The organism is Pseudomonas sp. KSR10, from assembly GCF_022355455.1.
In the GTDB taxonomy this organism is placed as follows: domain Bacteria; phylum Pseudomonadota; class Gammaproteobacteria; order Pseudomonadales; family Pseudomonadaceae; genus Stutzerimonas; species Stutzerimonas stutzeri_E.
The window spans coordinates 1-50,861 of record NZ_JAKOEN010000003.1 but is presented as its reverse complement, the minus strand read 5'-3'; the positions used below and the strand labels follow the sequence as shown (position 1 = coordinate 50,861).

The 50,861-nt window shown below is 61.0% G+C and carries 43 protein-coding genes and 1 pseudogene; 32 read left to right on the top strand and 12 right to left on the bottom strand.

The genetic code is table 11. The features are described from left to right. Positions 1 to 39: 39 nt before the first annotated feature. Positions 40 to 741 (bottom strand): SOS response-associated peptidase family protein, encoded by a 702-nt coding sequence (locus tag MCB86_RS00830; RefSeq protein WP_239609116.1) that lies wholly within the window; start codon positions 739 to 741, stop codon positions 40 to 42. Positions 742 to 1,017: 276 nt separating this feature from the next. Between MCB86_RS00830 and MCB86_RS00825 the strand changes: the two genes are divergently transcribed. Both MCB86_RS00825 and MCB86_RS00820 read left to right on the top strand, forming a co-directional pair. After that, the gene (locus MCB86_RS00825; RefSeq protein ID WP_239609114.1) at positions 1,018 to 2,115 is read left to right on the top strand and encodes an efflux RND transporter periplasmic adaptor subunit; all 1,098 of its coding nucleotides are present in this window, start codon (positions 1,018 to 1,020) and stop codon (positions 2,113 to 2,115) included. Between the two features lie 5 nt (positions 2,116 to 2,120). Beyond that, complete coding sequence (locus MCB86_RS00820) at positions 2,121 to 5,195, top strand: efflux RND transporter permease subunit (protein ID WP_239609112.1); 3,075 nt, start codon at positions 2,121 to 2,123, stop codon at positions 5,193 to 5,195. Positions 5,196 to 5,207: 12 nt separating this feature from the next. On the opposite strand, the gene MCB86_RS00815 is transcribed toward MCB86_RS00820, so the two are convergent. After that, positions 5,208 to 5,768, bottom strand: a complete 561-nt coding sequence (locus MCB86_RS00815) for a TetR/AcrR family transcriptional regulator (protein ID WP_239609110.1) — start codon at positions 5,766 to 5,768, stop codon at positions 5,208 to 5,210. Positions 5,769 to 5,915: 147 nt separating this feature from the next. On the opposite strand from MCB86_RS00815, the gene MCB86_RS00810 reads away from it, so the two are divergent. The 5 genes from MCB86_RS00810 to MCB86_RS00790 all read left to right on the top strand — a co-directional run bounded on the left by MCB86_RS00810 (position 5,916) and on the right by MCB86_RS00790 (position 12,373). Next, positions 5,916 to 6,515: a glutathione S-transferase family protein gene (locus MCB86_RS00810; RefSeq protein WP_239609109.1), complete on the top strand. Its 600-nt coding sequence runs from the start codon at positions 5,916 to 5,918 to the stop codon at positions 6,513 to 6,515. A gap of 11 nt (positions 6,516 to 6,526) precedes the next feature. Next, a complete protein-coding gene (locus MCB86_RS00805; protein ID WP_239609107.1) occupies positions 6,527 to 7,456 on the top strand; it encodes a pyridoxamine 5'-phosphate oxidase family protein in 930 nt (309 codons plus the stop codon). Positions 7,457 to 7,459: 3 nt separating this feature from the next. Beyond that, positions 7,460 to 8,206 (top strand): Zn-dependent hydrolase, encoded by a 747-nt coding sequence (locus tag MCB86_RS00800; RefSeq protein ID WP_239609105.1) that lies wholly within the window; start codon positions 7,460 to 7,462, stop codon positions 8,204 to 8,206. A gap of 249 nt (positions 8,207 to 8,455) precedes the next feature. Further along, positions 8,456 to 11,470 carry a transglycosylase domain-containing protein gene (locus MCB86_RS00795; protein WP_239609103.1) on the top strand — a complete coding sequence of 1,005 codons (3,015 nt, stop codon included), beginning with the start codon at positions 8,456 to 8,458 and terminating at the stop codon, positions 11,468 to 11,470. Positions 11,471 to 11,593: 123 nt separating this feature from the next. After that, positions 11,594 to 12,373: a PhzF family phenazine biosynthesis protein gene (locus MCB86_RS00790; RefSeq protein ID WP_239609120.1), complete on the top strand. Its 780-nt coding sequence runs from the start codon at positions 11,594 to 11,596 to the stop codon at positions 12,371 to 12,373. A 28-nt stretch (positions 12,374 to 12,401) separates the two neighbouring features. Here the strand turns inward: MCB86_RS00790 and mapR are convergent, their stop codons facing one another. Next, positions 12,402 to 13,811, bottom strand: a complete 1,410-nt coding sequence (gene mapR / locus MCB86_RS00785) for a GntR family transcriptional regulator MpaR (RefSeq protein WP_239609118.1) — start codon at positions 13,809 to 13,811, stop codon at positions 12,402 to 12,404. 85 nt (positions 13,812 to 13,896) lie between these two features. Continuing rightward, positions 13,897 to 15,306 (bottom strand): cytochrome c oxidase accessory protein CcoG, encoded by a 1,410-nt coding sequence (ccoG, locus tag MCB86_RS00780; RefSeq protein ID WP_239609101.1) that lies wholly within the window; start codon positions 15,304 to 15,306, stop codon positions 13,897 to 13,899. 390 nt (positions 15,307 to 15,696) lie between these two features. Between ccoG and MCB86_RS00775 the strand changes: the two genes are divergently transcribed. The 4 genes from MCB86_RS00775 to wrbA all read left to right on the top strand — a co-directional run bounded on the left by MCB86_RS00775 (position 15,697) and on the right by wrbA (position 18,628). Continuing rightward, positions 15,697 to 16,062, top strand: a complete 366-nt coding sequence (locus MCB86_RS00775) for a CidA/LrgA family protein (protein WP_045162908.1) — start codon at positions 15,697 to 15,699, stop codon at positions 16,060 to 16,062. Further along, positions 16,059 to 16,769 (top strand): LrgB family protein, encoded by a 711-nt coding sequence (locus MCB86_RS00770; protein WP_045162907.1) that lies wholly within the window; start codon positions 16,059 to 16,061, stop codon positions 16,767 to 16,769. The genes MCB86_RS00775 and MCB86_RS00770 overlap by 4 nt, the downstream gene beginning before the upstream one ends. A 115-nt stretch (positions 16,770 to 16,884) precedes the next feature. Beyond that, positions 16,885 to 17,760 carry an alpha/beta hydrolase gene (locus MCB86_RS00765; protein WP_239609099.1) on the top strand — a complete coding sequence of 292 codons (876 nt, stop codon included), beginning with the start codon at positions 16,885 to 16,887 and terminating at the stop codon, positions 17,758 to 17,760. 268 nt (positions 17,761 to 18,028) lie between these two features. Beyond that, positions 18,029 to 18,628 carry an NAD(P)H:quinone oxidoreductase gene (gene wrbA / locus MCB86_RS00760; RefSeq protein ID WP_045162905.1) on the top strand — a complete coding sequence of 200 codons (600 nt, stop codon included), beginning with the start codon at positions 18,029 to 18,031 and terminating at the stop codon, positions 18,626 to 18,628. 60 nt (positions 18,629 to 18,688) lie between these two features. Here wrbA and MCB86_RS00755 read toward each other — a convergent pair whose 3' ends face one another. From MCB86_RS00755 to mfd, 3 genes are read right to left on the bottom strand one after another with little or no spacing between them, the layout of a single operon-like run. Continuing rightward, entirely contained in the window at positions 18,689 to 19,177 is a 489-nt protein-coding gene (locus MCB86_RS00755) for a GNAT family N-acetyltransferase (protein WP_239609097.1), read from the bottom strand. 17 nt (positions 19,178 to 19,194) lie between these two features. Then, positions 19,195 to 22,482, bottom strand: coding sequence for a DEAD/DEAH box helicase (locus MCB86_RS00750; protein WP_239609095.1), 3,288 nt, complete (start codon positions 22,480 to 22,482; stop codon positions 19,195 to 19,197). A gap of 44 nt (positions 22,483 to 22,526) precedes the next feature. Then, positions 22,527 to 25,970 (bottom strand): transcription-repair coupling factor, encoded by a 3,444-nt coding sequence (mfd, locus tag MCB86_RS00745; RefSeq protein ID WP_045162903.1) that lies wholly within the window; start codon positions 25,968 to 25,970, stop codon positions 22,527 to 22,529. A 157-nt stretch (positions 25,971 to 26,127) separates the two neighbouring features. Here mfd and MCB86_RS00740 point away from each other — a divergent pair, with 157 nt between their 5' ends. The 10 genes from MCB86_RS00740 (at position 26,128) to sthA (ending at position 36,572) form a co-directional block, all read left to right on the top strand. Continuing rightward, positions 26,128 to 27,579: a glyceraldehyde-3-phosphate dehydrogenase gene (locus MCB86_RS00740; RefSeq protein WP_045162902.1), complete on the top strand. Its 1,452-nt coding sequence runs from the start codon at positions 26,128 to 26,130 to the stop codon at positions 27,577 to 27,579. Positions 27,580 to 27,889: 310 nt separating this feature from the next. Next, on the top strand, positions 27,890 to 29,227 hold the full coding sequence (locus MCB86_RS00735) for a Na(+)-translocating NADH-quinone reductase subunit A (RefSeq protein WP_045162901.1): 1,338 nt from the start codon (positions 27,890 to 27,892) through the stop codon (positions 29,225 to 29,227). A 3-nt stretch (positions 29,228 to 29,230) separates the two neighbouring features. Then, complete coding sequence (locus MCB86_RS00730; RefSeq protein WP_239609093.1) at positions 29,231 to 30,442, top strand: NADH:ubiquinone reductase (Na(+)-transporting) subunit B; 1,212 nt, start codon at positions 29,231 to 29,233, stop codon at positions 30,440 to 30,442. After that, the gene (locus MCB86_RS00725; protein WP_239609091.1) at positions 30,435 to 31,223 is read left to right on the top strand and encodes a Na(+)-translocating NADH-quinone reductase subunit C; all 789 of its coding nucleotides are present in this window, start codon (positions 30,435 to 30,437) and stop codon (positions 31,221 to 31,223) included. The genes MCB86_RS00730 and MCB86_RS00725 overlap by 8 nt, the downstream gene beginning before the upstream one ends. Continuing rightward, entirely contained in the window at positions 31,220 to 31,894 is a 675-nt protein-coding gene (locus MCB86_RS00720) for an NADH:ubiquinone reductase (Na(+)-transporting) subunit D (protein WP_196298674.1), read from the top strand. The genes MCB86_RS00725 and MCB86_RS00720 overlap by 4 nt, the downstream gene beginning before the upstream one ends. Beyond that, positions 31,894 to 32,502, top strand: a complete 609-nt coding sequence (gene nqrE / locus MCB86_RS00715; RefSeq protein ID WP_045162897.1) for an NADH:ubiquinone reductase (Na(+)-transporting) subunit E — start codon at positions 31,894 to 31,896, stop codon at positions 32,500 to 32,502. The genes MCB86_RS00720 and nqrE overlap by 1 nt, the downstream gene beginning before the upstream one ends. A gap of 12 nt (positions 32,503 to 32,514) precedes the next feature. Then, positions 32,515 to 33,741, top strand: a complete 1,227-nt coding sequence (nqrF, locus tag MCB86_RS00710; RefSeq protein WP_196298677.1) for an NADH:ubiquinone reductase (Na(+)-transporting) subunit F — start codon at positions 32,515 to 32,517, stop codon at positions 33,739 to 33,741. 1 nt (position 33,742) lies between these two features. After that, positions 33,743 to 34,765 (top strand): FAD:protein FMN transferase, encoded by a 1,023-nt coding sequence (locus tag MCB86_RS00705; RefSeq protein WP_239609089.1) that lies wholly within the window; start codon positions 33,743 to 33,745, stop codon positions 34,763 to 34,765. Then, the gene (gene nqrM / locus MCB86_RS00700) at positions 34,765 to 34,995 is read left to right on the top strand and encodes a (Na+)-NQR maturation NqrM (protein WP_045162894.1); all 231 of its coding nucleotides are present in this window, start codon (positions 34,765 to 34,767) and stop codon (positions 34,993 to 34,995) included. The genes MCB86_RS00705 and nqrM overlap by 1 nt, the downstream gene beginning before the upstream one ends. 182 nt (positions 34,996 to 35,177) lie before the next feature. Next, positions 35,178 to 36,572 (top strand): Si-specific NAD(P)(+) transhydrogenase, encoded by a 1,395-nt coding sequence (sthA, locus tag MCB86_RS00695; protein WP_045162893.1) that lies wholly within the window; start codon positions 35,178 to 35,180, stop codon positions 36,570 to 36,572. Between the two features lie 119 nt (positions 36,573 to 36,691). Here the strand turns inward: sthA and MCB86_RS00690 are convergent, their stop codons facing one another. From MCB86_RS00690 to MCB86_RS00680, 3 genes are read right to left on the bottom strand one after another with little or no spacing between them, the layout of a single operon-like run. Next, entirely contained in the window at positions 36,692 to 37,414 is a 723-nt protein-coding gene (locus MCB86_RS00690) for a glycerophosphodiester phosphodiesterase (protein ID WP_045162892.1), read from the bottom strand. After that, positions 37,411 to 37,716 (bottom strand): phosphodiesterase, encoded by a 306-nt coding sequence (locus MCB86_RS00685; RefSeq protein ID WP_239609086.1) that lies wholly within the window; start codon positions 37,714 to 37,716, stop codon positions 37,411 to 37,413. Before MCB86_RS00685 ends, MCB86_RS00690 begins: the two co-directional genes overlap by 4 nt. A gap of 2 nt (positions 37,717 to 37,718) precedes the next feature. Further along, complete coding sequence (locus MCB86_RS00680) at positions 37,719 to 38,291, bottom strand: PilZ domain-containing protein (RefSeq protein ID WP_045162940.1); 573 nt, start codon at positions 38,289 to 38,291, stop codon at positions 37,719 to 37,721. 100 nt (positions 38,292 to 38,391) lie between these two features. Between MCB86_RS00680 and MCB86_RS00675 the strand changes: the two genes are divergently transcribed. Genes MCB86_RS00675 through MCB86_RS00665 form a run of 3 tightly spaced genes read left to right on the top strand, consistent with a single transcriptional unit; the run spans position 38,392 to position 41,592 of the window. Next, positions 38,392 to 39,639 carry a lipoprotein-releasing ABC transporter permease subunit gene (locus MCB86_RS00675; protein WP_045162890.1) on the top strand — a complete coding sequence of 416 codons (1,248 nt, stop codon included), beginning with the start codon at positions 38,392 to 38,394 and terminating at the stop codon, positions 39,637 to 39,639. Positions 39,640 to 39,646: 7 nt separating this feature from the next. Next, positions 39,647 to 40,345: a lipoprotein-releasing ABC transporter ATP-binding protein LolD gene (lolD, locus tag MCB86_RS00670; RefSeq protein ID WP_045162939.1), complete on the top strand. Its 699-nt coding sequence runs from the start codon at positions 39,647 to 39,649 to the stop codon at positions 40,343 to 40,345. Further along, the gene (locus tag MCB86_RS00665) at positions 40,345 to 41,592 is read left to right on the top strand and encodes a lipoprotein-releasing ABC transporter permease subunit (protein ID WP_239609084.1); all 1,248 of its coding nucleotides are present in this window, start codon (positions 40,345 to 40,347) and stop codon (positions 41,590 to 41,592) included. Before lolD ends, MCB86_RS00665 begins: the two co-directional genes overlap by 1 nt. 9 nt (positions 41,593 to 41,601) lie before the next feature. Here the strand turns inward: MCB86_RS00665 and MCB86_RS00660 are convergent, their stop codons facing one another. Further along, the gene (locus MCB86_RS00660; RefSeq protein WP_045162888.1) at positions 41,602 to 42,117 is read right to left on the bottom strand and encodes a DUF2062 domain-containing protein; all 516 of its coding nucleotides are present in this window, start codon (positions 42,115 to 42,117) and stop codon (positions 41,602 to 41,604) included. Positions 42,118 to 42,300: 183 nt separating this feature from the next. Between MCB86_RS00660 and MCB86_RS00655 the strand changes: the two genes are divergently transcribed. The 8 genes from MCB86_RS00655 to murB all read left to right on the top strand — a co-directional run bounded on the left by MCB86_RS00655 (position 42,301) and on the right by murB (position 49,135). After that, positions 42,301 to 44,526, top strand: coding sequence for a DNA internalization-related competence protein ComEC/Rec2 (locus MCB86_RS00655; protein ID WP_239609082.1), 2,226 nt, complete (start codon positions 42,301 to 42,303; stop codon positions 44,524 to 44,526). Between the two features lie 71 nt (positions 44,527 to 44,597). Continuing rightward, the gene (locus tag MCB86_RS00650) at positions 44,598 to 45,230 is read left to right on the top strand and encodes a MotA/TolQ/ExbB proton channel family protein (RefSeq protein ID WP_045162887.1); all 633 of its coding nucleotides are present in this window, start codon (positions 44,598 to 44,600) and stop codon (positions 45,228 to 45,230) included. Then, positions 45,227 to 45,655, top strand: a complete 429-nt coding sequence (locus MCB86_RS00645) for a biopolymer transporter ExbD (RefSeq protein WP_045162886.1) — start codon at positions 45,227 to 45,229, stop codon at positions 45,653 to 45,655. Before MCB86_RS00650 ends, MCB86_RS00645 begins: the two co-directional genes overlap by 4 nt. Further along, positions 45,655 to 46,659 (top strand): tetraacyldisaccharide 4'-kinase, encoded by a 1,005-nt coding sequence (lpxK, locus tag MCB86_RS00640; protein WP_239609081.1) that lies wholly within the window; start codon positions 45,655 to 45,657, stop codon positions 46,657 to 46,659. Before MCB86_RS00645 ends, lpxK begins: the two co-directional genes overlap by 1 nt. A gap of 46 nt (positions 46,660 to 46,705) precedes the next feature. After that, positions 46,706 to 46,891, top strand: coding sequence for a Trm112 family protein (locus MCB86_RS00635; RefSeq protein ID WP_025241005.1), 186 nt, complete (start codon positions 46,706 to 46,708; stop codon positions 46,889 to 46,891). Further along, positions 46,888 to 47,652 (top strand): 3-deoxy-manno-octulosonate cytidylyltransferase, encoded by a 765-nt coding sequence (gene kdsB, locus MCB86_RS00630; protein WP_239609079.1) that lies wholly within the window; start codon positions 46,888 to 46,890, stop codon positions 47,650 to 47,652. Before MCB86_RS00635 ends, kdsB begins: the two co-directional genes overlap by 4 nt. 2 nt (positions 47,653 to 47,654) lie before the next feature. Then, a complete protein-coding gene (locus tag MCB86_RS00625; protein WP_239609077.1) occupies positions 47,655 to 48,119 on the top strand; it encodes a low molecular weight protein-tyrosine-phosphatase in 465 nt (154 codons plus the stop codon). Next, the gene (murB, locus tag MCB86_RS00620; protein ID WP_239609075.1) at positions 48,116 to 49,135 is read left to right on the top strand and encodes a UDP-N-acetylmuramate dehydrogenase; all 1,020 of its coding nucleotides are present in this window, start codon (positions 48,116 to 48,118) and stop codon (positions 49,133 to 49,135) included. Before MCB86_RS00625 ends, murB begins: the two co-directional genes overlap by 4 nt. Before the next feature lie 175 nt (positions 49,136 to 49,310). Here the strand turns inward: murB and MCB86_RS00615 are convergent. Then, a pseudogene (locus tag MCB86_RS00615) lies at positions 49,311 to 50,861 on the bottom strand (ribonuclease E/G); the annotation flags it as partial.

Genomic DNA, 50,861 nt, shown 5'->3' with positions numbered 1-50,861 from the left:
AGGCGAGGCATTCGAATTTCGAGGCTGACAGACGGGCGGCTACAGCACCGGGTCGCTGATCCGCTCGATGAGGTGCGCGCCGTCGTTCCGCACGTTGCCGACGGCTCGATCGACGGGGTACCAATCGAACTCCTCTACGCCGAGGCTGTATTCGAGTGCGATTTCCTCTGCCTCGCCTGGCGACAGCTCCGGGTCGAGCCAATGCGCCGCGCACTCGGCCGATAGCACGAGCGGCCTGCGGTCGTGGATATCAATCATCCCAGCACCGCTGCTCGCCGTGATGATCACGAAGCCGTCACCGTTCTTCGGGTCAGCCATGCCGCCGCGCTGGAATTGGCCGATCGCTGCGAAGAAACAAGGCTCGTCGCTGCGCAGCTTGATCAAATAGGGCTGTTTGATCTTCGGGTTGGCCTCGTCCTTCTTCCACTCGTACCAGCCATCGGCCGGCACGATTGCCCGGCCGGTCTTCCACACGTCGCGGAAGAACTTCGAGGTGGCTGCCGTCTCCACCCTGGCGTTGATCGCTGGCGGCCGCTTCCCCTGTGCCCAGAATGGCGCGTATCCCCACTTGACCGGCTCCATGCGTAGCCCGTCCTCGTCCTGATGCAGCAGTTGTACCCGAGACTGCGGCGGCACGTTGTAGCGACCGATCGGCTCCGGACTCAGACCGGTGATCGTCATCTGGCCGAGCGCGTCGACGTATTCGATGGGGTATCTAGATTGGGTGATTCGTCCGCACATGGTCGCGCCTCATCTACTCGATGAGGAGTTGACCGCTGCAGGGTATGTCTTGTTGCCTGGGAATTGGGATTGCCCGGACGGGCTGAGAGGGGATTGGTACTCGTACCACTTTTTGTACCACTCCACCCTTGAATCGGGTGGTTTCGGGTGTTTTGGCGGGGAGGCACAAAAATACGGATCAGTAAGAATCCCTCCTTCACACCCCATAACACCCTGACTTACTATACCGGCCAGTATAAGTATTAAAACCCGCCTTGCGACAGAGAGAGATTCAACGTGTTCCGACATGCCTTGCCTTTCCTCGGTGTCATTGGTTTCGCCTTGCTGGCCGGATGCGGCAACGGCGAGCCCGAGCCGCTCTCGGCAAGACCGGTGATGGTGATTCAGCCGCAACCGGCCAGCGAAGCGTTCGAGAGCTATCCGGGCGAAGTGCACGCACGTTATGAGCCTGAACTGGCATTCCGAATCGCCGGCAAGGTGACCGAACGCATGGTCGAGGCGGGCGAGCGAGTACGCAAGGACCAGCCTCTGGCCAAGCTCGATCCGCAGGACGTACGGCTGCAACTCGAGGGAATCCGTGCTCAGGTCGCGGCTGCGGAAGCCAACTTGCGGGTCGCGCGAGCCGAACGTGAGCGCTACAAGACGCTGATGGATCGACAACTGGTCAGCCGTTCGCAATTCGACTCCTCCGAAAATGCCTATCGCTCGGCGCTGGCGCGCCTGCAGCAGGCCCGGGCCGAGTTCGATGTGGCGAACAATCAGGTCGACTACGCCATTCTGCGAGCCACTCACGAGGGCGTGATCGCGCAACGCCGGATCGAGGTCGGCCAAGTGGTCGCTGCCGGCCAGACGGCATTCGTGCTGGCCGCTGATGGCGAGCGCGAAGTGGCGATTAACCTGCCGGAGCAGGCTCTGGATCGTTATTCGGTCGGCCAGGCGGTTTCGGTGGAGATCTGGTCGCATCCGGGCAAGCACTACCCGGGCCGTATTCGCGAACTGTCACCGGCTGCCGACCAGCAGTCGCGTACCTCCTCCGCACGTGTCGCGTTCGCGGATGCCGATGTCCCCGCCGAGCTTGGTCAAAGCGCTCTGGTGTCAATCCATAGCAACGGCGAGGTGCCTCTTGCCGTGCCGCTTTCGGCTGTCACCGCCGAGCAGGGCAAGGCCTATGTCTGGCGAGTCAAGGATGACGCTACGCTGGAGCGGGTCACGGTGCAGACCGGTGCCTTCAGCGAAACGTCGGTGCCGATCCTCGGAGGCTTGCAAGCCGACGACTGGGTCGTGTTGGCCGGCGTGCAGATGCTTCACGAGAATCAGCCGGTTAGGGCGGTCGATCGAGACAACCGGCCGATCACACTGGCGGCTCAGGAGTGACGGGGATGCACTTCAATCTTTCCGCTTGGGCGCTGGGCAATCGCCAGATCGTCATCTATCTGATGCTGCTGCTGGCTGTCGTGGGGGCGCTGTCGTACAGCAAACTCGGCCAGAGCGAAGATCCACCGTTCACCTTCAAGGCGATGGTCATCCAGACTCAGTGGCCCGGCGCGACCGCTGAGGAAGTTTCCCGCCAGGTCACTGAACGCATCGAGAAGAAACTGATGGAGACCGGCGAGTACGAGCGCATCGTCTCCTTCTCGCGGCCGGGCGAGTCCAACGTGACTTTCATGGCGCGTGATTCGCTGCGTTCCGAGCAGATCCCCGATCTCTGGTACCAGATCCGCAAGAAGGTTGGCGACATCCGCCATACGTTGCCGGCCGGCGTGCAGGGGCCGTTCTTCAATGACGAATTCGGCACCACCTTCGGCAACATCTACGCGCTGACCGGCAAAGGCTTCGACTATGCGGTGCTCAAGGATTACGCCGATCGCATCCAGCTGCAGCTGCAACGTGTGAAGAACGTCGGCAAGGTCGAGTTGATCGGCCTGCAAGACGAGAAAATCTGGATCGAACTGTCGAACGTCAAGCTGGCCACTCTCGGCCTTCCGCTGGAAGCGGTCAGGCAGGCACTGGAGGCCCAAAACACCGTCATGTCCGCCGGCTTCGTCGAAACCCCCAGCGATCGCGTTCAACTGCGCGTCACCGGTAACTTCGAGACGGTCAAGGAGATTCGAGACTTCCCTATCAGAGTCGCCGGTAGCACCTTCCGCATTGGTGACGTCGCGGACGTCTACCGCGGCTTCAACGATCCGCCGGCACCGCGCATGCGTTTCATGGCTGAGCCGGCGATTGGCCTTGCCGTCTCGATGAAACCCGGTGGCGACATTCTCATGTTGGGCGAGGCGCTGGAGGGCGAGTTTGCCCGGCTGCAGCAGGAACTGCCGGCCGGCATGGAGCTACGCAAGGTTTCCGACCAGCCAGCTGCCGTGAAGACCAGTGTCGGTGAGTTCGTGCGGGTGCTGATCGAGGCGCTGGCGATCGTGTTGCTGGTGAGTTTCTTTTCGCTCGGTGTACGCACAGGCCTGGTGGTCGCGCTGTCGATACCGCTGGTTCTGGCGATGACCTTCGCCGCCATGCAGTACCTCGACATCGGTCTGCACAAGATTTCCCTGGGTGCGCTGGTTCTGGCGCTCGGGTTGCTGGTGGATGATGCGATCATCGCGGTCGAGATGATGGCCATCAAGATGGAACAGGGCTTCGATCGGCTCAAGGCGGCAAGTTACGCCTGGACCAGCACAGCCTTTCCGATGTTGACCGGTACCTTGATCACCGCGGCTGGCTTTCTGCCGATTGCCACGGCTCAATCGAGCACGGGTGAGTACACCCGCTCGATCTTCCAGGTGGTGACCATCGCTTTGGTGGCGTCCTGGATAGCGGCGGTGGTATTCGTCCCGCTATTGGGCGCGAAGCTGTTGCCGGATCTGGCCAAGCGCTATGCGGAGAAGCACGGTGGTGGCGAGGGCGGGCACGACCCCTATTCGACACCGGTCTATCAGCGGGTGCGGCGGGTCATCCGATTCTGCGTACAGCGACGCAAAACGGTGATCGTGCTGACCCTGCTGCTCTTCGTCGGTGCGATCGGCCTGTTCCGCGTGGTTCCGCAACAGTTCTTCCCTGCGTCGGGTCGTTTGGAGCTGATGGTCGACCTCAAGTTGACCGAAGGTGCTTCGCTCAAGGCCACCGAAGCCGAAGTGCACCGTCTCGAAGACATGCTCAAGGACCGCGCAGGGATCGATAATTACGTCGCCTATGTCGGCAATGGCTCGCCGCGTTTTTACCTGCCGCTCGATCAGCAATTACCTGCTACCAGCTTTGCCCAGATCGTGGTACTGGCGAAAAGCATCGAGGATCGCGAGGCCCTTCGCAGCTGGCTGATCGAGCGGCTGCGTGAGGATTTCCCAACCTTGCGCGGTCGCATCAGTCGTCTGGAAAACGGCCCTCCGGTAGGTTACCCGGTGCAGTTCCGAGTGACCGGCGAGCACATCGATGTGGTGCGCAAACTGGCGCGCCAGGTCGCGGCCAAGGTGCGTGAGAACCCCTACGTTGCCAACGTACACCTGGACTGGCAGGAGCCGAGCAAGGTGGTCTGGCTCAATGTTGATCAGGATCGTGCGCGCGCCCTCGGGGTGAGTACGGTCGAGCTGTCCAATTTCCTCAGGCGTACCTTCACTGGAACCACCGCCGGCCAGTTCCGCGAGGACAATGAGCTGATCGAGATCCAGCTACGCGGTACTGCGCGTGAACGTGAGACGCTCTCGATGCTACCGAGCCTGGCGATTCCCACTGACAGCGGGCGCAGCGTGCCGTTGTCGCAGGTCGCTACCTTGGAGTACGGCTTCGAGGAGGGCGTGATCTGGCATCGCAATCGTTTGCCGACGGTGACGGTGCGTGCCGATATCTACGGCGATCAGCAGCCGGCTTCGCTGGTGCAGCAGATCCAGCCGACGCTGAGCGAGATTCGCGACGCGCTACCCAGCGGCTACCTGCTCGAGGTTGGCGGTACCGTAGAAGACTCCAGCCGCGGCCAGGCTTCGGTGAATGCCGGCATGCCACTATTCGTGATTGTCGTGATCAGCCTGCTGATGCTTCAGCTCAAGAGCTTCTCGCGTTCGGCCATGGTGTTCCTCACCGCACCGCTGGGGCTGATCGGCGTGACCCTGTTCCTGCTGCTGTTCGGCAAGCCGTTCGGTTTCGTCGCCATGCTCGGCACCATCGCGCTGTCCGGAATGATCATGCGTAACTCGGTGATTCTGGTGGATCAGATCGAGCAGGATATCGGTGCCGGACAGGATCGTTTCAATGCCATTATCGACGCCACCGTACGCCGCTTCCGCCCTATCGTGCTGACTGCGCTGGCCTCGGTATTGGCAATGATTCCGCTGTCACGCAGCGTATTCTTCGGGCCGATGGCGGTGGCCATCATGGGTGGCTTGATTGTTGCGACTGCATTGACCCTGCTGTTCCTGCCAGCGCTCTACGCCGCTTGGTTCCGCGTCAAGGAAGAGCCTCAGGGGTAAGGTAGCCCTGCCTTAGATGCCGGCGGCCTGCAACAACTGCTCGGCCGCCGCTCTGGCCACCAGCGCCTGATCGCGTGGTCCCTCGATGTGCGCCATGCTCAGCGCACCTTCGATCAGAAATTGCAGTTGCCGTGCGAGTTGCTCCGGCTGCGGCGCGTCGAGCGCCTCCAGCAGACTGCGCAAGTGCATCTGAAACTCTGCCTTGTAAGCGGCCGAGCGCTGGTGAATCGGGTGTTCGCGGTCGTGATATTCGGCTGCGGCATTGATGAACAGACAGCCGCAGAATGCGCTCGGGCTGTGAATCATATTGTTCAACCCTTCGAACACCCCGAGCAGTGCCTTGCGGGGTGGCAGCCTGTCGCGCGCTTCGCGCAGGCGCTCGAACATTGGCTGCTGGCGCGCGTCGAGCACCGCCAGGATCAGCTCTTCCTTCGACTTGAAGTGCTTGTACAGCGTCATCTTGGCCACCCCCGACTCACTGAGAATCCGGTCGATTCCCGTGGCGTGGTAGCCCTCTGTGTAGAACAGCCGCTCGGCGGTGCTGAGCAGTAGGTCGCGCTTGTTCGTTGCCATGCAGGTCTCCTCGGGTGGCCATTATGCGGGAGTGGGTCTGTTCGCTCCAATTGCCAATCACGTGACATTTTACGCTTGCAGTGTACAGACAGGTCTGTCTATTATCCAGTCGTGCTTTTCCAGCCTTCAGCCCAAAGGAGCGACACGATGAAACTCTACGATCTGACCCTGTCCGGTAACTGCTACAAGGCGCGCCTGTTTCTCAGCCTGATCGGCCAGCCGGTCGAGCTGGTGCCGGTGAATCTGCTTGCGGGCGAGCACAAGCAGGCTCCATTTCTCGCCCTCAATCCGCGCGGGCAGGTGCCGGTTCTGGAAGACGGCGATGACCGAGTGGTTGATTCACAGGCGATCCTCGTCTACCTGGCGCGCCGTTACGCCGACGAGGCCTGGTATTCACAGGACGCGCTGATCCAGGCGCGCATCGTGGGCTGGCTGAGTTTCGCGGCGAACGAGATGCATCATGGTCCGGCCACTGCTCGGGTAGGGCGGCTGTTTCGTCGGCCGATCGACGAAACGCTGACCGCCGCCCGTGCACTCGCCGCTATGCAGATCGTCGAACAGCAGCTCACCGAGCATGCCTGGTTGGCCGAAACCGCTGCGCCGACCATCGCCGATATCGCGGTGTATCCCTATGCCGCGCTGGCGGGTGAGGGCGGCATCGATCTCGTCCCGTATCCGGCAATACGTGCCTGGTGTTCGCGCATTCGTGAGCTGCCGGGGTACATCGGCATGCCCGGTCTGGAATAGGGGATACCGCTATGAGCAGTCCCTTCCACGTCGGCGAGCAATCCGTTCAGACCCGCGCCGGCGTTCGCGAAAAAGCCGAGCAGATAGGCAGCCGGATGATCCGCTCGTTCATGCCGGACCAGCATCGGGAATTTTTCGCGCAGCTGCCGGCTGTGCTGGTGGCGGCAGTGGACAGCGATGGGCAGCCTCATGCATCGGTGCTCTGGGGCGCGGCCGGGTTCGCCTGGTCGCCGCATCCCGCCTTGCTTTGTGTCGGTGCCCGGCCGCAAATCGACGATCCGATCGCATCCTTGCTGCAGCCGCGTGCCGCGGTGGGGTTGCTCGGACTCGAGTGGCCGACACGCCGGCGCAACCGGATGAACGGGCGAATCGTCGAGAGCGACGAGCGGGGCTTCAGCGTTGCGGTCGCGCAATCGTTCGGCAATTGCCCGAAATACATACAGGCGCGTGATTGGCAGTCGACCCCACGTCTGCCGGGGTTAATGCTCGAAGGTCACGGCCTGGATGAACAATGGCTGGGCCTGGTGCAGGCGGCGGACACCCTGTTCATCGCCACTCAGAGTTCGGATTCTCGGGGCGGTGGAGTAGATATCTCGCATCGTGGCGGCCCGACCGGTTTCGTCGAGATCGGCCAGGACGGTCGGCTCTGGATGCCGGACTACAGCGGCAATCGGCTGTTCAACACGCTTGGCAATTTGCAGCTCGAGCCGCGCTGTGGACTGCTGTTGATCGATTTCAGCAGCGGCGATCTGTTGCATGTACAGGCTCGTGCCGAGCTGATCTGGCCTGAACAATACCCAGCGTTGGGTATCAAGGCACCGCCTGGCGCGGAGCGCATGCTGGCATTGACGCCGGGGCGCTGGACGCTGAGGCGTTCGTGCCTGCCGCTGGCATTCACTGCACCCCAACGCTCACCCTTTCTTCCCGATGCAGGAGCGTGAGCCATGTGCCTGAGAATGGTTGGCTTGTCGTTGATATTGCTGTCTGGAATCGTGAACGCCGCGGAGCTGCGCTTTAGCCTGGTGCGTACCGCGCAGACCACGACCAGTAGCGAATACGCCTGGCGGGACGGCGGCTGGGTAGAACCACCGCCGGTCAACCACATTGCCGTGTTGATCGAGCACCGGGGTAGTCGATTGCTGTTCGGCACTGGGCTGGGTCGGCAGATCGACCAGCAATTGGACAGCGAAATACCCTGGCGGGAAAAGCGCTACAGTGCTGTACAGCCGGTGCGCGAGCAGCTCGATCGTGATCATCTGGTGGTTGACCGGGTCGTGCTGGGCTGTGCTCGTTGGGAGTACGCCTCGGGGTTGGCTGATTTCGCTGATCTGCCGGTGCTGGCGAGCTCCGAAAGCATTCATTACGCCCGTCACGCGACGCCGCCTGCGGTCCTTCCGACGCAATTTGCCCATGGCGTCAGGTGGCAGCCGCTGCACTTCGATCAGCGGCCGTTCTATGGGTTCGAGGAAAGCCTGGACCTGTTTGGCGACGAACGGCTGGTGCTGGTGAAACTGCCTGGACATGGCGCCCTGGGGTTGTTTCTTACTCTGGATGATGGACGGCGGTTCTTCTTCCGCGGGGACGCAGCGCTTGCTGAAAGCGACCCGAAGCCACTGCCTGCCGAGGTTGCGCAAATGCAGGACGTCCAACGGCAGGAGCAGCTCGGATTTTATCCGCGCTGGATAGAATGAATGGGCGTCGCCGGCCGTGCTGATTTCGCCTTCAGGCCGTGGGTTTGAGCCTCTCCGTTCGTCTGCTTGAGCACGCCGAACGAAGCGCCGCCAGCTAAGCTTAAGCCTGTGATTTCTCTAGGAAGCCAGGCCGAAAAGATGGGCGCAGTATGGCGGACCGATACGTCCCGGACGGGTGGCAGCAAACGCGCGTCATCCACCAGCAAACCGGGTAGAACACCTTCGCACGGAAGCCGTTTGGCGCGCCGCATGAGTCTGTTGCTGGGCGTTTCATTACTGGCCGGCGGTGGCTATGCCGCCTGGCATGAGATGCATACCTCGAAGCTGCAGGCGCTCTGGTTGAGCCGCTACGCGGAAAATCTGGACTATCGGGTCGAGCCCGGTGCGAGTACCAATATTCACTTTCCGGACGCAGGCCCATTCGACAGACGGTTGGGCTATTCGGCTTTGCCTGTATTCATCGAAAGATTGAGCGAGCGTGGGTTCGATATCCAACAGCAGGTGCGCTTCTCTCCCGCTTTGCAGCGTTACGCCAGCAATGGCTTTTTTGTGCCTTATCCGGAGAAATCCCAGGCCGGATTGACCATTGACGATTGCCGCGGCGAACCGCTGTATGCCAACAGCTACCCGCACCAGTATTACGACTCTTTCGAAGACGTGCCGCCAGTCATCGCGATGAGCCTGTTGTTCATCGAGGACCGCGGCTTGCTCAATGAGGGGCGGCCACGCGCCAATCCTGCTGTGGATTGGCCGCGTTTCACCATGGCCGCGGTGAGTCAGGTCGAGAAGAAGCTTGGCTTGTCGGTCCAGGCGGCTGGCGGCAGTACCCTGGCGACTCAGGTGGAAAAGTACCGCCATTCACCTGAAGGCCGTACCGGTGACGCCGAGGAAAAGATTCGGCAGATGATCTCCGCTAGCGTACGCACCTATCGCGAAGGCCAGCAGACCATGGCGACGAGGAAGCGCATCGTCCGCGATTATCTGAACAGCGTGCCACTCTCCGCGGCCTACGGGCACGGCGAAGTTCACGGTATCGCTGACGGTTTGCTCCTCTGGTATGGCGCGGACTTCGCCGAGGTCAACCGTCTGCTCGATTCGCGCCGTAACGCCGATTCCAGCTACGAAGCCCAAGGACTGGCGCTGCGCCAGGTGCTTTCGTTATTGATTGCCCAGCGGCGGCCGTCCTATTACCTGGGGGCGGGACGCGATGACCTGGCCGAGCTTACCGACAGCCATATCCGTCTCTTGGCCAATGGTGGCGTGATCGGTACACGGTTGCGCAATGCGGCGTTGCAGCAGAAGGTCGTGTTCCGCGACCTTCGAGTCGAACCGGGTATTCGTGAGGTGCCGCAAAGCAAAGGCATCACGGCGGCGCGCATGCGCCTGAGCAGCCTGCTCGGCGTTTCGCTGTACCAGTTGGATCGTCTGGACCTGGCCGCGACCACGCCGTTGCATGGTGAATTGCAGACACAGGTCAGTGAGTACCTGCATCGCTTGGCGCAGCCGGAGTTCGCCGGTGAAGTCGGCCTATTCGGCGAGCGCATGCTGTCGCCGGAGCGAACCGCTGACGTGCGTTACAGCTTTACCCTGTTCGAACGAGGCGAGCAGGGGTTTCGTGTGCGCGTGCAGACCGACAACACCAACCAGCCCTTCGATATCAACGAGGGCAGCAAGCTGGAGTTGGGTTCGACAGCCAAGTTGCGGGTGCTGACGACCTATCTCGAAGTCATCGCCGAGCTGCATGACCGTTACGCACAGAGCAAGGTCAGCGAACTGCGCCAGGCCGAGGCGGTCGATCCGCTGACGCGTTGGGCGCTCGGCTATCTGATCCAGCACGAGGATCGGAACCTGCCCGCGATGCTCGATGCGGCGCTGGAACGACGCTATTCGGCGAGCCCGAACGAGCGCTTCTTTACCGGGGCCGGAATGCACCGTTTCGGCAACTTCCGCCATGAGGACGACGGTCGCCTGCCGACCATGCGCGAGGCGTTGCAGGAATCGATCAACTTGCCATTCGTGCGTCTGATGCGGGATCTGGTCAGCTACAGCACCTATCAGACGTCCAACGGGGCCGAGCTGCTGAAAAGCGACGACAACCCGGAGCGGCGCGAGTATCTGAGGCGCTTTGCCGATCGCGAGGGCTCGGTGTTCTTGCAGCGGTTTTGGAAGAAATACCGCGGCAAGACCGCCGATGAGCGCATCGAAGCGCTTCTCGACGGCATGCGACCCACGCCGCCGCGTCTTGCCGCCGTGCATCGCTATCTGATGCCGGACGCCGACCGCTCGACGTTCGACCGCTTCCTCAAGAAGAACCTGCCGAACGTCGAGGTCAGCGACAAGTCGCTCGACTCGCTGTATACCCGTTACGGTCCGGGAGCCTACAGCCTGCCGGATCAGGGCTATATCGCCCGCGTGCATCCGCTGGATTTGTGGCTGCTGGGCTATCTGATCAAGCATCCCGACGCAGACATTTCGGAGGTGATTGCCGCCAGTACCGCCGAGCGCCAGGAAGTCTACGGTTGGCTGTTCCGCAGTCGTCACAAGAGTGCTCGCGACAGCCGTATCCGGATCATGCTGGAAGTGGAAGCCTTCACCGATATCCATCGCCGTTGGCAGCGCCTGGGTTATCCCTTCGATCATCTGGTGCCCTCGCTGGCCACGGCGTTGGGCAGCTCCGGCGATCGTCCGGCAGCACTGGCGGAACTGATGGGCATCATCGTCAACGATGGCGTACGGTTGCCCAGCGTGCGCATCGACAGCCTGCATTTCGCCAGCGACACGCCGTACGAGACCCGTTTCGGGATTAAGCCGGACGCAGGCGCTCGGGTGCTGCACAGCGAAGTGGCGGCGGCCTTGCGCGAGGCGTTGGCCAGCGTGGTCGAAGGCGGGACGGCGCGGCGTTTGCGTGGCAGTTTCGTGCAGGCTGATGGCGAGCCGTTGCGGGTCGGCGGTAAGACCGGAACGGGCGATAACCGCATTCAGACGGTCGGTTCCGGTGGGCGGCTGATCAGTTCGCTGGCGTTGAATCGCACGGCTACCTTCGTCTTCTTCCTTGGCCCGAATCACTTCGGCACCTTGACCGCCTATGTTCCCGGACGTGGTGCAGACAGCTTCCGCTTCACCTCTGCGCTACCGGTGCAGGTACTCAAAGGCATGGCGCCGATTCTTCAGCCGTACCTGCAGGTAGGGGCTCAGACGCAGTGTCAGCCACCCGCCGGGCCGATCCAGCCCACGTTGACGGCCGGGATGGTATCGCGGCGCTGATTCATCGCTAGCTCTCGCGCAGTGTCAAGGATTGCCGGGCGCACCCCGCTCGGCGAGACTTGCCTGACAGCGCGTCCGGTGGCGGATGTCGCGCGGGGATGAGGGCCGAGCATGAAACTGCCGATTTACCAGGTCGATGCATTCACCGATGAGCTGTTCAAAGGCAACTCCGCGGCAGTGGTGCCGCTGGAACAATGGTTGAGCGATGCGCAAATGCAGTCGATCGCCGTCGAGAATAATCTGTCGGAGACCGCCTTTCTGGTTCGTGAGCCGGACGGTGCGTTTCGCATTCGCTGGTTCTCACCCCTTACCGAAATCGATTTCTGCGGCCACGCGACCCTGGCCAGCGCCTTCGTGCTGCTCGGCCAAGGTATGACAAAGGCGCCGCTGACCTTTCGTGCCGCTGCGGTGGGCGATGTCAGCGTTGCGCAGTTGGATGATGGCCGGCTGGAAATGAACTTCCCTAACCGCGAACCTGAGCGCGTCGATAGCCCACCGGCTGCCTTGGTCGAGGGGCTGGGCGTACCGCCGTACGCGGTCTTGCGAAACGGACAGGCCTGGTTCGCGGTATATGAGGATGAGGACCAGGTGCGTCAATTGACACCCGATCTCGCCCCGCTCAAGTCACTCGCGCCGTTGGATGTGGTGATCACCGCGCCAGGGCGTGAGCAGGATTTCGTCTCCCGGTACTTCTGGCCGGCCAACGGTGGCGATGAAGATCCGGTCACGGGCTCGATCCATGCCGGCCTCGCACCCTATTGGGCCGGGCGGCTGGGCAAATCGTCGCTGGTCGCGCTGCAAGCCTCGCGTCGCAGTGGCCTGCTGTACTGCCGGATCGAAGGGGAGCGGGTATTCGTGGCCGGGCGAGCGGTGCAGTACCTGCAAGGCACGATTGAAATCTAGCATTAAGGTATTTGCCGTCGAGGCATTCTCAGAACGACTTGATCATTCGTCCTAGCAATTCGATGGCCTTCTCGCTGCGTGCATCCCAGGGATGGCCATGGTTCAGTCGTGCGCAGTTCCTGAAGCGCTGTGTGGCTGAGAAGATCGGCCCGGGAGCCAGGCTGATGCCCTGGGCGAGCGCGAGCTGCAGCAGTTGCAGTGAGTCGACCTGCTCGGGAAATTCGAACCACAGAAAATAACCACCGCTGGGCCGGGTAACGCGTGTGCTGGCGGGAAAGTGTCGTGCGGCGGAGGCGAGCATCTCCCCCTGTTGGCGCTCCAGGGCATGGCGCAACTTGCGCAGATGCCGGTCATAGCCGCCGTGCTGCAAGTAGTCGGCAATGGCCGCTTGCGCCGGTACCGAGGGCGAGAGGGTGGTCATCAGTTTCAGCCGGCTGATTTGCTCTGCGTATCGGCCGCCTGCCACCCAGCCGATCCGGTAGCCCGGCGCCAGGCTCTTGGAAAACGAGCCGCAATGCATCACCAATCCTTCATGGTCGTGGCTTTTCACCGGTTTCGGCGGCTCGCGGGTGAAATACAGCTCGGCGTAGACATCGTCCTCGATCAACGGCACCTGATGATGCTGCAGCAGCTGATAGAGGCGCTGCTTTTTCTCCGTGCCCATGCTCGCGCCGAGCGGATTTTGCAGGCTACTCATGAACCAGCAGGCCTTGATCGGCAGATTGGTCAGGCTGCTTTCCAGCGCGTCCAGATCGATGCCGTCGCGAGGATGCACCGGAATTTCCACGGCTTTGAGCTTGAGCCGCTCCAGTACCTGCAAGGTGGCATAAAAGGCCGGCGCCTCAATGGCGACCAGATCGCCGGGGCCGGTGACGACCTGCAGGCAGAGGTTCAGCGCCTCCATGGCCCCGGTGGTGATCACCAGTTCGTCCATCGGCAGCATCACCCCGCTGACCATGTAGCGCAGGGCGATCTGCCGACGCAGATCGGAATTGCCGCTGGTCATTTCCGCCACCACCTCGCGAGCCGGCATCTCGCGTACGGTCTGCGCCATGGAGCGCGCCAGGCGTTGCAGTGGGAACAGCTCGGGGCTGGGAAAGGCCGATCCGAAGGGCACGGTGTCGGGGTCGCGAAGCGAGGCCAGTACGGAGAACACTAGCTCGCTGACGCCGACCTCCGTGGCTTCGCTCTGACGCGGGCTGATTTCGGGTTCGTGCAGCGGGCGCTTGATGTGCTCGCGAACGAAATAACCGGAGCGTGCCCGGGCCTGGATCAGGCCGCGATCCTCGAGCAGATAGTAAGCCTGGAATACGGTCGAAGGGCTGATACCGCAGGTACGGCTGGCATGACGCACCGAGGGCACCTTTTCCCCTGGCGTCAGCACCCCGGTCCGGATCAGCTCGGCGATTTCGTCGGCGAATTTCTCGTAGCGCTTCATCTTGTCCTGACTCACCCGTGGCGATGCTGGCTGACGATGTGGCCGAGTATCGCAGCTTGGGCCGTGTGGAGCTGTCATGGCCGTTCTACGGAACCCTGGGCGCGATGAAGGTGCTCGGCGCCGTTACCCGGCTTGCGGGCTCGCTGGCGTCGCTAACGGCGAAGTGCAGCTCACGGTGTGTGCTTTCTTCATTGTCGACCAGCGCCACGCTGACCGGCAGATCAACGATCTCCCCAGGTGCCAGGCTGACCTCGCGCGGGCCATGCAGCTCAAAAGGGCCTTCGCCGAGGGTGATCACGTAGTCACGGCGTTGTTGGGTCTTGTTGATAACCTTGAGGCTGTACATGTTCTCAATCTGGCCTTGCATGTTTTCCCGATACAACGTGCGGTCCTTGGTCACGTCCAGCGAGAGCATTGGCCGCGCATCCAGTGCCCAGACGAACGTTCCAACCATCAGCACCAAGGCGACGGCATAGCCGACCAGGCGCGGTCGTAGCAAGTGAGTTTTGCCACCTTCCAGGGCACGTTCGGAGGTATAGCGGACCAGGCCTCGAGCGTAGCCCATCTTGTCCATCACGCTGTCGCAGGCGTCGATGCAAGCGCCACAGCTGATGCAGTCGAGTTGCAGGCCGTCGCGGATGTCGATGCCGGTGGGGCAGACCTGCACGCACAAGGTGCAGTCGATGCAGTCGCCGAGGCCTTTGGCACGCGGGTCGCTGTCCTTGCGCCGCGCGCCGCGATGCTCACCGCGTGCGGCATCGTAGGACACCACCAGCGTGTCAGCGTCGAACATCACGCTCTGGAAACGCGAATAAGGGCACATGTGCAGGCACACTTTCTCGCGCAGCCAACCGGCATTGATATAGGTGGCGGCAGTGAAGAAGAACAACCAGAAGCCGGTGGTCGCGCTCAGTTGCAGGCTGAACAGGCCGCCCACCAGCTCGCGTACCGGAGTGAAGTAGCCGATGAAAGCAATTGCCGTGGCCAGACTCACCGCCAGCCAGACCGCGTGCTTGGTGCTGCGCCGCAAGAGCTTGCTGAGCGACCAGGGCGCGGCATCCAGTTTGATGCGCTGGCTGCGATCACCCTCGGTGATTTTCTCGGCCCACATGAACACCCAGGTCCAGATGCTCTGTGGGCAGGCGTAGCCACACCAGACGCGGCCGGCCAGCACGGTGATGAAGAACAGGCCGAATGCCGCGATGATCAGCAAGCCTGACAGCAGGATGAAATCCTGTGGCCAGAAGGTGGCTCCGAAGATATGAAACTGTTGTTTGCCCAGATCCCAGAGCACTGCCTGGCGTCCATCCCAGGTTAGCCATTGGGTGCCGAAATAGAGCAGAAACAGCAGTCCGCTGCCGACCAGGCGCAGATTGCGGAACAGGCCGCTGAAGCTGCGGGTGTGGATCGGGCCGCCCGCTTGTGCAGGCGTCAGGCGTATGGGCTTGCGCGGATCAACGGAGTCGATGATCGCGGCGGGGGTTCGTTCGGTCATTGTGTCGCCCCTATCAGGCTAATCAGGCGGCGCTGATGATCGGACGCACACCGGGTGCATAACAGGCTCAGGTCGGACGGAAAAATACGGATCAGATGATGACTCGATTCGAAGAATCACAGGCTTCGCGCGCCCTGTGTCGAGCGGAGAACCCCCGCCACGAAGGGCGCAGGGACGCCGAAAACGCCGGTGAGTAAAAAGAATGAGCGGAGCCTGCGACCTCAGGTCACAGTGCGCACTGTGCCGCTGATCCGACTTTTTCAGACCGATCTGCACCTGTTTCGTCGAGGCGCAGCCGGGTGATAGTCCAAACGGCGTTGCGAAAGCGTGCCGTGAGCCGCCGTTCCCGGCATCATCCCCGTTCCCTTCTGTTGTTCATCGAGGACCCCAATGATTCTCAAAGGCCTGACCTGGCTGGTCGTACTGCAGCTGCTTGGCAGCGTCATCCACCTTTCGTTGTTGCCGGCGCTGCCCGGCCCGATCATCGGCATGGTGCTGCTGTTTGGCGTACTGCTTCTGAGACGGGGTATTCCGGAACCCTTGGAGAAAACCGCCGCGCTGTTGCTGCAGTACCTGCCATTACTGCTTATCGTGCCGGCGGCGGGAATCATGACCAGCAGCGATGCTCTGCTTGCCGACCTGCCCGCCATCGCGGCCGGGCTGGTTCTGTCGCTCGCGGTGACCGTGCCGTTCTGCGGCTGGCTGATGCAGGTGCTGATCAGGCGTATGGATAGCCGTCAGGAGGATCAGGCATGAGCGATGTCGACTGGCGCGGCGTCTGGGTAATGACGCTGGAGCACCCCCTGTTTTCCGTGGGGCTGACCCTCATCGCGTTCCAACTGGCGCTTGCGCTTTACCGGCGCAGTGGTTGGCTGGTGCTGCAGCCGGTCATGGTCGGCATGCTGCTGGTGGTCGGCACGCTCTATCTGTGCGGAATCGACTATGCGAGCTACCGGGCCGATGCCTCGATGATTGCCGTGCTGGTCGGCCCTGCGACTGTGGCGCTGGCGGTGCCGTTGTACCGGCATATACGGCGTATCCAGCAATTGTTCTGGCCGATCCTTATCACTTTGGTCAGCGGTGGAGTACTGGGCGTGGTCCTGACACTGATGATCGCCGGGGCGTTGGGAGCGGACTTCTCCGTACTGATGAGTTTGTCGCCCAAGGCCGCAACCATGCCGATCGCCATGCTGGTGGCCGAGCAGATTGGCGGCCTGGCTTCACTAGCCGCGGTATTCGTGATGCTCACCGGTGTGATCGGAACGGCGCTGGCGCCGCTGCTGCTGGGCTGGGCCGGCGTCGATCACCCGGCGGCCCGTGGGTTGAGTTACGGCATCAATGCCCACGCCATTGGCACGGCGCGGGCGCTGGAAGAGGGTGACGAGTGCGGGGCGTTCGCCGCGTTGGGGATGAGCCTGCTGGGTATTCTTATCGCGCTGTTTCTGCCGCTGGCGCTCGGCTGAGCCTGCTGGCACCTCGGGCCCGTAACCCGATCGGTACTGCAGGTCTGTTGCAATGCTCCGTTGCGAACGCGCCGCCTGCGCCTAGGCTTAAGATTTTTCCTGCAGGAGCGGTCCGATGTTCGAGCACTTCCAGCGCGGCGAATGCGACGTCAACGGTGTGAGGATCAACTATCGCAAGGGCGGCTCAGGTCCGCCGTTGCTGCTGCTGCACGGTTACCCGCAAACCCATGTTATTTGGCACGAGATCGCTGACGAGCTGGCTGCGCGATTCACCGTGGTGGCTGCCGACCTGCGAGGCTATGGCGACAGCAGCAAGCCCGACGGCGGCGAATATCACATTGCCTACAGCAAGCGCGAGATGGCCCGCGACCAAGTCGAGCTGATGGGCAAGCTGGGTTTCGAGCGCTTCGACATTCTGGCTCATGACCGCGGTGCGAGGGTCAGCCACCGTCTGGCGATGGACCATCCACAAGCGGTTCGGCGACTGATCCTGCTCGACATCGCACCGACCCTGGCGATGTACAGTCAGACCGACGAAACCTTTGCTCGGGCTTATTGGCACTGGTTCTTTCTGATTCGTCCAGCACCGTTGCCGGAAACGTTGCTCGAGGCTGATCCCGAACTGATCCTGCGCAGCGCCGTGGCCACGCGTGCCGACCATGTCCATCCATTCAGCGACGCGGCTTACGCCGAATATCTGCGCTGCATGAAGCTGCCCGGCACCATTCACGCCTTTTGCGAAGACTATCGGGCCAGCGCTGGCATCGATCTCGAGCATGACCGCGAGGACCGCGCCGCCGGCCGAATGATCCAGGCACCGTTGCTGGTGCTCTGGGGTTCGAGGGGCGTCATCCAGCGCTGTTTCGATCCGCTGAAGGAGTGGCGGGCAGTGGCGGTGGATGTAGAGGGCAGGGCGTTGCCGGCCGGTCATTACCTTCCAGAAGAAGTGCCTGAGTTGCTGCTGGAGGACGTATTGGGGTTTCTTGCCTGACGTCCCGCGGCGGTTATATCCGATTTATCGATTGATTCGTGCGGAATAATCTACCCAAGCACGCAGCAATCCAATGGAAGATCGGCTTGTTTACTGGCGCGTCATGTCGCCCCGGGTCGATGTGCGTCTGTGCCGCGACACTTTCCATCGGACAGGTTGCCGAATACCGGGGCGCGGCTGGCAGGCGTGTCTGGAAGACGACCCAGTCATGCTGAGCGTCCGGTAAGACGCAAAGAACCGGAACACCAACCAGGAAGAGGAAATACAGATGGCGAAGATTCTTGTGCTCTATCACTCGATGTACGGCCACATCGAAACCATGGCCAACGCCGTCGCCGAAGGCGCACGCCGCGTCGAGGGTGTCGAGGTGACCATCAAGCGCGTGCCGGAGACCATGCCGGCGGACGCCTTCAAGAACGCCGGCGGCAAGGTCGATCAGGCCGCGCCGGTCGCCAGCCCGGCCGAACTGCCCGATTACGATGCCATCATCTTCGGCACGCCAACCCGCTTCGGCAACATGTCCGGGCAGATGCGCAACTTCCTCGACCAGACCGGGGGCCTCTGGGCCAAGGGCGCGCTGCATGGCAAGGTGGCCAGCGTATTCACCTCCACCGGGACCGGTGGCGGGCAGGAGATGACCATCACCTCGACCTGGACCACGCTGGCGCACCACGGGATGATCATCGTGCCGACAGGCTACGGCATCGGCGAGTTCTTCGACATTTCCGCGGTCAACGGCGGCACGCCTTACGGGGCTTCGACCATCGCCGGCGGCGACGGCTCGCGTCAGCCGTCCCAGAAGGAGCTGACCATCGCCCGTTATCAGGGCGAGCTGGTCGCTCAGACCGCGGTCAAGCTGAAAGGCTGATCGCACGGCGCGGCGCCGGGCGATTCGGGACCGCCTGGCGCCGCTTCGATTTGTGGCGATTCATTCTGCGTTCAGCAGCAATCCATACATCAGTTCATCGACATAGCGGTCGTCACAGGCGCGTTTGTATGCCGCCCGCTGGACGCCTTCGAGAACGAATCCAATGCGTTCATAAAAGGCGATGGCGCGCGGATTGTCGGCTTCCACCGTGAGCTCTACGCGAGTGATGCCGGCTTTGCGCAGGTGGGCGAGGGCATCGCCCATCATCGCGCCGGCGATGCCGCTGCCCTGTGCTTCCGGTGCCACCGCCAGGGTTCCCAGATAAGCGACGTGCGCCGCGCGGCCAACGTGCCGTTGTGCTTTGTAGAACCCCTGCACCTGGCCATCCGCCTCGTAGACATAGAAACAGCCACTTTCGAACAATGGCTCGAAAACTTTGCCGAAAGCCTCCCGAGGCATCGGGTCGAAGCCCAGAAACGGCACCACCGCTTCGTGCATGTAGATGTCATAGACCCGATCGAAATCGGTGGGGATTGCCAGTCGTCGCATCGTCGATATTCCTTGCGCTAGGGTAGCGGCGCGAACAGTGCTTCGATATCACTCGGCTCCAACTGCCAGTCACCACGATAGCCGGCATCCAGCACTCCGGCCGCCAGGTCGGCCTTGTGTTGCTGCAACTGCTGGATCTTTTCTTCCACCGTGGCGCGCGCAATCAGTTTGTAGACGAACACAGGCTTTTCCTGGCCGATACGATGGGCGCGGTCGGTGGCCTGGTTTTCCGCCGCGGGATTCCACCAGGGATCGTAATGGATCACGGTGTCGGCGGCGGTCAGGTTCAGCCCTGTGCCGCCGGCCTTGAGGCTGATCAGAAACAGGGGTACCTCGCCGCTCTGGAAGCGCCGCACCGGCGCGCGCCGGTCTTTGGTGTCGCCGGTGATCTGAACGTAGTCGATGGCGCGGCTGCGGAGCTCTTCTTCGATCAGCGCGAGCATCGAGGTGAACTGTGAAAACAGCAGGATGCGACGTCCCTCTGCCAACAGCTCGGTGAGCATTTCCATCAGGCTGTCGAGTTTGCCCGAACTGCTTCCGCGGGTCGGCTTGGCGGCGTCGCTCTTGACCAGACGCAGATCGCAGCAAACCTGGCGCAGCTTGAGCAACGCATCGAGAATGACGATCTGGCTGCGTGCCAACCCTTTGCGGTCGATCTCGTCGCGAACCTTGCTGTCCATCGCCAACCGTACGGTTTCATAGAGGTCGCGCTGGGCTGCGTTCAGTTCTACCCAATGCAGGATTTCATTCTTGGCAGGCAGCTCCCGCGCCACCTGTTCCTTGCGCCGTCGCAACAGGAATGGCTTGATCCGTGTCGTGAGGTGCTGCAGCCGATCGGTGTCGCCGTTTTTTTCGATAGGGTTGCGGTAATCGCGGTTGAATCGCTTTGCATCGCCCAGCCAGCCGGGCATGAGGAAGTGGAACAGCGACCATAACTCGCCCAGGTGGTTTTCCAGAGGCGTGCCGGTGAGACAAAGGCGCTGCCGGGCATTCAGGCGTCCGGCAGCCTGGGCGGCTTTGCTGCTGGCGTTCTTGATGTTCTGCGCTTCATCGAGCACCAAGATGTGCAAGGGCAGTTCGACGAGTCGGTCGATATCCCTGGGCAGCAGCGCATAGGTAGTGAACAAAACGTCGTATTCGGCCAGGTGTTCGTAATGCTGCTGGCGTGACGAACCGTGCAGTGTGACCACTTTCAGGGCAGGGGCGAAGCGAGCTGCCTCGTCTTGCCAGTTGGGGATGAGGCTGGTGGGCATGACCACCAGGCAGGGCCGATCGAGGCGGCCTGCCTCTTTTTCCAAAAGAAGATGAGCCAGGGTTTGCAGTGTCTTGCCCAGTCCCATGTCGTCGCCGAGGATGCCGCCGACCTCGAGGCTGCGTAGCGTCTGCATCCAGCGCAGACCCTCCAGCTGATAGGGCCGCAACTGCGCATTCAGACCGGTCGGAGCGCTGACCGCTTGCTGGCGATAGTCGCGCAGACGTTGGGCGAACTCGCGCATCAGCTCGCCGCCATGCCAGTGCGGGGAGAGCGCATCCAGTTGCGCCAGTCGTGCCGCATCGGCGCGTCCCAGACGAAGCGTGTCGGCGCTTGGCTGGTCGTCGCGAAGGTACAGTTCGGCGAGGGTGGCCATGATGGTTTTCAGACGGCCAAATGGCAGCAGCACTTGCAAGGGGCGGTCATCGTCCCCGCGGCGCTTGTCTAGCTGTACGCGAAGGGTTTCGTCGTCGGCGCGCCGAGCCAAGGCCTGCTGGGACAGCAGCGCCGGGTTTCTGCGGATCAGGCCGAGCAGGACCGGCAACAGGCTGATGCGTTCGCCTTCCACGATAATGCCGAGTTCCAGATCGAACCAGCTGTGCTCCGGCGGCTCGTCGACTTCGACGTACCAGGCGTCTACAGGCGTCAGGTCATACGCGAAGCCGGGTTGCATGACGATCCGCCAGCCCTGTTCGCGCAGCTGCGGCAACTGTTGCTGGACGAAATGCAGCCAGGCGGTTTCGCTGGGCAGGTCGTACATCTCCGCCGAATCCTTCGGCAAGGCCAGGCTTTGTCGCAACGACGGACGAAAGCCCAGCTGCTTCAATTGCTGGCGTAGCGCCTGTTCCGCGGCGGGTTGGCGAGCCATGCTGAGCACCCGTTCGCCTTCGGTCTGACGGATGCGCTGCTCGGCTTTGGCGTTGCCGTGCACGCTGGTTTTACCGTAGACGAAACTGAGCCCCGCGCGGTGCTGATGCTCATTCACCATGCGCCCGCTGCTCGGCTGGTAATTGACCGCATGATGGCTGCCCAGGGCGAGCTGGGCGATGGGCATAACATCGTCAATCCGCTGTTCTTGCGCTTTGGCAGGCGCTGGAAGCTGCGGGGCGATTTCATTGAGCGACAGGCTGAACAAGGCGGCCTTGGCTGACGGAACCGAGGGGGCGGCGAGTAGATGACGGGCCAAGGCCGGCGTCAATCCATGATCGATCAGACCGACTTCGTTTCGCCGTTCGTCGAGGTAGTACAGCGGATCGACGGTGGAGAGTAGTTCCTCTGCGGGGTCGTTCATGTCCAGCGTTGGCTGGAAGGATCCATCGGATTGCTGCGTCCAGTTGAAGCGCGCCTGGCGAGACAGGCCAAACTGCAGCGGTGGACGGGCCCAGTCGAGATACGCACGGCCAGTTTCCAGAATCAGGCGCAGAGCCTCGCCGCCGTTTTCGCCGCTGAGCGTGAATCCGTGGCTGGCACCGCGGCCCAATGCCAGGAGCGCCGCGATATGCAAATCCAGAGGCTGCATGAAGCGTGGTTGGCGAAAGCTGGCTTCGCGTACGCCGTAATAGGGCTGCCTTTCGCCGAAGGAACCATCCTTTCGCAGTCGTACTTTGTAGACCTCGATGTGAACGCCCGGCGTGACCCGGTAGTGCAGACACCATTGCTCGCCAGCGGTCTGGGGCTCGCCCAGCGCCCGCGGAAGTTGGGATAACCAGTGTTCCACGGTGCCTGGAAGCTGGTCAGGTGGCTCTTCGGCTGCGGGCGATGTTGTGTGGTCGGCCTGATGCTCAAGATAGAGGATGAGCGCCGCCGCATGCTTGCAATTGAGGCCTACCGGACAACTGCAGATGCAGCTGAGCCCGCCGTTGCCCGAAAGCTGCAGTGATTGCCGATATTGATTGTCGCCTGCGCCACGGCAGGTGCCTTCGGCGAATCGTGCATCCTCGCGCAGCAGCCTGACGCGCCGTTCGTGGGCATATTGCATCCCGCGGGCGAGCGCGTTTTCAGAAAATGCCAGCCGCCAGGTCGGCGGCAGATGGGCCAGAAAACTACCGGACATCAATCAGCGCGCCGCCTAGGGTTAATTGCACGTGAACTGCATCCTCACCCGTTCGCCGCCAGTCGCTCGAGCAAGGCTTCAAGCGTGTTGAAGCGCTCTTCGGGCCGCTCCATCGGCACCTGGAATTTGAACATGGTGGCGCCTTCGAACTTGTAGCGGTTGGGTTGGCTCTGGATCAGCTTGATCAGCACCATCGGATCGACGCTGGTATCCGCGGCGAACTCGATACGCCCGCCCTGCGGCCCTGCGTCGATCTTGGTGATGCCGAGGCTGGCGGCCTGGAGCTTGAGCAGCGTCAGCCTGACCAGATGCTTGGCCGGTTCGGGCAGCAGGCCGAAGCGATCAATCATTTCGACCTGCAGCTCGCGTAGTCCGTTCTCGTCGGTGGCGTTGGCGATGCGTTTGTAGAGGATCAGGCGCGCGTGGACGTCCGGCAGATAATCCTCGGGGATCAGCGCCGGTACGCGCAGATTGATTTCCGGGCCACCTCCCAGCGGTTGGTCGAGGTTGGGCTGTTCGCCTTTCTGGATCGACTTGACTGCCCGTTCGAGCATTTCCATATAAAGCGTGAATCCGACGGCCTGGATCTGTCCGCTCTGGCCGTCGCCGAGCAGCTCGCCGGCCCCGCGGATTTCCAGGTCGTGGGTGGCGAGGACGAAGCCTGCGCCGAGATCCTGTGCGTTGGCGATGGCTTCCAGGCGCTTTTCCGCGTCGGGGGTCATGGCCTTGCGTGGTGGCGTCAGCAGATAGGCGTAGGCCTGGTGATGGCTGCGTCCGACGCGTCCGCGCAGCTGATGCAGCTGGGCCAGGCCGAACTTGTCGGCGCGTTCGATGATGATGGTGTTGGCGCTGGGCACGTCGATACCGGTTTCGATGATGGTCGAGGCGATCAGCACGTTGAAGCGTTTGTGATAGAAATCGCCCATCACCTGTTCGAGCTCGCGCTCGCGCATCTGTCCATGGCCCACGCCGATACGCGCTTCCGGTACCAGCTCGGCGAGGTCAGCGGCGCATTTCTCGATGGTCTTCACGTCGTTGTGCAGGTAGTAGACCTGACCGCCACGCAGCAGCTCGCGTAGCAGTGCTTCCTTGATGACCGAGTTCTGTTGCTCCATGACGAAGGTGCGTACCGACAGGCGGCGCGCTGGCGGCGTGGCGATGATCGACAGGTCGCGCATGCCGGCCACCGCCATGTTCAAGGTGCGCGGAATTGGAGTGGCGGTGAGCGTGAGGATGTCCACTTCGCTGCGCAGGGCCTTGAGCTGTTCTTTCTGGCGCACGCCGAAACGGTGTTCTTCGTCGATGATGACGAGACCCAGATTGGTGAACTTCACGTCGTCCTGCAGCAGTTTGTGGGTGCCGATGAGAATGTCGACCTTGCCTTCGGCCAGCTCTTGCACCGCGCCTTGGATTTCCTTGGCGGACTTGAAACGGCTCATCACCTCGACGCGCACCGGCCAATCGGCGAAGCGGTCGCGAAAGCTGTTGTAGTGCTGCTGGGCGAGTAGGGTGGTGGGCACCAGGACGGCCACCTGACGACCGCTGTGCACCGCAATGAAAGCGGCGCGCATGGCCACTTCGGTCTTGCCGAAGCCGACGTCGCCGCAGATTAGGCGGTCCATGGGCTTGGGCGCCAGCATATCGCTGCGCACGGCCTCGATGGCGGCTTGTTGGTCCGGCGTTTCCTCGAAAGGGAAACCAGCGCTGAATGTTTCGTAATCGAGTTGCGGGTCTTCGAAGGCGTACCCCTCGCGGGCGGCGCGGCGGGCGTAGATATCGAGCAGCTCGGCGGCGACATCGCGAACCTGCTCGGCGGCCTTGCGCTTGGCCTTCTGCCAGGTTTCCGAGCCCAGGCGATGCAACGGCGCCAGCGCATCGTCGCTGCCGGTGTAGCGCGCGATCAGATGCAGGCTGGATACCGGCACGTAGAGCTTGGCTTCCTCGGCGTACTGCAGCATCAAGAACTCGGCGGCCTGACCTTCGATTTCCAGCGTGACCAGTCCCTGATAGCGGCCGACACCATGGTCGATATGGACCACCGGCGCGCCTTCACGCAGCTCGGTAAGGTTCTTGATGACGTTCTCGCCGGCGTCACGACCTTTTTCGCGGCGGCGCCGTTGCATGATCCGTTGGCCGAACAGCGGGCTCTCCGCGATCAATGCCAGCGATGGGTCTTCTAGCAACAGTCCGTCGTCCAGCGGGGCGATGGCGATCGCCAGCCGCTCTCGGCTTTCAACGAACTCCGGCCAGCCAGAGACTTCCTGCGGGCGTAGTTTCAACCGTGCCAGCAGTTCCAGCAGGACCTCGCGGCGCCCAGCCGATTCAGCGGTGAACAACACACGGCCAGGAAATTCGTCGAGGAAGCGGCGCAGCGCCCCCAGCGGCTCGCTGGCCTTGGCGTCTATCGCCAATTCAGGAAAGCGGCTGGCCGGGAAACGCTCGCGTCCGATACCGGTCTCGACATCGTCCTGACTGGCCACTACTCGTGGCCAGGATTTCAGATGGGCGAAGCAGTCTTCGACCGGCATGAACAGCTCGGCGGGCGGCAGCAGAGGCCGCTCGGGATCGACGCGGCGTTCCTCGTAGCGATTGCGTACGTCCTTCCAGAAATGCTCGGCGGCTTGCTCGATTCCGGGCAGCGAGAAGACCTGAGTGTCCTCTGGGAGGTAGTCGAACAACGTCGAGGTTTCGTCGAAGAACAGCGGCAGGTAGTACTCGATGCCCGCTGGTGTGATCCCGGTGGACAGGTCCTGATAGACCGGGCAGCGGCGGAAATCGACATCGAAGCGTTCACGAAACCGCGCGCGGAAACCGGTGACCGACTCCTTTTTCAACGGAAACTCGCGCGCTGGCAGCAGGCGGATCGACTCGACCTTGTCGATCGAGCGCTGATTTTCCGGATCGAAGGTGCGCAACGTTTCGATCTCGTCGTCGAACAGGTCGATGCGATAGGGCAGCGTGCTGCCCATAGGAAACAGATCGATCAGCGCACCACGCACGGCAAACTCGCCATGCTCGTAAACGGTATCGACGCAGCGGTAGCCGGCTGCTTCCAGGCGCATGCGCATCTGTTCGACGTCGAGCTTCTGGCCGACGTCCAGCACCAGGCTGGAGCCAAGCAGAAAGCGCTTTGGGGCGAGCCTGTGTAGCGCGGTAGTGATGGGGACTACCAGCACGCCGTGGGTCAGCTCGGGAAGCTGATAGAGCGCTGCGATGCGCTGGGAAATGATGTCCTGGTGCGGCGAAAAGACGTCATAGGGCAGTGTTTCCCAGTCGGGAAAATGCAGCACCGGTAGCGTCGGGGCGAAGAACGCGAGTTCTTCCTGCAAGCGTTCGGCGCTTTGGCTGTCGGCAGTGAGGAGAAGGGTGAAACGCTCTGCGTTGCTGGCTGCTTCGGCAATGGCCAGGCTCAGCGCGGCTCCGGGAAGGTTGCCCCAGGTTTGCTTGCCGCTGGCGGCAGGCATGGGCGGAAGGCGCAATACGGACACGAGTGGGCGTGGCTCCGGTCAAAAAATGGACCGCGCGGATTGTAACTATCTGCGCGGGACGCTGTCAGTGTTTCCGCTGCACAGATTGCCGGCGCTAGGGTGCGCCGGCATAATGTAGCCCCTTTTCTCAGCCCCTACATGTTGGAAGGAACTGCCCGTGACTCAGAAGCCCGACCAGTGTCTTGGTGAATGGATTGATCGAGAAGCCCTCGCCGAAGCGATGATTCCGCTGATTGGTCAGCTGTATCGTAACAACAACGTGGTGACTTCCATCTATGGCCGTGGCCTGATCAATCGCTCGGTCATCGCGCTGCTCAAGGCGCATCGATTCGCACGTCACCGTCAGGCTGACGAAGCCGAACTCTGCGTGCATGAGACGCACCAGATCCTTACCACTATGAGCGACATGAATCTGGGTGCCGCTTCGGTCGACCTGGGCAAAGTCGTTGCCAAGTACAAGGCCGAAGGCAATGGCCGAACCCTCGATCAGTTCGTGCGTGACGAACTGGCCGAAGTGGCTGGCAAGCGCAATACCTCGGGCGTACACAAAGGCACGGACGTCGTGCTTTATGGTTTCGGTCGTATCGGCCGCCTGCTGGCGCGCATCCTCATCGAGAAGACCGGCGGTGGCGACGGCCTGCGCCTGCGGGCGATCGTCGTACGCAAGGGCGCCGAGAACGACCTGGTCAAGCGCGCCAGTCTGCTGCGTCGTGATTCGGTACATGGTCCGTTCGACGGCACCATCCACATCGATGCGGAAAACAACACCATCACAGCTAACGGCAACCTGATTCAGGTGATCTACTCGAACGACCCGTCCTCGGTGGATTACACCCAGTACGGCATCGAGAACGCGCTGCTGGTCGACAACACCGGCAAGTGGCGTGATGCCGAAGGCCTCAGCCAGCATCTCAAGTGCCCTGGTGTTGCGCGCGTCGTTCTGACCGCGCCTGGCAAGGGCGAGCTGAAGAACATCGTGCATGGCATTAACCATGGCGATATCACCGCTGATGACAAGATCGTATCGGCAGCCTCCTGTACCACCAACGCCATCGTGCCAGTGCTCAAGGCGGTTAACGATCAGTACGGCATCGTCAATGGTCATGTGGAGACCGTGCACTCCTACACCAACGACCAGAACCTGATCGATAACTTCCACAAGGGCAGTCGTCGCGGTCGTAGCGCTGCGCTGAACATGGTCATCACCGAGACCGGGGCCGCCACTGCCGCTGCCAAGGCGTTGCCGGTGCTCAAAGGCAAGCTGACGGGCAACGCCATCCGGGTGCCGACGCCGAACGTTTCCATGGCCATTCTCAATCTGAACCTGGAAAAGGCCACGACCCGCGAAGAGATCAACGAATACCTGCGCCAGATGGCCATGCATTCGGATCTGCAAAAGCAGATCGACTTCGTCAATTCGCAGGAAGTGGTTTCGACGGACTTCGTCGGTTCGCGTCATGCAGGCGTGGTGGATGCCGAAGCGACCATCTGCAGCGACAACCGTGTCGTTCTGTATGTGTGGTACGACAACGAGTTCGGCTATAGCTGCCAGGTAGTCCGCGTGATGGAAGATATGGCTGGCGTGAACCCGCCAGCCTTCCCGCGCTAACGCATCGGGTGCAAAGAAACGGGAGCTTCGGCTCCCGTTTTTCATTTCGTCGGGAAATATGCGGAGTTGTTCGGCCCGGAATGGGCAGCGTCAATAGTTGGTTACGGCGAATCGCTTGTCTCTAGTCAAAAAATTGAAAGACCCTGGGTGGTCAGTCACGGCTTGCGACCTCTATAATCGGACGGATTTCTACCTGGGCCCGCGGCATAGCGTCGCGCTGATAACTTATCAGCGCGCGCCGTGCAATTCGACTTTAGTGAAGTCGCGGCGCTCGTAAAAAAAGCCTTTTAAATCAGTGGTTAGCGAACCGATGATCAATATAAAACGTGGGCTTGATTTGCCCATTGCAGGTGCGCCGGCGCAGCGTATCGAGGCTGGAAGGCCCGTGCGAAGCGTTGCCGTCGTAGGGTTTGATTACCCTGGCATGAAGCCGACCATGGAGGTCCAGGTCGGTGATCGGGTCAAGTTGGGGCAAGTCTTGTTCTCCGACAAGAAGACACCAGGGGTGGTTTTCACCGCGCCGGGTGCTGGCACCGTCAGCGCCATCCACCGCGGCGAAAAGCGCGTCCTTCAGTCGGTGGTCGTTGATCTCGACGGAGCGGAAGAGGTGATGTTCAGCCAGTACGCGTCCGCTGAACTCGAAGGGCTAAGCGATGCCCAGGTTCGCGAGAATCTGCAGCAATCAGGTCTTTGGACCGCGCTGCGTACGCGCCCTTACAGCAAAGTCCCGGCCATCGATGCGGTACCCAGCTCCATTTTCGTCACAGCGATGGATACCCATCCGCTGGCGGCGGACCCTACCATCATCATCGCTGAGCGTGCCGCTGACTTCGAAGCGGGCCTGAAGGTGCTCGGCAATCTAGGCAAGCTGTTCCTGTGCAAAGCCGAGGGCGCCTCGCTACCAGGCGAGCAGCTCGCCAAGGTGAAAATCGAGAGTTTCGCCGGACCTCATCCGGCGGGTTTGGCCGGTACGCACATCCATTTTCTCGATCCGGTCAGCGCCAGCAAAAGTGTCTGGACCATCGGCTACCAGGACGTGATCGCCGTTGGCGCGCTGTTCACCAGTGGCCGTCTGTCGGTCGAGCGCGTGGTGTCACTTGCCGGTCCCGTGGTGGAAAATCCGCGTCTGGTACGTACTCGTCTAGGCGCCAGCCTCGACGAGCTGACGGCCGGTGAGCTGCAGCCGGGCGCCAATCGCGTCGTTTCCGGTTCGGTATTGGGTGGTCGTACGGCGCATGGCGCCTTCGCCTACCTGGGCCGGTATCACCAGCAGGTTTCCTGCCTGCGTGAGGGCAAAGAGCGCGAGATGTTGCATTACCTGCGTGCCGGTAGCGACAAGCACTCGATCCTCAATATCTACATCTCCAAGCTGATGGGCGGTAAGAAGTTCGCCTTTTCTACATCCACCAATGGCAGTCCCCGCGCCATGGTGCCAGTCGGTAACTACGAGGAGGTCATGCCGCTTGACGTGTTGCCAACTCAACTGCTGCGTTCCTTGATCGTTGGCGACACCGAAGTTGCGCAGAAGCTTGGCTGCCTCGAGCTGGATGAAGAGGATCTGGCGCTGTGCACCTACGTCTGTGCCGGCAAATACGAATACGGCCCGATCCTGCGGGACAACCTGACTCGCATTGAGAAGGAGGGGTAAGGAATGGGCATTCGCGAATTCCTCGACAAGATCGAGCACAATTTCGAGAAGGGCGGCAAGTACGAGAAGTGGTATGCACTCTACGAAGCCGCAGACACCTTCCTTTATCGTCCCGGTAGCGTAACCAAGACCACCGCTCACGTGCGTGACGGTATCGACCTCAAGCGGATGATGATCACGGTCTGGCTGTGCACTTTCCCGGCGATGTTTTTCGGCATGTGGAATACCGGCTACCAGGCCAACCTGATCTACGCACAGAGCCCGGATCTGCTTGCTTCGCAAGAAGGTTGGCGACTGGCGTTGGTCAGCGCGCTGGCCGGCTTCGATCCGAACAGCCTGTGGGATAACTTCATCCAGGGCGCGGCCTACTTCATCCCTGTCTACGCGGTGACCTTCATCGTGGGCGGTTTCTGGGAAGTATTGTTCGCCTCGATCCGCAAGCACGAGGTCAACGAAGGATTCTTCGTCACATCGGTGCTGTTTGCCCTGATTCTGCCGCCCAGCATTCCGCTGTGGCAGGTCGCGCTGGGTATCAGCTTCGGTATTGTGATCGGCAAGGAAATCTTCGGCGGTACCGGCAAGAACTTCCTCAACCCTGCGCTCACCGGTCGTGCCTTCCTGTTCTTCGCCTACCCGGCCCAGATGTCCGGTGATGCCGTATGGACAGCAGTGGATGGATTCTCCAGCGCAACGGCGCTCAGCCTGAGCTTTGCCGGCGGTATGGAGAATGTGATCGGCAGCGGTATCACTTGGATGGATGCCTTCATCGGTACCATTCACGGCTCGATCGGCGAAACCAGTACGCTGGCCATCTTCATTGGTGGAGCTGTGCTGTTGATGACCAAGATCGCATCCTGGCGGATCGTCAGCGGCGTGATGGTGGGCATGATTGCACTGAGCTATCTGTTCAACCTGATCGGCTCGGACAGCAATCCGATGTTCGCCATGCCTTGGTACTGGCACATGGTGGTGGGCGGTTTCGCCTTCGGCCTGATTTTCATGGCGACCGACCCGGTTTCTGCGTCGATGACCAATACGGGCAAATGGGTCTTCGGCGTTCTTATTGGACTGATGGTGGTCTTGATCCGGGTGGTGAACCCGGCATTTCCGGAGGGCATGATGCTGGCGATTCTGTTCGCCAACCTGTGCGCACCGTTGATTGACCACTTTGTCGTTCAGGCCAACATCAAGCGGAGGCTGGCACGTAATGTCTAGTCAAAAAGAATCCACCGTTCGCACACTGGTCGTGGCCTTGTTGGTCTGCCTGGTCTGCTCGGTGTTCGTTGCGGGTGCGGCCGTGGCGCTTCGCCCGACGCAGCTGGAAAATCGTCAGCTGGATAAGCAGCGTAGCATCCTGGCGATTGCCGGTCTGGGTGAGCCAGGCATGTCTGGCAACCAGGTGAAGGCCCTCTACAAGGACCGTATCGTCGCGAAGCTGGTCAACCTGGAAACAGGCGAGTACAGCGATGAGTTCGATCCGAACACTTTCGATCCGCTGGTTGCAGCCAAGGACCCGGAGCTTTCGCAAGCGCTCTCGGGTGATGAGGATATCGCTTCGATCAAGCGTCGCGAGCGCTACAGCGTCGTTTACACCGTCGAGGAGAATGGCGAGGTCGCTACGCTGATCATGCCGGTCCGTGGCTACGGGCTGTGGTCGACGCTGTACGGCTTCATCGCCGTCAAGGGCGATCTCAACACCGTCGAAGGGCTGGGCTTCTATCAGCATGGCGAGACTCCCGGTCTCGGCGGCGAGGTGGACAATCCCAAATGGCGTGGCCTGTGGCAGGGCAAAGAGCTGTTCAGCGAGAACGGCAAGCTGGCCATCCAGGTGGTCAAAGGCGGCGTCGATCCGCAAAGTCCGCGAGCCGACCATCAGGTCGACGCGCTGGCTGGCGCGACCCTGACCAGCAACGGGGTGAACAACCTGCTGCACTTCTGGCTGGGCGAGAACGGATTCGGTCCATTTATCGCTAACCTGCGCGCTGGGGAGGCTTGACCATGTCGCAACCTACTATCAAAGAAGTCCTGTTCAATCCGGTCTTTAATAACAACCCCATCGGCTTGCAGATTCTTGGAATCTGTTCGGCGCTGGCAGTCACCTCCAACCTTAAGACCGCGCTGGTCATGTCCGTTGCACTGACGCTGGTGGTGGCGTTTTCCAATCTGTTCATCTCGATGATTCGCAGCCAGATTCCAGGCTCGATCCGCATGATCGTGCAGATGGTGATCATCGCCTCACTGGTGATTCTGGTTGATCAGGTGCTCAAGGCCTACGCCTTTTCCCTGTCCAAACAGCTATCGGTATTCGTCGGTCTGATCATCACCAACTGCATCGTGATGGGACGCGCCGAAGCATTCGCCATGCAGAACCCGCCCATGCTGTCGTTCTTCGATGGCCTAGGCAACGGGCTCGGCTACAGCGCCATGTTGATTGCCCTCGGCATCATTCGCGAGCTGTTCGGTGCTGGCAAGCTGATGGGCTACACCATTCTTCCGGTCGTCAACGACGGTGGCTGGTACCTGCCCAACGGCATGATGCTACTTCCGCCTTCTGCGTTTTTCCTGATCGGCCTGTTCATCTGGGGTATCCGCGCCTGGAAGAAAGAGCAGGTCGAGAAGCCGTCCTTTAAGATGGCGCCGCAAGTCTCGAACAAGGAGGCTTACTAATGGAGCACTACCTCAGCCTGTTCGTCCGCGCTGTGTTCATCGAAAACATGGCGCTGGCGTTCTTCCTCGGCATGTGTACCTTCATCGCGATCTCGAAGAAGGTGGAAACGGCGATCGGTTTGGGTATCGCGGTCATCGTGGTCCAGACCATCACCGTTCCGGCCAACAATCTGATCTACACCTACCTGCTCAAGGCGGGTGCGCTGTCCTGGGCCGGTTTGCCTGAGGTCGATCTGAGCTTCCTTGGGCTGCTCAGCTACATCGGCGTGATCGCAGCCATCGTTCAGATTCTCGAGATGACCCTCGATAAGTACGTGCCCAGCCTCTACAACGCGCTGGGTGTGTTCTTGCCGCTGATCACTGTGAACTGCGCCATCATGGGCGGCACGCTGTTCATGGTCGAACGTGATTACAACCTGGCGGAAAGTACTGTCTATGGCGTCGGCTCGGGTCTGTCCTGGGCGCTGGCCATCGCGTTGCTGGCCGGTATTCGCGAGAAGCTCAAATACAGCGATGTGCCGGATGGTCTGCAGGGCCTGGGTATCACCTTCATCACCATCGGACTGATGTCGCTGGGCTTCATGTCTTTCTCTGGCGTACAGCTGTAAGGACGGGATGAACTGATGAGTTACGAAATTTTCCTCGCCATCGGTATGTTTACCGCCATCGTGCTTGCGCTGGTGGTAATCATCCTCGCGGCGCGCGCCAAGCTGGTTTCCAGTGGCGATGTGAGCATCGAGATCAACGGCGAACGCACCATTACCGTCCCTGCGGGCGGCAAGCTGCTGCAAACCCTGGCTGCTAACAACATCTTTCTTTCGTCCGCTTGCGGCGGTGGCGGTACCTGCGCGCAGTGCAAGTGCATCGTCGAGAGCGGCGGCGGCGAGATGCTGCCCACTGAAGAGTCGCATTTCACCCGTCGTGAAGCGGGCGAAGGCTGGCGCCTGTCCTGCCAGACTCCGGTCAAGGCGGACATGAAGATCGAAGTGCCAGAAGAAGTGTTCGGTGTGAAAAAGTGGGAATGCACCGTGCTGTCCAACCCGAACGTGGCGACCTTCATCAAGGAGCTGACCCTGAAGCTGCCGGAAGGCGAAAACGTCGACTTCCGTGCCGGTGGTTACGTGCAGCTGGAATGTCCGCCGCATGAGGTTCGGTACAAGGACTTCGATATTCAGGAGGAATATCGCGGTGACTGGGACAAGTTCAACCAGTGGAAATATGTGTCGAAGGTTGATGAAACCGTGATTCGTGCCTATTCCATGGCGAACTACCCGGAAGAGGTCGGTCTGGTTAAGTTCAACATCCGTATTGCGTCGCCGCCACCAGGCAAAGACGATCTGCCACCAGGCAAGATGTCTTCCTGGGTGTTCAGCTTGAAGCCGGGAGACAAGGTTACCGTTTACGGTCCGTTCGGTGAGTTCTTCGCCAAGGATACCGACGCCGAGATGGTCTTCATCGGTGGTGGCGCGGGCATGGCTCCGATGCGTTCGCACATTTTCGACCAGCTCAAGCGCCTGAAGTCCAAGCGCAAGATGAGCTTCTGGTACGGCGCACGTTCCATGCGTGAAGCGTTCTATGTCGAAGAGTATGACCAGCTGCAGGCCGAGAATGACAACTTCGAGTGGCATCTGGCATTGTCCGATCCGCAGCCTGAAGACAACTGGAATGGCCCGACCGGCTTCATTCACAACGTGTTGTACGAGAACTATCTGAAGGACCACCCGGCGCCTGAGGATTGCGAGTTCTACATGTGCGGCCCGCCAATGATGAACGCCTCGGTGATCAAGATGCTTACCGATCTCGGCGTCGAACCGGAGAACATTCTGCTCGACGACTTCGGCGGCTAGCATGGCCCATGCGTTCTTTCGGCCCGTCATCGTTGCCGCCCTGGCGGCGGCCCTGACGGGCTGTCTGTTTCAGGACAAGGTGGAAAGCTTCGGTGGCCCGACCATGGGCAGCACCTACATGGTCAAGTACGTGGCGGGGCGCGAGGCAGCCGACAAGGAGCAGCTACAGCGCGAGACCGAGTCGATACTCGCCGAGATCGACAGGCAACTGTCGACCTACCGGGTCGATTCGGATATCGAAATGTTCAATGCTTTGCCTGCAGGCGAATGCACGAACATGCCCGACGGCGTGCGCGAGCTGATCCTGGCGGGGCAGCAGCTTTCAGACGAAAGCGACGGTGCGCTGGATCTGACCATCGAACCGCTACTTAACCTCTGGGGATTTGGTCCGCAGGGGCGAGGCGAGCGGGTGCCGTCTGCTGAAGAAATTGCCACGGCTCGGCAAAATGTCGGCCAGCATTATGTCCGGGTAGAGGGCGAGCAGCTTTGCAAGGACAGGGCTGTCCAAGTCGACTTCAACAGTATTGCCGCCGGCTACGCGGTTGATCAGGTCGCGGCAGCGCTCGAGGCATCAGGCGTCAACAGTTATCTGGTAGAGATCACCGGGGAGCTCAAGGCGCGGGGCCGCAAGCCGGATGGGGCGCCCTGGCGCGTCGCTATCGAAGCGCCACGGGATAACGAGCGGGTTGCGCAACGAATCATCGAACTGGATGGCTTTGCCGTTTCTACCTCCGGTGATTACCGCAACTATTTCGAGCGTGACGGCAAACGTTATTCACACACGCTCGATCCGCAAACCGGCGCCCCTATCGTTCACCATCTGGCGGCTGTGACGGTGGTCGATCCCTCGACATTAAGGGCTGACGGATTGTCTACTGTGCTCATGGTAATGGGTCCCGAGCGGGGAATGGCGTATGCGACAGAGCGAAATATCGCAGCGTTTTTCGTCATCCGCGAGGGACAGGAATTCGTAAGCAGAAGCACCGGGGCCTTCGATGAGTTATTCGGTGCGGGAGCAGAGTAATGACTTGGTTAATCGTTTTTCTCGTCATGCTGTTGGTCGTGTTCGGCATGTCCATCGGCGTGATCATGGGGCGTAAGCCCATCGCCGGTTCCTGCGGGGGCATCGCCAATCTTGGCATCGAAAAAGAGTGCTCGATCTGCGGCGGTAGCCGCGAGAAGTGCGAAGAAGTAACTGCGCAGGCGAGCCAGGGTGAAAAAGCAGATCTCGCGTACGACGCGACCAAACGCTGACCCCGGCTGTGGCGTGGTCGGCTGCGTTGGCCGCCGACCCGAGTCTTGCATGCTGCAGCGCCGATGCCGCTTGGATTTATCGGCGTAAGGTCCAGGGCGGTACGCCAGCGATGGCGATTCGCCCAGACCAACCGAATTTGTTAACGGCGGCAGGGCTGCCTGCTGCGTGTTCAGGGGTGAATATGGCTGTCTACAATTACGATGTGGTGGTATTGGGCTCGGGCCCTGCCGGCGAAGGCGCTGCAATGAACGCGGTCAAGGCTGGACGTAAGGTAGCCGTGGTCGATAGCAGGCCGCATGTGGGCGGCAACTCCACTCATCTGGGTACCATCCCGTCCAAAGCGCTGCGCCATTCGGTGCGCCAGATCATGCAGTACAACACCAACCCGTTGTTCCGCCAGATCGGTGAGCCGCGCTGGTTTTCGTTTCCCGATGTACTGAAGAGCGCCGAAAGCGTAATCGCCAAGCAGGTCACCTCGCGTACCGGCTATTACGCTCGCAACCGTATCGACATTTTCTTCGGCACTGCGAGTTTTGCCGACGAGCAGACCGTCGAAGTGGTCAGTGCCAACGGCATGGTTGAAACGCTGGTGGCCAATCAATTCATCATTGCGACCGGCTCGCGCCCTTATCGCCCTGCCGACGTCGATTTCTCGCATCCTCGCATATATGACAGCGATACCATTCTGACCCTAAGCCACACGCCACGCCGCTTGATCATCTACGGAGCCGGGGTGATCGGTTCGGAGTACGCGTCGATTTTCAGCGGTCTCGGCGTGCTGGTCGACCTGATCGACAACCGAGATCAGTTGCTCAGCTTCCTCGATGACGAGATCTCCGATGCGCTCAGCTATCACCTGCGCAACAACAACGTATTGATTCGTCATAAAGAAGAGTACGAGCGTGTCGAAGGAGTCGACAACGGCGTCATCCTGCATCTGAAATCGGGCAAGAAGATCAAGGCGGACGCCTTTCTCTGGTGTAACGGGCGGACCGGTAACACCGACAAGCTCGCCCTGGAAAACATCGGTCTCAAGGTCAATAGCCGCGGGCAGATCAAGGTGGACGAGCATTACCGTACCGATGTCGGCAATATCTACGCAGCGGGCGATGTGATTGGTTGGCCATCGCTGGCCAGTGCGGCCTATGACCAAGGCCGTTCGGCAGCCGGGAGCATCGTCGAAAACGACAGCTGGCGCTTCGTCGACGATGTGCCGACCGGTATCTACACGATTCCGGAGATCAGTTCGATCGGCAAGAACGAGCGCGAACTCACGGAGGCGAAGGTTCCCTACGAAGTGGGCAAAGCGTTCTTCAAGGGAATGGCACGAGCGCAGATTTCAGCCGAGCCAGTAGGTATGCTGAAAATCCTTTTCCATCGAGAAACGCTGGCGGTGCTCGGCGTGCATTGCTTCGGCTATCAGGCATCGGAAATCGTGCACATCGGTCAGGCGATCATGAACCAGCCGGGTGAGGCGAATACGCTCAAGTATTTCATCAATACCACCTTCAACTACCCAACCATGGCCGAAGCCTATCGCGTCGCTGCGTTTGACGGGCTAAACCGGCTTTTTTGAGCGGCTCCGACCGGTGGCCTGAGCCGGTTGGAGAAGATACCCGGAACTGGCGCTGGCCGAATCGGGAAAGCTTTTGAGGGCAGGAACGAGGACCGCCGGGCATGGCGGTCCTCTTCAGTTCATGTGTTGCGCAGCGTGGTGACGGCGAGGCCAGGGTAATCGGTGATTAGGCTGTCGACGCCGAAATCCGCGAGCCGACGCATCAGCGCCGGTTCGTTCACTGTCCATACCGAAACGTGCAGCCCTTGCTGGCGGGCTTTGGCTATCCGCTCGGGCGTGCACAACGTCCACTTAAGCGCCAGCAGCTCGCAGCCGTATTGCTTGGCCACTTTCAAGGGGTCGAGCCAGGCGTATTCGGCGACCAGTCCGCACGATATTTCCGGGGTCAGGCGCTTCAGGGCCCGCAACACTTCCCGTGATCCGGATGTGACGGTGATCCGATCAAGCAGGCCATAACGCTCGGCCAGCTCTTTGATTGCGAGCACCGAGCGCGCGGCGCGAACCCTCGATGCGCTTTTGACTTCCAGTTGCCAGTGCTCGAAATCGCATTTCTCGAACAATTCCGACAAGCGCGGGATAGGGCAGGGTTGTTTCCAGCCTGGTCCGCCACTGCGCGCGTCGTAACGAATCAGGTCTTCAGCGTCGTGCTCGACGACCTTGCCGCGTCGTCCCGTGGTGCGTTTGAGTGTCGGGTCATGGATGACCATCAATTCGCCGTCTTTGGACAAATGAAGATCCAGCTCGCAGCGGCGCACGCCATGGGCGAGGCATCGCTGGAAGCCGACCAAGGTGTTTTCCGGAGCTTCACCTTTTGCGCCACGATGGCCATAGATCAATGTCACGGTTGTTTATCTCGCTGTGCTGGAGTGAGACGTTGGTGGTGCAAAACACTGTCGATCACCCGGTTATCTTCGAAGTAAACCGAAAACTCACGATAATCCCAGCGCGTGATAGGCGGTTGACCAACAGCAGGATGCTCTTCATCGGCAAGACCGAAGCGCTCAAGTACCTGGTTCTTGGCGTCGCCGCGATTGGGCAAAGGCTGTTGGGTTTGACCTTGTTGGCCGATTGGAATGCGGATGACGTCGGCCTGTGCTGGGATGCAGAGAGCAAATGTCAGAAGCGGGATAAGCAATCGATGCATGTTCAGGTTCCTTGCAGACTTTCACGAGCCAGGCGTCGTTCCGTCGCCTGTTTCTGCAGGATATGCCGCGCGAGCAGTTGCCGTTGTGCATCAGTCAACGCTTCGAAGGACGTGCCGATTGCAAAGCGCCCGTCGTCGAGGGCCTGGCAGCTCGCGACGCGGGCGCGTAACAACATGCCCAGACATTGCGGCATCAACACCAGCTTGAGCGTCCAGAGCGTGTCTTCGCCGAGCGGCTGGTCATTGACGAAACTGATGCCGCCTTCCGAGAGCACAACCTCGCGTGCTGCCCCCAGGTCTTTTATCAGGTCCTGTGCCAATGCTTGGCCCAAGAGGTCGATGCGCTTGTTCTGCACCTTCAGATAGTTGGCTAGCGTGCGATTCCCCTCTGCGATCTGGCGCAGCAGGTACTGTGCTTCGAAATCGAGCTGGTGCAGTTCACCAAGCAAGTCGAACAGCCGCACTGAGCCGCTACCGGAGACTGTTTCGGCGTGTTCCGGCGGCAGGATTTCCAGTGCGATCATGTCCTCGATACGATAGTATTCGCGGCGATCTTCGGTGTCTTCTGTGGGCATGTCGATCCCCGGGCTGCAGTGATGGCTTGAGTGTATCAGGCCGCCTGGCAACGTCATTCAGCTTGTTATTTCCTGCCAGCGAAAGCGAACTCATCGATTTATGTTCAGACCGCTGTCCGTGTATATCGGGGCGCGCTACACACGCGCCAGACGTCGCAGCCTCTTCGTCTCCTTCATATCCTTCACATCCATGATCGGGCTCGCGCTCGGCGTGCTGGTGATGATCGTCGTGTTGTCGGTGATGAACGGTTTCGACCAAGAAATGCGCAGTCGCGTGCTGGGCATGGTCCCGCACGCCACGATCGAAAGCGCGACGCCGATCAACGACTGGCAAGCCTTGGGGCAGCGGCTCGCGCAGCATCCGCAGGTCGCAGCGGTAGCGCCGTTCATTCAGATGCAGGGCTTGCTGACCCACCGCGGCCAGGTTACCAAGACTCTCGTCAATGCCGTGGATCCAGTGGTCGAACCGGACGTATCCATTGTTGGCCAGTTCTTTCGAGAGGGCACGCTAGAAGATCTGGTGCCTGGAGAGTTCGGCATCGTTATTGGTGACAAGGCGGCCGAAAAACTCGGTGTTGGTGTCGGCGACAAGATCACCTTCGTCGCCCCTGAAGTGACGGTCACCCCAGCGGGTGTTTTCCCGCGCATGAAGCGCTTCACGGTACGCGGCATCTTCCATGTAGGCGCGGGTGAGATCGACGGTTACGTGGCGATGGCTAATATTTCCGACCTCGCACGGCTGCATCGCTGGAAGCCCGATCAGGTCCAAGGGCTGCGTTTGCGTTTCGTCGATTTGTTCGAGGCTCCGCGTATTGCATGGGAATTGGCGGGCCAGTTGGGTGACGACTTCTATTCGCGCGATTGGACCCGCACCCATGGCAATCTCTATCAGGCGATCCGTATGGAAAAGGCCATGATCGGGCTGCTGCTGCTGCTGATCGTCGCGGTGGCCGCCTTCAATATCATTTCCACACTGGTCATGGTCGTGACCGACAAGCGCGGAGACATCGCCATCCTGCGTACCCTTGGCGCGACGCCCCGGCAGATCATGGCGATTTTCATGGTTCAGGGCACGGTCATCGGCGTCGTCGGTACTCTGGTAGGCGCCTTGCTCGGTATTTTCGCAGCACTGAACGTTAGCGGTTGGATCGCTGCGCTGGAGCGCCTGATCGGACACAAGTTTCTCAGCGCTGATGTGTACTTCATCGATTATCTCCCGTCTCGACTGTTGGCCGCCGACGTGATCCAAGTCTGCGTCGCAGCGCTCGTCCTGAGTTTTTTTGCCACCCTATACCCGGCGTGGCGTGCCGCCCGTACCCAACCGGCCGAGGCGCTACGATATGAGTGAGCTGGTTATGAATGAAAGGTCATCCAACGATCGTGCGGTATTGAGTTGCCGTAACCTGGGAAAACGCTACGAGCAGGGCCCGGAGTCGGTCAGTGTGCTGTCCGGCCTGCAACTGGAGTTGTTTCCGGGGCAGAGGGTTGCCATCGTCGGCAGTTCGGGCTCGGGTAAAAGTACGCTGCTGAACCTGCTTGGTGGTCTTGATACACCGAGCGAAGGAAGCGTCTGGCTGGCCGGCGAGGAGCTTTCAGCCCTTAGCGAAAAGGATCGTGGGCTGTTGCGTAATCGCGCGCTGGGCTTCGTCTACCAGTTTCACCACTTGTTGCCCGAATTCACCGCTCTGGAGAACGTCTGCATGCCATTGCTGATCGGCAAGGCGCCGATCGTCGATGCACGGGCACGTGCGACGGAACTGTTGCAGCGTGTGGGGCTCGGCCACCGGTTGGCGCACAAGCCGTCAGAGCTGTCCGGGGGCGAACGTCAACGCGTGGCGATTGCTCGTGCATTGGCCAACCGCCCGGCGCTGGTCCTGCTCGATGAGCCTACCGGTAACCTCGATCACCATACCGCCCAAGGTATTCAGGATCTGATGTTGGAGTTGAGCAGCTCGTTGCGCACTGCGTTTCTCGTCGTTACTCACGATCCGCAACTCGCCGGGCAAATGGACCACATTCTGCGCCTGGAAGACGGCCGGTTGGTGGCCGGGTAATGTTCAGGCCGCTCAGCATCTTCATTGGCAGTCGCTATACGCGGGCCAAGCGTCGCAACCATTTCATCTCCTTCATTTCCTTGACCTCCATGATCGGACTTTCGTTGGGCGTGCTGGCGATGATCATGGTGCTTTCCGTCATGAACGGATTTCAGCGGGAGATGAGCAACCGCATTCTGGGAATGGTTCCGCACGTCGTGATCGCCGGTGACGGACATCCTGTGGCTGACTGGCAATCGCTGGCCGGGCAGCTCCGGTCGCATCCCGAAGTGCTCGGCGCCGCGCCAATCACTCAGCTGGAGGGCATGCTTTCATTCAAGGGCTCGATGCAGCCGATCGAGATTAAGGGCATCGATCCACAGGCCGAAGGTAAGGTATCGATACTTGGTTCGAAGATGGTCGCCGGCAGGCTCGACGATCTCAAACCGGGCGAGTCCGGCGTAATTCTCGGGCTGATGACCGCGCGGCGATTCGGTTTGAAACTGGGCGACAAGCTCACCCTCATTGTCCCTGAGCTCACTGACGCGCCTGGCGGCATCACGCCTCGCATGCAGCGATTGAATGTCGTCGGGGTATTCAAGGTGGGCGCCGAACTGGACGGCAGCCTGGCCATGATTCATCGGACCGATGCGGCGCGGATTCTTCGCTGGCAACCGGACCAGGTCGAAGGTGTCAGGCTCAGACTGGCAGATCTGTATCGCGCTCCGGAGGTTGCGCACGACCTCGTTGCCAGGCTTGGTGCCGGTTACCGCAGCGAGGATTGGTCGCTCACACAGGGCAGTCTGTTCAGCGCCATGAAGATGGAAAAGACCATGATCGGGCTGCTGCTTCTGCTGATCGTGGCGGTTGCCGCTTTCAACATTATCGCCACCTTGATCATGGTGGTGGCCGATAAGCGTGCCGATATCGCGATTTTGCGTACCCTGGGGGCGACGCCTCGTCAGATCATGACGATTTTCATGGTGCAGGGCAGCATCATTGGCCTGACCGGCACGCTGATAGGTACCGTCCTAGGTGTGTTGGGCGCGCTCAACGTCAGTACGCTGGTGGGATGGTTGGAGCGGGTGTCGGGGCAACACATCTTCAGCTCCGACGTCTACTTCATCAACACCTTGCCATCAGAGCTGCGTCTGGAGGATGTGCTGTTGGTGACGCTAGCCGCATTGATCCTGAGCTTCTTGGCGACACTCTATCCCGCTTGGCGTGCAGCGCAGACTCAGCCCGCAGAAGCGCTGCGCTATGAGTAGGTGTGCGTGTCAGCGGCGGTCCAGTTGGCGCTTGCGCCAACTGCGGCTGACCCACCAGCGCCAATAGGCCTGAGTCGCAATGTAACCGAGCACGGCCAAGACGAGGCCGACCACCAGAGAGCCTAGATACAAGGGCTCCCAGTGACTGCTGAGCATCTTCTGCACCCATGCGAGGGTCAGCTCCATCGGCATCGGCGAAACCGGGGTATCCATCAGCCAGGCGCCGACCTTGTAGTTGCAATAAAAAACCGGAGGCATGGTCAATGGGTTGGTCAGCCAGACCAGCCCTACGGCTATTGGCAGGTTGGCCCTGGCTGGAACCGCACATAGCGCGGCGGCCAACATCTGCATGGGCATCGGAATCATGGCCCAGAACAGGCCAATGGCTATCGCTCTGGAAACCGAATGCCGGTTGAGGTGGAGCAGGTTTGGATCGTGAGTCAGGGTGCCGAGAAATCGCAAAGATTTGTGAGTCTTTATGCGATCGGGGTGCGGCATGTAGCGTTTGAAAAAACGACGCGGCATGAAGATTCTCTGGCGGGCTGAAGCGCGCCCGATTATGCCTGAAACGAGACCCGGCGCTGAGATGAGTTTGTGACATGGATTCTACACTGTGGCGGCCGACAGGATGTCGGTGATGCCACAGTGACTCGGTAGCCGTCTTCTACGGATGTGCTGATCGCTGGAAGGGAATCCAGGAGATGTTTCATGCGTACAGCCTTGCTGGCACTGGCGGCAGGCCTTTTATTGCTGCGCTTTCTACCGCAACTGCCACCTTTTGGGTCGCTGCCGTTCATGTTCGTGACGGGACTGGTCTTGTTGCCGTTTCGTTGGCGAGCGCTTGGCTGTTTTCTTTGCGGTCTCGCATGGGCCTGCCTGAGTGCTCATTGGGCGTTAAGCGACCGCCTCCCGACCGAACTCGACGGTCGTACCTTCTGGCTTGAAGGGCAGGTGACTGGACTGCCGGATGTTCGTGACGGTGTGGTGCGCTTCGAACTGGTTGATGTCTCATCCCGACATGCCGGCTTACCCTCGCGGATGCGCCTGGCCTGGTACGGTGGACCGATGATCCAGGCGGGAGAGCGATGGAGGCTTGCCGCCAAGCTCAAAAGACCACGTGGCCTGGTCAATCCCCATCCATTCGATTACGAGGCCTGGCTTCTTGCACGTCGGATCGGTGCCAGCGGCACGATCAAAGCAGGCGAGCGGGTGGCGTTTGCAGATGGGAACCTGGCGTGGCGCGATCGGTTGCGCCAACGCTTGATGGCGGTTGACGCCCAAGGACGCTCGGGTGCAATTGCAGCGCTGGTGGTTGGCGATGACAGTGGTTTGTCCAAGTCAGACTGGCGCATCCTGCAGGACACCGGAACCGTGCATTTGATGGTGATCTCGGGACAGCATGTGGGGATGCTGGCCGGTCTGCTCTATAGCCTGGTTGCGCTATTGGCGCGTTGGGGCATCTGGCCGCGGCGGATCGACTGGCTGCCTTGTGCCTGCGGTCTGGCGCTGTTCGGAGCACTCGCATACGGTTGGTTGGCGGGCTTCGAAGTCCCGGTTCAGCGGGCTTCGATGATGGTCGCGCTGGTGCTGTTGTGGCGCTTGCGGTTTCGACATCTCGGTGTCTGGTTACCGCTGCTCGTCGCGCTCGATGGCGTCTTGCTAATCGATCCATTGGTTAGTTTGCAATCGGGATTCTGGTTGTCTTTCCTGGCCGTGGCGCTGCTCGCATTGGTCTTCCGTGGTCGACTGGGCAGCTGGGACTGGTGGCGGGCGTTGAGCCGTGCCCAGTGGTGCATGGCGCTCGGCCTGTTGCCGGCATTGCTTGCGCTGGGCTTGCCGGTGAGCCTGAGCAGTCCAATCGCCAATCTTTTTGCGGTGCCACTGGTCAGCATGCTGATCGTGCCGCTGTCTCTGATGGGGGTTTCGCTGCTGTGGTTGGCGGGCGTTGGTGAGTCGTTGCTATGGTTGGCGGGTGGCCTGTTGGCGTTCCTTTTCGATACGCTGCAATGGCTTGCCGGTTGGCAGGCTGCATGGCTACCGGCATCGTTGCCGATATGGGCCTGGGTGCTGGTCGCGCTGGGGACGCTGCTATTTTTGTTGCCGGCCGGGGTGCCATTTCGAGCGTTGGGACTGTTGCTTCTCGCGCCGTTGCTATTTCCGCCAGTAAACAAACCCGCAGCGGGACAGGCGGAAATTTGGGTGCTTGATGTCGGTCAGGGGCTGGCCGTGCTGGTGCGCACCCGGGAACATGCACTTCTATATGACACGGGACCGCGCTATGGCGACTTCGATATTGGCGAGCGGGTGGTGTTTCCGTCGTTGAGAACGCTGGGATTGACCGATCTCGACCTGATGCTCCTCAGTCACGCTGACAGCGATCATGCCGGTGGCGCCATGGCTATCAAGAGGCTGATGCCGTTGGCGCGAGTGCTCAGCGGTGAGCCGGAAAGACTGCCTGCTTCGCTGGGTGCCGAGGCGTGCCGCTCTGGAGAGCACTGGGAATGGGAGCAGGTCCGCTTTACGCTTTGGCGATGGTCACAAGCCCAGGATGGAAACCAGTCGTCGTGCGTGCTGCTGGTCGAAGCCGGCGGTGAACGCCTGCTATTGACCGGAGATATCGATACGCTGGCCGAACAGGCGCTGCTGGCGAGCAAACTGCCGCTGGGCGTGCGGTGGTTGCTGGTGCCGCATCACGGTAGCCGCAGCTCATCTTCAACCGCATTCATCCAGGCAGCCGGTGCCGAAGGCGCGCTTGTCTCGCGCAGCCTGCACAACGCCTTCGGCCATCCGCATCCGGATGTCGTGCAACGTTTGCGGGCATCGGGCGCCCGGATTTTCGATACGGCTGAACTGGGTGCTCTGCAGATCCGTCTCGGCCGTTTCGAGCCCATTCGAGGATTGCGCGCCGAACGGCGATTCTGGCGGGAAAAATGAGAACCGTGGCCGTCGGCGGTTCGTCGGCCCTATGCTAGAGTGGCGCCACTTTTTCGAGGGGGATTCATCTCGTGTGGGAGCTGGTTAAAGCGGGCGGCTGGATAATGCTGCCAATCATTCTATGTTCCGTCGCCGCGGCTGGCATCATCATCGAAAGACTATGGACGCTACGACCCAGTCGCGTGACTCCGTCGCACCTCCTCGGTCAGGTGTGGAAGTGGATCAAGGACAAGAAGCTCAGCAACCAGAAACTTAAAGAGCTGCGCGCGGATTCGCCACTCGGCGAGATCCTAGCTGCGGGCCTGGCCAATTCCAAACATGGCCGGGAGATCATGAAGGAGTGTATCGAGGAGGCTGCGGCGCGTGTCGTCCATGACCTCGAGCGCTACCTCAATGCGTTGGGTACCATTGCCGGCATCGCGCCATTGCTCGGCCTGCTAGGCACCGTGCTCGGAATGATCGAGATCTTCAGTGCCTTCATGGGATCAGGCATGGCCAATGCACCCTTGCTCGCTGCGGGTATCTCCAAGGCATTGATCACCACGGCGGCTGGCCTGATGGTCGGTATCCCGGCCTTGTTTTTTCACCGTTTCCTGCTGCGCCGCGTCGAAGAACTGGTGGTTGGAATGGAGCAGGAGGCGATCAAGCTGGTCGAGGTCGTACAGGGCGACCGCGACGTCGATCTGGGTGAGGGCAAGGCGTGAAGTTTCGACGTAAGGCGCGAGAAAACGTCGACATCGGCTTGGCTCCGCTGATCGATGTGGTGTTCATCTTGTTGCTGTTCTTTGTGGTGACCACGACCTTTACCCGCGAAACACAGCTCAAGGTGGATTTGCCTGAAGCGGCCAGTGGTACGCCGCCCCAGGATGCCGAGAAAAAGCAGTTGGAAGTGGTCATCGATGTCGATGGCAGCTTTACCCTGAACGGCAAGACGTTGATCAAGCATGACCTGAGTACGTTAATGGCAGCTCTCAGCAAGGAGTCTGGCGGCGACACCAGCCTGCCGATGATCATCAGCGCTGATGGCAAGACCCCGCATCAGGCCGTCATCACAGCCATGGATGCAGCCGGAAAGCTCGGTTTTGCGCAGCTTCGTATCACCACCGTCGAGGCCCAGCCGGAGCCCTGATGTCCTTCGCCGACCGTCTGCAGCGAGCCTGGTACGAAGGGCACCCGGCCCTGGCGTTGCTCGCGCCACTGGAGGCGCTCTACCGGCGTGTGGTCGTCGCCAAGCGAAAGAAGTTCATCAACGGTGCGACAGATCGTTACCGCGCTCCGGTGCCTGTGGTGGTGGTGGGTAATATCACCGTTGGCGGAACCGGCAAGACTCCACTGATTCTATGGCTCATCGAACATTGCCGTCGCCGCGGCCTGAAGGTGGGGGTGGTCAGCCGTGGCTACGGCGCCACACCACCGTCGTATCCCTGGCGAGTGATGCCCAACCACTCGGCGGCCGAAGCGGGTGACGAGCCGCTTTTAATCGCGCAGCGAACCGGCGCTCCGGTCATGATCGATCCGGATCGATCACGCGCCGTTCGCGGACTGCTCGAGTGCGAGCCACTCGATCTCATTCTTTCCGACGACGGCTTGCAGCACTACCGGCTGGCTCGCGACCTCGAACTGGTACTCATCGATGCTGCGCGTGGCCTGGGCAATCTTCGCTGTCTTCCTGCCGGCCCGCTGCGTGAACCGCTCGAACGGCTGGAGTCGGTCGACGCGGTGCTTTTCAATGGAGCACTGACCGACAGTCCGTCCGGTTTCGGCTTCGCCTTGCGGCCATCCCGATTGATCGAGCTGGCAAGCAATCAGGCTTGGTCGCTTGATCATTTCCCTCCAGGCCAGCAGGTGCACGCGGTCGCCGGGATCGGTAATCCACAGCGTTTCTTCAGTACGCTCGAGGCGCTACACTGGCGACCGATTCCGCATCCCTTCGCCGACCACGCCCGTTATAGCCTGGAGCAGCTGAGTTTCAGCCCCGAGCTACCCTTGGTGATGACGGAGAAGGATGCGGTCAAATGCCGGGCATTCGCGCCGCCGGGCTGGTGTTATCTGCAGGTGCAGGCCGAGCCATCGGCGGCGTTCGTGACCTGGTTCGATACACAGCTGGGCCGATTGCTACCTGAACACCCCTAAGCCGCTCGATCTGCCAGGTGCGGTCGGCTGCATCCAAGGACTGCGCATGGATACCAAACTGCTCGATATTCTCGCCTGCCCGCTCTGCAAGGGCCCGCTGAAGCTCACCGACGACAAGTCCGAACTGATCTGCAAAGCCGACGGCATGGCGTTTCCGGTGCGAGACGGGATTCCGGTGATGCTGGAAAGCGAAGCCCGCACCTTGGAAGTGGACGAGCGCCTAGACAAATGAGCAGCCCTTACACGGTCGTGATCCCGGCGCGTTATGCGTCCACCCGCCTGCCTGGCAAGCCGCTGCAAGACATCGCAGGCAAGCCGATGATTCGTCACGTCTGGGAGCAAGCTTGCAAGAGCGGTGCGCAGCGAGTGGTGGTGGCTACCGATGACAAGCGGATTCTCGAGGCTTGCCAAGACTTCGGGGCGGAGGTGTTGCTGACACGTATCGATCACAATTCGGGCACAGATCGCCTCGCCGAAGTGGCGAATAAGCTGGGCCTCGAGACTGATGCGATCGTCGTCAATGTGCAGGGCGATGAGCCGTTGATTCCTCCTGCGGTAATCGATCAGGTCGCGCGCAACCTCGACGCACATCCGGAAGCGGCCATCGCCACGCTTGCCGAGCCGATGATCGACGCGCAGTCGTTGTTCAATCCCAACGTAGTGAAGGTACTTAGCGATATCAATGGCTTGGCGTTGACCTTCAGTCGTGCGCCGTTGCCATGGGCGCGGGATGACTTCGCCCGTGACCGGGACGCGTTTCCGGCTGAGGTTCCCTATCGTCGACATATCGGCATCTATGCCTACAGGGCCGGATTCCTGGCCGACTTCGTCGCCTGGGGGCCTTGCTGGTTGGAAAACACTGAGTGCCTCGAGCAGTTGCGCGCGCTTTGGCATGGCAAACGCATTCACGTCGCCGATGCGATCGAGGCGCCTCCGGCTGGCGTCGACACCGCAGAAGATCTCGAGCGTGTCCGCAAGCAGCTCGGAGCCTGAGCATGAACGTCCTATTCGTCTGCATGGGCAACATCTGCCGATCGCCCACGGCTGAGGCGGTGTTTCGCAAGCACGTGCAGGACGTTCGGCTGGAAGGTCGCATTTCCATCGATTCTGCTGGAACCGGTGGTTGGCACGTCGGTAAAGGGCCGGACCCGCGGTCCTGCCAGGCGGCCGCCAGGCGAGGCTATGACCTCAGCACGCTACGAGCGAGACAGGTGGCGGTCGAGGACTTCCAGCGCTTCGATCTGATCCTGGCAATGGATCACGAGAATCTGGAGCGACTGCAGGCGCTACGGCCCTCGAACTCGCGCGGTGAGCTGGACCTGTTCCTGCGCCGATACAACCTGGGCGAAGATGCTGTGCCTGATCCGTATTTTGGTGGCCAGGACGGTTTCGAGCAGGTGCTTGACCTGATCGAAAGGGCATCCGTCGCCCTGCTTAACGAGGTCAGGGAGCGTCTGTGACCCTTATCATCGAACAGAACCGCTCGCTCAAGGCCTTCAATACGATGGCTGTCGAGGCGAGCGCGGCACGCTTTACCGAGGCTCATAACGACCAGGAGGTAGTCGAGGCGCTCGCCGAGGCTCGCCGTCTTGGTGCCCCGCTGTGGGTACTCGGTGGTGGCAGCAACCTGGTGCTTACTGCGGATGTGGATGCGCTGGTGCTGCGCATGGCCAGTCGGGGCGTGCGGGTGCTCAATGACGACGGTGAGCAGGTGGTGATCGAGGCGGCGGCGGGGGAGTCATGGCATCCTTTCGTGCTGCACAGCCTGGAGCTCGGTTTGTCCGGCCTGGAAAACCTCAGCCTGATCCCCGGTACCGTCGGCGCTGCACCGATTCAGAACGTTGGTGCATATGGCGTCGAAATCAAAGACGTGTTCGCTGGGCTGACCGCGCTGGACCGTGAAACTGGAGGTCTCGTTGAATTCGATCTGCAAGCGTGCCAGTTCGGCTACCGTGACAGCTTGTTCAAGCGCGAGGCCGGGCGCTACGTCATTCTGCGGGTGCGCTTTTTGCTGCAGCGAACGGCAAATCTGAAGCTTGAATACGGGCCTCTGCGCCAATGGTTGCAACAGCACGATATCCGCCATCCGACGCCAATGGATGTAAGTCGTGCGGTCTGTGCCATTCGCAGCGAGAAGCTGCCCGACCCCCGGGTTTTGGGCAATGCAGGCAGTTTCTTCAAGAATCCTTTGGTCCCTCAGTCGATCGCAGCTGCATTGCGGGCGCGATACCCCGATCTGGTGGCGTTTGCGCAAGGCGACGAGCAGGTCAAGCTTGCCGCCGGCTGGTTGATCGAGCGAGCGGGCTGGAAAGGCTATCGGGACGGTGACGCGGGTGTGCATCGGTTGCAGGCATTGGTGCTCGTCAATTATGGTCAGGCCACCGGTCGGCAGATTCTGGATCTGGCTTGGCGCATCCAGGCGGATATTGCCGAACGCTTTGGCGTGCAGCTGGAAATAGAGCCCAACGTCATCTGATACGGAGTCCGTTCGGCCGCTCTACTCGTTGGTATGGCGGGCGGCTTGCGTCTGATCGCTTTCGGTTGTGCCGTGTCGAGGATTATCGGCGTATCCATTTCCTGTAGGTTCCAGTGACGGGCACGTGGACACAAAAAAGGGATGCCGAAGCATCCCTTTTTTACTGCTGTGCCTGTCAGTTCTGGCGCTTATCGGCGTCATCCTGCTCGGTGGCTTCGTCGGCCACCTCAGGGGCAGCTTCCGTGGTGGGCTTGATCGGTTCCTCGAGCAGAACAGCTTCTGTGACGGCCTGTTCGGCTTCTGGTTCGGCCGTTTGTGGCTGCGCCGGTTCGATGGCCTGCTCTTCCTTGCTGCTGGCTGAATCGGCGACTGGTTGTTCGGCCGATGCAATATCAACCGCCTCGCTGACAACGATTTCAGGGCTTGCCAGTTCCGCTGGCGTCTGTGCTTCGGCTGAAGCTTTCGCTTCGGCGGCCTTCGCTTCGGCTTCGGCTGCTTCCTTGGCCTGGTGCTCCTGCTCGAGACGGCGACGACGTACTTCGCGCGGGTCGTTGGGTGCGCGGCCGGTCGCTGTCAGAACTGGAGCTACCGGTTCGACGGGCGCTGCCGCTGGCTGTTCGGCAACCGGTTCGACCGGTGCTTGCGCGACCTCAGGCTCGATTGCCGAAAGTTCTGGTTGGCTAGCTTCTGGCTGCGGGGCAGTGGCTGGTGCGGCTTCTGCGATAGTCGGTGTCGTGGTGTCGCCTGTTGGCGCTGGGTTGACTTCTTCTGCGGGCTTCGCCGTTTCGGTCGTGTTAGCCGTTTCGGCATTGGCTGACGCTGGCGTTTCCGACGTCGCCTCGGCCTGGATCGCCGCTGGTGCTGTGTCGGTGTCGGCCGTGTTCGCCGCTAGGGCGGCTGCCGTCGCGGCAATGGCAACCTGCTCGGATTTCACCGGTGCATTGCTTTCACTGACTTCGGCAACGTTGTTCTCGGACTCTTCGCCAATCTCGTTGCCGTTGGCATCACGCTGACGATCACGGCGGTTGCTGCGACGACGCTGACCGCGGGAACGACGACGCGGACGATCTCCGCCTTCGGTCGACTCTTGTTCATCCTGCGTGGCTTCTGCGGTGTCATTTTGCTGCAGTTCGTCCGTGCTCGCGGTTTGCTCTGCGCGAGGCTTACGCTCTTCGCGAGGCGGGCGCGGTTTACGCTCGGTGATTTCCTCACTGGCAGCCCCCACTGGAGTGGTCTGGGCTGGCTCATCCAGCGGTGCACGCAATTCGCGCTTGCGCTCTTCGCGGGGTTGGCGATCCTCGCGTGGCGTGCGTTCGCGACGCGGCTGTGGCTGCGCCGGGCTGTCGTTGGCCTCGATCGGCTCGCGAGGTTCACGGGCTTCGCGTGGCTTACGCTCCTCGCGTGGAGGACGAGGCTGGCGCTCTTCGCGGGGCTGACGCTCTTCACGTGGGGCGCGCTCTTCGCGCGGAGCACGCTCCTCGCGCGGCTTGCGTTCTTCGTCGCGATTGCTGCGTGAATCACGGCGACGGTTCTGCTGGCGGCCACTGCGACGCTCGTCGTTGCGCTGCGGACGGCTGCTGGTCGCGGGCTTCTGCTTGACTTCAGCGGCCGGGGCTTCCTGCTTGCCGGCGAAGAGACCGACCAGCGATTTGACCAGCCCTTTGAACAGGCTCGGCTCCTGGGCGGCAGGCGCGGCGGCTTCTACTGGCGTGGCGGCCGGCGCCGG

Bases quoted from the DNA above. Each gene is read 5' to 3' on its own strand.
- sthA (WP_045162893.1), top strand. From the start codon at position 35,178: ATGGCTGTCTACAATTACGATGTGGTGGTATTGGGCTCGGGCCCTGCC.
- MCB86_RS00750 (WP_239609095.1), bottom strand. From the start codon at position 22,482: ATGTCCGGTAGTTTTCTGGCCCATCTGCCGCCGACCTGGCGGCTGGCA.
- MCB86_RS00805 (WP_239609107.1), top strand. From the start codon at position 6,527: ATGAGCAGTCCCTTCCACGTCGGCGAGCAATCCGTTCAGACCCGCGCC.
- nqrE (WP_045162897.1), top strand. From the start codon at position 31,894: ATGGAGCACTACCTCAGCCTGTTCGTCCGCGCTGTGTTCATCGAAAAC.
- MCB86_RS00770 (WP_045162907.1), top strand. From the start codon at position 16,059: ATGAGCGATGTCGACTGGCGCGGCGTCTGGGTAATGACGCTGGAGCAC.
- MCB86_RS00820 (WP_239609112.1), top strand. From the start codon at position 2,121: ATGCACTTCAATCTTTCCGCTTGGGCGCTGGGCAATCGCCAGATCGTC.
- kdsB (WP_239609079.1), top strand. From the start codon at position 46,888: ATGAGCAGCCCTTACACGGTCGTGATCCCGGCGCGTTATGCGTCCACC.
- MCB86_RS00765 (WP_239609099.1), top strand. From the start codon at position 16,885: ATGTTCGAGCACTTCCAGCGCGGCGAATGCGACGTCAACGGTGTGAGG.
- MCB86_RS00810 (WP_239609109.1), top strand. From the start codon at position 5,916: ATGAAACTCTACGATCTGACCCTGTCCGGTAACTGCTACAAGGCGCGC.
- MCB86_RS00725 (WP_239609091.1), top strand. From the start codon at position 30,435: ATGTCTAGTCAAAAAGAATCCACCGTTCGCACACTGGTCGTGGCCTTG.
- wrbA (WP_045162905.1), top strand. From the start codon at position 18,029: ATGGCGAAGATTCTTGTGCTCTATCACTCGATGTACGGCCACATCGAA.
- mapR (WP_239609118.1), bottom strand. From the start codon at position 13,811: ATGAAGCGCTACGAGAAATTCGCCGACGAAATCGCCGAGCTGATCCGG.
- MCB86_RS00635 (WP_025241005.1), top strand. From the start codon at position 46,706: ATGGATACCAAACTGCTCGATATTCTCGCCTGCCCGCTCTGCAAGGGC.
- lpxK (WP_239609081.1), top strand. From the start codon at position 45,655: ATGTCCTTCGCCGACCGTCTGCAGCGAGCCTGGTACGAAGGGCACCCG.
- MCB86_RS00795 (WP_239609103.1), top strand. From the start codon at position 8,456: ATGAGTCTGTTGCTGGGCGTTTCATTACTGGCCGGCGGTGGCTATGCC.
- MCB86_RS00730 (WP_239609093.1), top strand. From the start codon at position 29,231: ATGGGCATTCGCGAATTCCTCGACAAGATCGAGCACAATTTCGAGAAG.
- ccoG (WP_239609101.1), bottom strand. From the start codon at position 15,306: ATGACCGAACGAACCCCCGCCGCGATCATCGACTCCGTTGATCCGCGC.
- MCB86_RS00675 (WP_045162890.1), top strand. From the start codon at position 38,392: ATGTTCAGACCGCTGTCCGTGTATATCGGGGCGCGCTACACACGCGCC.
- MCB86_RS00660 (WP_045162888.1), bottom strand. From the start codon at position 42,117: ATGCCGCGTCGTTTTTTCAAACGCTACATGCCGCACCCCGATCGCATA.
- MCB86_RS00815 (WP_239609110.1), bottom strand. From the start codon at position 5,768: ATGGCAACGAACAAGCGCGACCTACTGCTCAGCACCGCCGAGCGGCTG.
- MCB86_RS00775 (WP_045162908.1), top strand. From the start codon at position 15,697: ATGATTCTCAAAGGCCTGACCTGGCTGGTCGTACTGCAGCTGCTTGGC.
- nqrM (WP_045162894.1), top strand. From the start codon at position 34,765: ATGACTTGGTTAATCGTTTTTCTCGTCATGCTGTTGGTCGTGTTCGGC.
- MCB86_RS00655 (WP_239609082.1), top strand. From the start codon at position 42,301: ATGCGTACAGCCTTGCTGGCACTGGCGGCAGGCCTTTTATTGCTGCGC.
- MCB86_RS00685 (WP_239609086.1), bottom strand. From the start codon at position 37,716: ATGCATCGATTGCTTATCCCGCTTCTGACATTTGCTCTCTGCATCCCA.
- MCB86_RS00800 (WP_239609105.1), top strand. From the start codon at position 7,460: ATGTGCCTGAGAATGGTTGGCTTGTCGTTGATATTGCTGTCTGGAATC.
- MCB86_RS00665 (WP_239609084.1), top strand. From the start codon at position 40,345: ATGTTCAGGCCGCTCAGCATCTTCATTGGCAGTCGCTATACGCGGGCC.
- MCB86_RS00735 (WP_045162901.1), top strand. From the start codon at position 27,890: ATGATCAATATAAAACGTGGGCTTGATTTGCCCATTGCAGGTGCGCCG.
- MCB86_RS00705 (WP_239609089.1), top strand. From the start codon at position 33,743: ATGGCCCATGCGTTCTTTCGGCCCGTCATCGTTGCCGCCCTGGCGGCG.
- lolD (WP_045162939.1), top strand. From the start codon at position 39,647: ATGAATGAAAGGTCATCCAACGATCGTGCGGTATTGAGTTGCCGTAAC.
- MCB86_RS00830 (WP_239609116.1), bottom strand. From the start codon at position 741: ATGTGCGGACGAATCACCCAATCTAGATACCCCATCGAATACGTCGAC.
- MCB86_RS00755 (WP_239609097.1), bottom strand. From the start codon at position 19,177: ATGCGACGACTGGCAATCCCCACCGATTTCGATCGGGTCTATGACATC.
- MCB86_RS00625 (WP_239609077.1), top strand. From the start codon at position 47,655: ATGAACGTCCTATTCGTCTGCATGGGCAACATCTGCCGATCGCCCACG.
- MCB86_RS00680 (WP_045162940.1), bottom strand. From the start codon at position 38,291: ATGCCCACAGAAGACACCGAAGATCGCCGCGAATACTATCGTATCGAG.